This window comes from Aquimarina pacifica, assembly GCF_000520955.1.
In the GTDB taxonomy this organism is placed as follows: Bacteria; Bacteroidota; Bacteroidia; order Flavobacteriales; family Flavobacteriaceae; genus Aquimarina; species Aquimarina pacifica.
The window spans coordinates 1-57,671 of record NZ_JACC01000021.1 but is presented as its reverse complement, the minus strand read 5'-3'; the positions used below and the strand labels follow the sequence as shown (position 1 = coordinate 57,671).

The following is a 57,671-nucleotide window of genomic DNA, read 5'->3' as shown; positions in this document are numbered from 1 at the left end:
ACTTCTAGTAATACATCAAGAGATAAGCTTTTTGCAAATTCTGACAACGATTTTATTTGTTCTCGTGTAAGTACAGCGGCAATTAGTAAAATTACATCGGCTCCGTAAGCTTTGGCTTCAAGGAGTTGGTATTCATCGATGATAAACTCTTTACGTAACAATGGCATTTTGGAAGATGCTCTTGCAAGTAGTAAGTCATCTAGAGAGCCTCCAAAATATTTTCCGTCTGTTAATACAGACATTCCGCATGCACCTGCAGTTTCGTATCCTTGGGCTACATCTTGTATACTTACTTTTTGATTAATAACTGCTTTAGATGGAGAACGACGTTTATGTTCTGCAATGATTCCTGTAGGACTATTTTGCAGTTGGGAGGCTAGAGAAACTGTTTCACGAGTAAATAAAACTGAATTTTCCAATTGCTTTACCGGAATTAGATTTTTTTTTAGTGCAACCTCTTTATATTTATCCGCTATTATTTTATCGAGTATATTCATTTCTTTTGTTGACGGTTGATAAATGATAATTGTTGGTTCAATTTTTTCAACCTATAATTTTAAGCTGTTTTTTGAGAATTTATAGTTTGCGTATCTACCTCCATATTTAGTTGTTTTTAAATGAAAATATGTAAGGTTTTTTGTCAAAGGGGCCTTTAATCATACTTTATTAAGTTTAGGAGTATTCTTTATTTCATCATTCATTAATAATCGTATAGACTCAAAATAATCTGTCTCGAAGGTAATTACTTCTATTTCATCGGTAGAAAATTCATAGTCATATGCTTCTTCTATTTTTCCGTGAGCTCCTATCATGTCTATGATAAATCGATTTTCATGACTTTCATTTAGTTTTCCATAAAAAATATTAGCATCTAGATCTAGGAACTCAAATAAGCCATATTTTTTTTCGCACCATTTGAGAGTTTCCAAAATTCCTCTGAACGTAAAGGTATCTGGAATATCAGTTTTGGTCTTTTTGAGTTGTAGAACTCGTGCTATTTTTTCTTCTTTCGATTTTGATTTTCTTTTGGTTATTATGTTTTTTCTATAAAGTTTATATCCATCTATAACATAATCAACAGGGATATGTTTTACCAAAATCCAATCTTCATTTTCATCAAGTAGGAGTCCTGTTTCCTTTTCTTTGTAACCTTTAATTTTGTAGGTTTCTACTATCATTCTAAGAACTTTTCTAGTTTAATTTTATTTAGCACTTAATTCTTGTACTTTCTTCAATGCTTTCAGTCCTTTACCGGTAAGTAGAGATTCTTTGGCTTTTTCAAATCCTTGTTTTGGCGTTAATCCCTCTACAGTGGCAATTGCCATTCCTGCATTGGCGCAAACCACATTATTCTGTGCCTCTGTACCATCTCCTTTTAGAATATTTATAAAGATTGCTGCTGATTCTTCTATTGATTCACCACCAGCGATTTCTTCTTGTTTTAGGGTTCTTACACCAAAATCAAGTGGTGTTAACATGCTTTCTGTAGTATTAGAAATAGTTTTAGTGCTTCCTGTTAGAGAAATCTCATCGTATCCATCTAAAGCATGTAGAATAGTAAAATTCTTATCAGTATTTTGGTATAAGTATCCATACATTCTGGCTAACTCTAGATTAAACACTCCTACCATTTGATTTTTAGGAAATGCAGGATTTACCATAGGTCCGAGCATATTGAAAAAAGTTTTTACCCCTAGTTGTTTACGAATTGGAGCTACATTTTTCATGGCTGGGTGAAAGAGAGGAGCATGTAAAACACAGATGCCAGCTTCATCTATGCTTTGTCTTAAGAAATCTTTATCATTACTAAATTTGATCCCTAGATGTTCCATCACGTTTGAGCTTCCACATTTTGATGAGACTCCATAATTACCATGCTTTGTTACTTTTACTCCCGCACCTGCAGATACAAAGGATGATAGTGTAGAAATATTGAAGGTGTCTTTTCCGTCTCCACCAGTACCACACAGATCAACAGGGTTGTATTCGCTTAAATCTACCGCAATGCAAAGCTCTAGTAATGCATCCCTAAACCCTTCTAATTCTTCAACAGTAATGCTACGCATCATGTATACAGTTAAGAAAGAGGCAATTTGACTTTGGTTATATTCTCCTTTCGAAATATTTACCAATACTCCTTTTGCTTCTTCTTTAGAGATAGTTTCGTGATTTATTAATCGATTTAGTAAGTTTTTCATAAGTCCCTCGCCCCGTTTACTTCTCGATATATTGAGAAGGATTTTAAATGGGTTCTTTTTAATTAAAATTTATTTTCACTTTTTACGGTTAACTACTAACTACGCATCCAGTTTTCTAGTATTTTTTTTCCGTCTGGGGTAAGTACAGATTCTGGATGAAATTGAACGCCTTTTACATCTAATTCTTTATGCCTTAAGGACATGATTTGTCCGTTTTCGTCATATGAAGTAGCTTGCAGACATTCAGGTAAATTGTTATCAGCAACTACCCAAGAGTGGTATCTGCCGACATCAAATGCTGTATGAAGTCCTTCAAAAAGAGGCTCATCGGTAACAGACAAAGTGATATTAGTTGCAACTCCATGATACACATTATCAAGGTTTATAAGACTTCCTCCAAAAACTTCACCAATAGCTTGCTGTCCTAGGCAAACACCAAAAATACTTTTAGTCTTAGAATAGGTTTTAATGATGTCTTTTAATAGACCAGCTTCATCTGGGATACCTGGGCCTGGTGAAAGTAAGATTTTTTCAAATGGTTCTACATCCTCTAATCTCAATTGATCATTACGTTTTACAGTTACTTCGCACCCAAGGTCTTCTAGATAATGAACTAGGTTATATACGAATGAATCGTAGTTGTCGATTACTAATACTTTTTTCATTTTCTTATTGGTTTCTGGTAATGGTTTGAGATAGTCCTGTTTTTAAAATTTGTTTTTTTCTGATCTCGGCCATTCACCTTTAACTTGGTTATATTTCTTCTGCTAATTTTAGTGCTTTTGTAAGCGCTCCTAGCTTATTATATACTTCTTGCAATTCACTTTCTTCGTTGGACTCATTAACTAAGCCGGCACCCGCTTGCCAATGCAGTTGATGATTTTTGCTTAAAAAAGTTCGAATCATAATGGCATGATTAAAGTTTCCTGAAAAATCCATAAAGCCGATGGCTCCGCCATAGAAATCTCTATTTACTGTTTCATATTTTTCTATAAGTTGCATCGCCATATGTTTTGGGGCTCCACTAAGTGTTCCTGCAGGAAAAGTATCAGCAACTACTTGCATAGTGGTGGTGTTTGCATGTTTTTTTCCGGTTACTTTACTTACCAAATGAATAACATGGGAGTAAAATTGAACTTCTCTGTAATTTTCTACAGTTACATCACTACCATTGCGACTAAGGTCGTTACGTGCTAAATCCACTAGCATCACATGTTCTGCGTTTTCTTTTTCGTCAACAGCTAATTTTTTTGCTAACTCTGCATCTTGTTCATCATTCCCGGTACGTTTAAAAGTTCCCGCAATCGGGTGAATCTCTGCAAGATCATCTTTTACTACCAATTGCGCTTCTGGCGAACTACCAAATATTTTAAAATCGCCATAATCGAAATAGAAAAGATAGGGTGATGGGTTTACACTGCGTAAAGCTCTATAGACATTAAACTCATCACCTTTAAATTTTTGAGAAAATCGTTTTGATAGTACCAATTGAAATACATCTCCTCGTTGACAGTGCTTTTTTGCCAGTGTTACATGTTCTTTATATTGATTATCATTGAGGTTTGAAGTGGTTTCACCAACAGTTTCAAAGTTATAAGACGCAAAATTTTTGACTTTTAATAAAGATTCAATTTCGTTAATATTACTCTCTGACTCATAGCAATGTGCAAAAATATAAGCTTCATTGGTAAAATTACTAATAGCAATAATATTTTGATATACAGTGTACTGCATATCGGGTATATCTAATGCTCCTTCCTTTTTAGAAATGGTTATGTCTTCAAAATATCGTACGGCATCATAGGCGATATATCCAAAAAGTCCATTGTTAATAAATTTGAAATCACTACTCGAAGTTTCAAAATGATCTCCAAATTTCTCAACAATTTCTGGGATGTTTGTTTCTTGAGTTATGGGTGTTTTTGTGATGCTTTTGTCCGGAAAAGATTGATATATCGTTTCGTTTTCTATTTTGATGGTAGCAATAGGATTACAGCAAATGTAAGAGAAACTATTTTCGCTTCCGCGGTAGTCATTATTTTCAAGAAGCAAACTATTAGGGAAACGATCCCTGATTTTTAGATATACACTTACAGGAGTAAAAGTATCAGCCAGAACTTGTTTGAAATGTGTAGTTAATTTGTAACTCATTTTACTTTATATTTTGATATTCTCATTGTAGTGAGTAATCCCTGAGGATTTTTCTTTAAAATTATTTTTTATGAGTATAATTTTGCATTATTTATTCTTTTGTTCTGCGAACAAAAAAAAGGCTTGTCGTGATTTGACAAGCCTTGAATATGTTTGGTTAACATAATAACATGTAGCTATCTCACAACATTTTTGTTTTGAGAAGACCACCACCAGTTATTTGCTATAATTAATCTCATGTTTTTATTTAATGAGTCAAAGATATAAATTAATTATAATTCTTGAAATAAAAATTTACATTTTTAAATCAACAACTAATTCAAATTCATTATTGATTGCTTTGTCACCCAAATTTTCGAAGAAACTACCGGATCCATACTTGATGTCATACTTGGTTCTGTCAACTTTTAATGTAGTTGAAGCTTTGTTATCTGCAACTAATAAATCAAAAGTGATAGGGTTTGTTTTTCCTTTGATGGTAAGATCTCCAGAAATTTTATATCCTTTATCACCTTTGCTCGCTTTTTTTACGATCAGTTTTGCGTTTTTATGATTTTTTACACCAAAGAAATCATCAGAATTTAAGTGCCCTTCTAGTTTCTCTTTTCCTTTACCTGCTTCTAGATCGGTAACGATTAATGTTGTCATATCAACGGTGAACTCACCTCCGGTAATATTTTCTCCTTCAAATACAAGAAAGCCACTAGATAATTTAAGTGTTCCTGTATGTGAGCCGGTTACTTTTTTTCCTGTCCAGTTGATAATACTTTCTGAAGTTTTAATTTCTTTTTTTTGCCCAAAAGTAGCTGTTGCGACAAGTACGGCAATGCCTAAAATAAGTGTTTTAAGTCTAGTTTTCATGTGTATAGAATTAATAGTTTTACGTTAATTATTATTTATTTGTCTTAGTTTATTTAGTAAATCATTAAGGCTAATAAGTTCTTCGTTAGATAGATTTGAGGTCACTTTGTTCTCGAATGTATTCATAACTAGGGTTACTTCTTTTAAAAATTCTTTTCCTTGTTCTGTAATTGTAATTTCGACTTTTCTTCGATTTGATTTGCAAATAACTCGTTTTACATATCCTTTGGTGATTAACTTATCTACTAATCGAGTCGTATTACTCATTTTACTTACCATTCGTTCTTGTATAGTAGATAGGTTTGCGGGTTTTCCTTTCTGTCCCTTTAAAATGCGTAAAACATTAAATTGTTGTATTGAAATGTCATACGCTTTCAATGCTAGATTAATTTTATCCATTAACCAATTTTCTGTATATAACAAATTAATTATTGCCTTCTTAGTGATAGGAAGTTCAACTTCGGTTTTTATGATTTTTTCTATTTTCAATTGTGTGTACAAAATTTGTATATACAAATGTATAAGAGATTTTCTTTTGTAAAACTTAAATGCGTACTAATTCTTTGTTAAAATTAAAGGAGCATATACTATTGTACTGGATTAATGATCTAACTATGCCATATATAAGTATGGTACTTTTTTAGAGTATTTTTTTTAAGTTTTTACAACTTCTGAAACAATCACTTTGATTTTATAACGAAAGCTCATGTCGAGATACGAAAGTAAAAGGAGTCATTTGATTTTTTTGGTATAAATATTGATTTTACTTTAGATAAGGTGTGTAGGGGTTTAAGTTAAATGTTTGTAAAATATATAGTAAAAATAAAGAAACCTTGTTAATTTCCTTTTCCTTAATTGCTGGTTTTGATATATTCGTAAATATGCAGAAAAAGATTTTTTATATTTTGTTAGTGGTTCTTTTTTCTAATTGTAAGGGAGAGCAAAAAGTATCACTAGATGCAACAGAAATTTTTAAGAGTAAAGGAGTAGAGATACCTGTATATGATTTTGAAAGTTTCAAACCTTTATTATCTATTAATGACGATAAGACAAGAGTAATCAATTTTTGGGCGACGTGGTGTAAGCCCTGCGTTGCAGAGTTGCCATATTTTGAATTGATTAATAGTAGGTATCCTGATGAGCAAGTTGAGGTTATTCTGGTAAGTCTTGATCTTCCTAAGCAAGTAGAAACAAGGCTTATACCTTTTGTTAAAAGACAGAATATTGAAAGTAAAGTGGTGCTTCTTGATGATCCAGATGCTGATAGTTGGATTTCACAAATTAGTGCAGATTGGTCAGGTTCTATTCCGGCAACAATAATATATCGGGGAAATAATGTTAATTTTTATGAGCGATCTTTTACATATAATGAGTTAGAGAAAGAGCTTAAAAAAGTTTTGTGACATTTTAAAAAAAATAAAATTTAAATAATGAAGACTTTAAAGATTTTGGTTGTATTCGCATTTGTAATAGCAATTAGTGCTTTTGCTATCGATAAGGTGTCCGTAAGTAAAACGGATACAGGTTATGCCATAGGAGATATTGCGGCTAATTTTAAACTCAAAAATATTGATGGCACCTCTGTTTCTCTTACAGATTATGATGACGCCAAAGGATTTATCATTGTTTTTACCTGTAATCATTGTCCATATTCTGTTGCGTATGAAGATCGAATTATAGCGCTCGACAATATGTTTAAGCCAAAAGGATACCCCGTAGTTGCAATCAATCCAAATAATGCGAAAGCATATCCAGAAGATAGTTTTGATAATATGAAAGCTCGTGCCAAAAGTAAAGGCTTTACGTTTCCTTACTTAATAGATGAGGGACAGAAAATTTATCCTCAATATGGAGCGACCAAAACTCCTCATGTTTACGTTTTAGAAAAAACAGCTAATGGTAATATAGTCAGGTATATTGGTGCGGTAGATAATAACTACAAAGATGCCACTTCTGCAACAAAGAAATATGTTGAAGATGCCGTTAATGCTTTGTTAGAAGGAAAAAAAGTTCCCGTAGAGATAACCAAGGCTATAGGTTGTAGTATTAAAGTATAAAATTATTTCCCATTCTTTTTTTTCATTTTAAAAATTCATGTGAACAGTTTTGGTATAATTGAAGCTGTACTCTGTATATTTGTAGTGAAGAATTAAAAATTAAATTTTAGTAGCATATAGTAATAATGGCAGAAGATATAACACAAGAAGAATGGCAGGATCTCATTTCTAATGACGATAATGCAGTAATATTAGATGTAAGAACAGAAGAAGAAGTTGTTGATGGTTTTATCCCTGATATGATACATATAGATATTCGTTTGGGTCAAGGATTTTTGGACAAAGTAGAAGAGTTGGATAAGACTAAAAACTATTACGTTTACTGTCGTTCAGGAGGTCGAAGTGCTCAGGCATGTACCCTAATGGATCAAATGGGATTTAATACTACGTATAATTTGTTAGGTGGTTTTATGAATTGGGATGGCGAGACAGCCCAGTAAGACATATTTCTCTATGAAACTTACATCGATTTTTTATGTTCTTTTTCTCACTCTTATCGTTATTAGTTGTAAGCATAAAGAGCAGAACCCTAGTGTAGAGTTAATTACTGCAGAAGAGATGGACTCTCTTATAGACATGGGTAAAGTTCAACTTATTGATGTAAGAACTCCAGAAGAGTATGCCCAAGGGCATATTGAAGGAGCTGTCAATATTGATTTTAGGAACAAAAATTTTGAAGAGCTAATTTCTAAAGTCGATAAAACCAAGCCTGTAGCTGTGTATTGCGGTCGTGGTGGAAGAAGTGGTAAATGTTCTTCTTATATGAAGAAGGCTGGGTTTACCAAAGTATATGATTTAGACGGGGGTATCACAGAGTGGAAGTTTAAAGGGAAAGAGGTAACAAAGTAATAACTTAGAATCGGATTAGGGTTCTATATATTCTTTTATAAAAAGTATAAAAAAATAGAGTGTGATCAGTTGATTTCACTCTATTTTTTTTGTCTTATACTTAACGATTTTTGTTTCATACTGATGATAATTTTATTGATTTATTTGAGGTTAAATTTTATAGATCCATGTAATATGAACAAGGTATAGACCCATATATAAATAGAAGATGATACCATTCTGTTAAAAGCTATAATTCACCATCTTTTGATACAAGATAATCGTATCAAAAGCGTTAAATTTGCCAAGCTGAAAAAGAAATAATATGCAAAAGAAATTATTGAGTATCTTATTTTCAACACGATTAATGGCAATTCTTTTTATTGTTTTTGCACTTTCGATGGCAATAGGTACTTTTTTAGAAGACAAGCATGGTACAACCGCTGCGAGAATTTGGATTTATAATGCCTGGTGGTTTGAAGCAATTATGGGGGTTTTTGCAATTAATTTCTGTGGTAATATTTTTAGATATAAACTATATCAAAGAGATAAATGGCCTACACTATTATTGCATTTGTCTTTTATACTAATTCTTTTAGGAGCATTTATTACTAGGTATATTAGTTATGAAGGAGTAATGCCTATACGAGAAGGCGAAACTACCTCTACTTTTTTATCAGAACGTACTTATCTAACTACTTTTCTTGATGGAGAAATTAATGGAGAGCCGAGAAGGCGAATTCTAACAGAGTCTCTAGAGTTATCAGGTGCTACTGCGAATAAATTTACCATAAACACAGATTACAACAAACAACCCGTCACGATTAGATATAAAGAGTATATCAATGGTGCAGAAATGGGAATGGTAGAGACAGAAGAAGGTGATAATTATTTAAAAATAGTGGAAGCAGGAGATGGCAGTCGCCATGATCATTACCTAAAAGAGGGGGAAGTATCTAACATTCATAATATTCTTGTGTCCTTTAATGCCCGTACCAAAGGAGCTATTAACATTCTATATAAAAATGATGAATATACGATAGAGTCTCCTTTTGATGGATCCTATATGAGAATGGCAGACCAATTGCAGGGTTTGCTTGTTAAAGATAGTGTACAGCCATTAATGCTTAGGTCTTTATATCGTACTGCTGGAATGCAATTTGTGATTCCTGACCCTGTAATTAAAGGAACATATGATGTTATCCCAATTGAAGTAAAAGAAAAAGGACAAGAGGATGCATTAATTTTGGAAGTAACCTCTCAAGGAGAAACCAAAGAAGTGAAGCTTCTTGGGGGCAAAGGATTTGCAAATGATATGCAAAAAATATCTTTGGCAGGACTTGATATGTACTTTAGTTATGGCTCTAAACGTTTAGAGTTACCCTTTGCATTAAAACTAAATGACTTTATTGCCGAAAAGCATCCTGGTACCGAAAATGTATACAAATCTTATATGAGTAAGGTTGATTTGATTGAAGGAAATAAGACTCCTCAGCCCTATGATATATACATGAATCATGTGTTAGACCATAAAGGATATCGATTTTTTCAGGCATCATTCTCCCCCGATGAAAAAGGTACTGTGTTATCAGTCAATCATGATTTTTGGGGTTCTAGAATAACATATGCGGGTTATATGCTCTTATATTTGGGATTGATGTTGATTTTGTTTTTAAGAGGTTCTAGGTTTAAAGACCTTGAGCGTATGTTGTCAAAAGTAAAGCAAAAGAAGAAGGCACTTAGCATGTTGTTACTTTTTTGTATTTCGAGTTCTTTTGCCCAGCTTCAGTCTGATCATACTGATAATCATGCTCAAATATTACCAAGTAAGGTACAACTGGATTCTATTATAAAATCAAATAAGGTTGATGCAGATCACGCTGCAAAATTTGGGAGTATTGTTATTCAGGATGAAAGGGGGCGTATGAAACCCGTAAATACCTTTTCATCAGAGTTATTACGAAAATTAAGTAAAAAAGATACTTATGAAGGGTTAAACGCAGATCAGGTTTTTGTTTCGATGGTAGAGAACCCTTTTATTTGGTACAGTGTTCCGTTAATAGAGATACAAAGAGAAAATGATAGTATTCGTAAGATTTTAGGGGTTCCTAAAACCGAAAGAAGAGTATCTCTTATAGACCTTGTTGAGCCAGATGGTTCTTATAAATTAGCACCCTATCTAGAAAAAGCTAGTAGTACGAATACTCCAAGTAGTTTTGAAAAAGATTTTCTAAAGACTCATGAAAAGTTTTACTTACTTAATCAGGCCTTGGGCGGAGGAATTTTAAGAGTTTTTCCGGTTCCTGAAGATGAAAATAATACATGGGTTTCTGTACCCCAGTTAAACGAATATACGTTTACTGGGATGGATTCTGTGTATACACGACAAATTATACCGATTTATAGAGATGCCTTACAAAAAGCCCGAAAAACAGGTGATTATGATAAAGCAAATCAGTATGTCGAAAGTATTAAAAGTTTCCAAAAAAAATACGGAAGTGAAGTTTTGCCAACAGATAAAAAGATAAAGGCGGAAATAGCATTGAATAAGTACGATATATTCAGAACACTATATCGATATTATATGATGGTGGGAGTTTTTTTAATGTTGATTATAATTTTAGGGATATTTTTTGATGTGAAGTTTATTAGAGCATTGATTACTTTTTTCATAGGAGTAGTCGTTCTAATTTTTATAATGCATACTGCAGGATTAATTATACGCTGGTATGTATCCGGACATGCACCATGGAGTGATGCATACGAATCTATGATTTATGTAGCTTGGGCGACCATGGCGATAGGATTGGCATTCGGTAAGAGAAGTAATCTTACCATAGCTGCAACGGCTTTTGTCGCGGCTATTATTTTGTTTTTTGCTCATCAAAACTGGACAGATCCGGCAATTGCTAATTTACAACCTGTATTGGATTCGTATTGGGTTTTGATACACGTATCTATTATTGTTGGTAGTTATGGTCCTTTCTTTGTAGGTGCTATTTTGGGAGTTTTGTCCTTGTTGTTAATGATTTTGACCACCAAATCTAACAAGAAACGCATGGATCTTAACATCAAAGAAATTACTATAATTAATGAAATGTCATTGACAATAGGATTGGTGATGCTGACTATTGGGAATTTTTTGGGAGGTATGTGGGCAAATGAGAGTTGGGGGCGTTATTGGGGTTGGGATCCGAAAGAAACCTGGGCCTTGGTAAGTATTATGGTTTATGCTTTTGTAATTCATATGAGATTGGTTCCTGGTTTAAGAGGTCGATGGTTTTTTAATCTAATGTCTGTGTTAGCAGTAAGCTCTATATTAATGACCTATTTTGGAGTTAACTTTTATCTTAAAGGGTTGCACTCCTATGCGAGTGGTGATCAAGTTGTAACACCATCAGCTGTTTATTACAGTTTCTTGTTTTGGGCAGTGCTAGGTGGGGTTTCTTATTGGCGATATAACGTGCATTATAAGAAATAGGTATTTTGATGATTTATCCTAAGTAATTGTATTATTCTTAAAAACAACTATACAAAAACTATACAGGCGTAAATTTTTTAAGAATTATTGATACTATTCAATAATATCTGATATTTTTATGATCTTTTTAAACGATCATTAAATATTCATTATGGGCATTATATCTTTTATAGGATTCACACTTTTAGTAGCAATTATATCATATCTGGCAACCAGAAAAACAGACGAAACTTCTTCTGATGGTTATTTTTTAGGAGGTCGTAGTTTGACAGCAGTTGTTATTGCAGGGTCCTTATTGCTTACCAATTTATCAACTGAACAAATTGTAGGGCTTAATGGAGCATCTTATAAAGAAGGTATTCTCGTAATGGCATGGGAAACCCTAGCAGCTATTGCTATGGTAATTACCGCAATATTTTTACTACCCAGATATCTCAAAGGGGGAATTTCTACAGTCCCGCAATTTTTAGAAAGACGATATGATACTACCACCAAAGCAATTACCTCTGGATTGTTTTTGACAGGATATGTTGTAGTTTTTTTGCCAGTTGTACTATATACAGGATCATTAGCAATAACAACAATGTTTGATGTGCCTGAATTATTAGGAGTTTCTAAAGATACATCTATAGTTATTTGTGTTCTAGGAATTGGTATTATAGGGTCAATATATGCTATTTTTGGAGGACTTAAAGCAGTTGCAGTTTCTGATACCATTAATGCGGTAGGTTTATTAATAGGAGGGATTATGATTCCGGTGTTTGGATTGTTAGAAATAGGAGAAGGCAGTATTTCTGAAGGGATTAGTAAATTGATGACTACAAACCCAGAAAAGTTTAAAGTGATAGGTGGGTCTGATTCTTCTATCCCTTTTGCTACTATATTTACAGGAATGATGTTGGTGCAATTGTTTTATTGGGGTACCAATCAAGCAATTATTCAAAGAGCCTTGGGTGCAAAAAACCTTAAAGAAGGTCAAAAAGGACTGTTGTTAGGATCTTTTCTTAAAATTTTAGGACCTATTATTGTTGTATTACCTGGTATTATTGCTTTTCATATTTTTAAAGGAGAGTTGTCTGTTCCTGATGAGGCCTATCCTAAGCTTGTCAGTAGAGTATTACCCGTATCCCTTGTAGGATTTTTTGCAGCTGTATTATTCGGAGCTATTTTGAGTTCATTTAATAGTGCGTTAAATAGCTCAGTAACACTTTTTGGATTAGATATTTATAAGGAATATATTAATAAAGAAGCAAATGAGAAGCAAATAGTAAAAGCAGGTAAGAGTTTTGGTATTTTGTTAGCTGTTTTAGCAATGATCGTTGCTCCTTTTATTGCCAAAGCAGGAAGTATTTTTGCATATTTACAAGAAGTAAATGGAATATATAGTATTCCTATCTTAACGATCATAGTAGTGGGGTATCTTACAAAAAGAGTTCCTGCAATTGCAGGTAAAATTGGTATTCTGTCAGGATCCATTCTATATATAATAAGTCAATTCATACTTAAACCAATATTTGCAAAAAATGCTATTGAAGCTGCAAAAGCTTCTGGCATTACAGGTGAAGTAGAACTTAATGCAATAGAAGCTTCTTCTTATCCCCATTTCTTGCATGTAATGGCTATTCTTTTTGTGCTAAATGTTATTATAATGTTGATAATTGGTAAATTGTACCCCAGAGAAGAGGCATATGAGCAAGAGTATACCAAAGAAGTGGATATCACTCCTTGGAAATACACAAAAATCGTAGGTGGGGTTATATGCTTGATTGTAGTGTCTACGTACCTTTATTTTAATTAATTGAAGTATAAAAAGGAAATATCTTTATTATTATTTTTTTTACTATCGGTGATAGGTTCTACTCAGGAGTTACCACCGATAGTTCAGTATTTACCAGATGAGTATGGCGGAGAAACTCAGAATTGGTCCATTTCTCAGTCAGATGACAAGTATATTTATGTAGCTAATAATAACGGGTTATTAGAATATAATGGTGCAAATTGGGAGTTGTACCCAAGTCCTAATGGAACGATTATACGATCTGTAAATGTTGTCGAAGACCGCATTTATACAGGGTGTTATATGAACTTCGGCTTCTGGAAAAAGAATGCCGCAGGATTACTCGAGTATACCTCTCTAAGTAACCCCATAAAGGAACGCTTAATAGAAGATGAACAGTTTTGGGATATAGTTAGCTTAGAAAATCGTGTTTTATTTCAATCACTGAATCGAATATATATATATAATTCGAGTACAGAAGAAATTGATGTTATAGAATCAGAGGTTGCTATAGTAAGTATGCATAATGTCAATGGCGTTGTGTATTATCAGGATTTCAGCAATGGGATTTTTCGAATAGAAAAAGGAGAGCCCAAACTTGTACTGCCGTTATCATTATATAATATTAAGAGTAAAATTGTTACTATATCAGAGATACCAAATGGTATTCTTTTACTCACAAATAATCAAGGTTTTTTTAAGTTCTCTGAGGGTAAAATACAGAAATGGTCTGTCGAAGCAGATGAATTACTAGAGCAAATCACAATTTATAGTAGTAAGCAATTAAAAGATAAGAGCTTTGTTTTAGGAACCATCTCTACAGGTCTAATTTACCTCTCCCCCGAGGGAAAAGTAAGGTATCAGATTAATCAAAGTAATGGGTTAAGTAATAATACCGTATTATCGTTGTTTGAGGATAGCGAAGAGAATATTTGGTTAGCATTAGATGATGGGATTAATTGCATAAATATGAAGTCTCCCATTACTATTTTTAGTGATGAGCGATATAATATAGGGGCGGTATATGCCTCTAAGGTTTTTGGAGATTTTCTTTATGTAGGAACTAATCAAGGGTTATTTTATAAGCGATTTGATGATAAAAATGCAGACTTTACATTTATAGAAGGTACTAAAGGTCAAGTATGGAGTATTTTTGCATACGATAACACTCTATTTTGTGGCCATAATTCTGGGGCCTTTTTAATTGAAGAGGGACGATCCGTGGCCTTGTCAAATTTAACCGGAGTTTGGAACTTCAAAAAGATTCCTGAACACCCAGATTGGCTTCTTCTTGGTACCTATACCGGATTAATGTTGCTGCAAAAAGAAAATGGACAATGGGTTTTTAAGCACCGAATATCAGGATTTGATTACTCAGCAAGGTTTATGGAAATATATGAAAATGAGATTTGGATTAATCATGGGTACAAGGGGCTTTTTAGGTTAAATGTGGATAAAGCATTCTCTGAAGTGACAAAGGTTTCAAAAGATACTTCAATGTCAAAAGAAAATTCAAGTATCATTAAGTTTAAAGACAAAATTTTGTACACGTGTACAAATGGAGCCTTTTACTTTGATAAAAGTACTAATGAGAGTTTTAAAAAAGATAATGACTTAAGTAGTTTTTTTGGTAACGAAGATTATATAACAGGAAAACTCATTGAGGATGATACAGGAAAGTTGTGGGGCTTCTCGCAAGAAAATATAAGTTATGTTTCCCAGAGTCAGTTCTCAGATTACCTCAAAGTAACCAGAATACCGATTCCTAGTTCTTTGCGTAAAGGGAAAATAGGATATGAAAATATTATTCATATTAAGGATAACGAATATTTGCTGGGTACGACAAATGGCTATATGATTTTGGATCTGTCTAAGGTGAATTTAGGAGATCATACAATTATATTAGATAAAGTCTCGGTAAAATCAAAAGGGGCTAATTTTGAAGAAGTTAGTTTTTCTGCGAATACACCTGTTTTTGAGCCTTCAATGAATACGATTTCTTTTAATTACACAATTCCTGAATATGATAAGTATCTAATTTCTCAATATCAGTACAAACTCGAAGGTTTCTATGATGATTGGAGCAGTTGGACCACAAGAACTGATATTGTTTTTGAGAATCTCCCATTTGGTGAGTATACATTTATGGTGAGAACAAAGACAGGTAATAGATTAAATGAGAATATCGCATCATATACATTTGTTATAGATAGACCTTGGTATCTATCTAAGGTGGCTATTATAATATATATAACATCTCTACTCATTGTTTTGTTTCTTATACATAAAGCCTATAAAGGATATTATACAAAACAAAAAAGTAAGCTAGTAGAAGAAAACAAAAAGCAATTAGAGCTCAAGCAATTAGAAAGTGAGAAAGAAATCATGAAATTGAGTAATGAAAAGCTGAAGCATGATATAGAAAGTAAAAATCGAGAACTTGCTTCTTCTACTATGAACATTATCAAAAAGAATGAAATTTTAAGTACGATCAAAAAAGAACTTCAAAAGATTACCTCTGCTGACAAAGCTGCATTGCAGAATGTTGAACGTATTATTGATAGAAACTTAAATAATAAAGACGATTGGAAACACTTTGAAGAGGCATTTAATAATGTGGATAAAGATTTTCTTAAGAAATTAAAGTCTATACACCCAGATTTAACACCTCATGATTTAAGATTTTGCACATATTTAAGACTTAATCTTTCTTCTAAAGAAATAGCTCCATTATTGAATATTTCGGTAAGAAGTGTGGAAATAAAAAGATATCGTTTAAGAAAAAAGTTAAAATTAGAACATTCTGATAGTCTCGTTAACTACATCTTAGAGATTTAGTACTACAACATCCTATAAAAACACTACAACATTACCTTTACTTTAACGTTGTAGTGGGCTTTCCCAAGGTTTTTTTTGAAAAATTCTCATTTACGTATACCTTCTTTATTATGTGGGGTTTCCCCCTAAAAACAGTACTGTTTCATAAGCTTAAATACGTCTAGTATATTTTTTGTTGTGGTCCTATTTTGACGATTTGTTAATGTATCGTTATAATTTTGAGTAAAATCAAATAAATCACGTATGAAAATTGTTTATTTCTTAATATCGGTTTTTTTAACAACCATTGTTAATGCACAAGATATTCAAATTAGGGGTGTTGTCAGTGATGCCAAAAATTTACCACTGCCAGGTGTAAATGTATTAGTAAAAAATAGTACCAATGGAGCTGTAACTAGTTTTGATGGAGATTATAGTTTATCAGGCGTTTCTAAAAATGACATTATTGTATTTTCTTATATAGGTTTCGCCACCCAAGAAATTGTGGTAGGGGACCAAACAACAATAAATGTTGTTCTCGAAGAGGATGGGGAGTCCTTAGAACAAATTGTTGTAATAGGATATGGTACAGCAAGAAAGAAAGATGTTACAGGTGCTGTATCATTAATTTCTAATGAAACAATAGAAGATTTGAGACCTGTAGAGGTTAGTCAAGCATTACAAGGAACAGTATCAGGTGTACGTATTAGTTCTTCATCGGGATCTCCGGGTGCCAAACTGAATATTGCAATTCGAGGGGTTGGTTCTAATCAAAGTAATGATCCTCTTGTAATAATTGATGGGTATCGCGGTGATTTGACCACAATTAACCCGAATGATGTCGAATCAGTAACTATTCTTAAAGATTCTCAAGCAGCAATTTATGGAATTGATGGTGCAAATGGTGTAGTGCTAGTAACGACAAAGAGAGGTAGAAAAAACCAAAAACCGACATTTAGTTATGATACGTTTACAGGGTTTCAAGAAACAACTAGAAAACTTCCGTTACTCAATGCAACAGAATATGGAGCATTATTAAATGAAAGTTATGCTGCTGCAGGAGAAGATCTTCCTTTTCCTGATTTGTCAGGATTGGGAGAAGGAACGGATTGGCAAGATTTAATTTTTGACACATCACCTATTTTTAGTCATAACTTGAGTTTTTCAGGAGGAACAGAAAAGATCACATATTTTGTAGGAGGTTCTCATATTGAGCAAGAAGGTATTGTAGCCAAGGAAACTTCAGAATACAGAAGAAATACCGCGAGGTTAGCTCTTGGAGTCGATATTTCAGAAAAATTTGACTTTAATACAACCATAAATTATATAAATAGCAACAGAAAAGCAATCTCTAATTCTATAGCTGATGACGGAGAGATTGAAGAATTTGGGCTTGGTGGATTATTGTTTAATGCCATTAATTATGCACCTGTATTTTCTGAAGATGAGGACGATGTAAACGGTTTTTTAGGATCTGAAGTAATTAACCCTATATCACAAAGAAACAATATGTATAACGATATAGACGCAAATGGTCTAGAAGGTATGACAAGTTTAGATTATACCCCGTTTGATGGATTGAAAATTACATCAAGAATAGGGTTTAGAACATTTACCAATTCATACAAGCGATTTTTTCCAATTGTAGATTATGGTTCTTCTAAAGTTTTTAATACGGATAGAAGTAGTGTGGTTCAAGGAACCACTACAACTAATGATTATACGTTCGAAACATTTGCTAACTACAATACGACCATTGCTGAGGATCATAATTTAGACGTGGTACTAGGGATGAGTGCCCAGCGAAAAGTGTATACAAAATTAGAGGCTACCGGATTTGATGTTCCTAATAACTCAATAGAATTTGCGGATATTTCATTGGCAGATGGCATCAATGAAGCAAAAACGGCAATTTCTGAACGAACGGATCAAAGAAGATCTTCAACATTCGGAAGAGTGCAGTATGATTTCAAAAAAAGATACCTGTTTTCGGGAATTCTACGTAGAGATGTGGCTTCAGATTTTATTGAGGATAACAGAGTAGATTATTTTCCTTCTGTAACTACAGGTTGGAACATTTCTGAGGAACCTTTCTGGAACCAAGATGGATTCGTGAACTTTTTAAAAGTACGAGGTAGTTATGGTTTGTTAGGAAGTAATGTAGGAAGTGATTTATATAGAGCAAGTTTAGATGGAGAAGCAACCTATGTTATAGATGGTGTTTTGGTGAGCGGAGTAGCAAATGGTAGAATCCCAAATATTGAAGCACAATGGGAAGTAGCTAAAAAACTTGATATCGGATTGGATGTCAAAATGTTAAATAACAGTATAGAAATTGTAGCTGATTATTTTAAAGAAGATCGTGAAGATTTGTTAATTGCAAACTCCCCAGTTTCTGGTATTACTGGCTCTGGAGCACCTGGAGCAGGGTTTCCTACAATTAATGGAGGAACCTCAAGTAATGAAGGATTTGAATTTCTAATTTCATATAAAGATAGTTTTTCAGAAAATTTCTCTTTCGGAATTAGCTACAACGTATCTTACATAGAAAATAATGTTACCGAGATAAATGGAGACGTTATTCTTGAAGGTGGAAATTTTGGAGTAGGTCAATTAAGTCCATCTAGAATGGAAGTCGGACAACCAATAGGATATTTCTATGGGTTGCAAACTAATGGGATTTTTCAGAATCAGGCCGAAGTAGATGCTCACCCATCACAAATTGAGCTAGGTGCAGAGGCCGCCCCAGGTGATATACGATTCGTAGATGTAAACAATGATGGTGTAATTAATTTTGACGATAGAACAAATATAGGAGATCCAATACCTGATTGGTATATGGGATTGAATCTAAACTTAAAATACAAGCAATTTGATTTTTCTGCATATAGTTATGCCAACTTAGGTCAAGAAATGGTTCGTAATTACGAAAGGGACCAGCCCAATGTAAATAGATTAGATTTATATCTAGATCGATGGAGGGGTGAAGGCACTAGTAATAGCGTTCCTCGGGCAACAGTAGGAACGACAACAAACAAACTTTTTTCTGAATTTTATGTAGAAGATGCATCTTTTTTGAGAATACAAAATGTGCAATTGGGGTATTCATTACCTACAGAATTTCTAAACACAATAGGGATTAATAGGTTAAGAGTATATACAGCGATTAATAATCTATACACATTTACAGACTATACGGGGTATGATCCTGCAGCAACTTCTTCGGGGGCAATTGGGGCAGGAATTGATGATGGTTTCTATCCGGTTTCTAGACAATATTTATTTGGTCTCAATCTTAATTTTTAAAACTAACGGCAATGAAAAAACTAAAAATATCAAATCTATTTTTATGGATTGCAATTATAACAATTATTCAGTCTTGTAGTGATGATTTTACTGATGAGACAACAGCATATAGAATAGATTCAGAAACGTACTTTAACTCAGAACAAGATTATTATGATGCCTTGATAGGCGCGTATGATTTATTACAATCTACATATTTAAATGTGTTATTAGGAGAGATTGCCTCTGATAATACAGTTGCAGGTGGGGAGAGCGCAACAGATGTGATTGGTTTTCAGCAAATAGACAAAATGACACATACCGAGGTCAATAGTAATCTACAAGATATTTGGGATTGGATGTTTGCAGGCGTAAATAGAGCTAATTACATTTTAGAATTTAAGGATAAAACGGATTTTGAAGGTAAAGAGCAAATTATCGCAGAAGCTAGATTTCTTAGAGCCTATTATAATTTTGAACTGGTTAAATGGTTCGGGGCAATTCCACTTAAAATAGATGCTCGTTTTAATGTAGGAGATGAGACCAGTCTTCCTAGATCGTCTACCGAAGAAGTATATGCTTTAATCGAAGAAGATCTAATTTTTGCCTCAGAAAATTTAGCAACTATAGCACCTCAAGTGGGACGAGCTACAGAAGGAGCCGCATTAGCGTTATTAGGTAAAGTATATCTCTTTCAGGATAAGTTTGATCAAGCTGCCACGACCCTAGAAAATGTTATTAATGCTGGGACGTATGATTTAGTGGCTGATTATGATACCATTTTCGAGAGTGAAGGAGAAAACGGGATAGAATCTGTTTTTGAAGTTCAGTATTCTGATGCAGAAGGTGCTGGGTTCGAATGTTTGCAATGTAGTGAGGGGAATGTGGCCGTTGGGTTTAATGGCATAAGAACTTATAGCGGGCCAACATATGACTCAGGTTTTAGTTTTAATGTGCCAACACAAGAGGTTGTTGATGCCTTTGAAGAAGGAGATCTTAGAAAAGATGTTGCCATACTGGATATAGAAGCATGGGCAGCAGAAACGGGAGCTACGTATGTTGAGGGTCATAACCATACAGGGTATTATAATAGGAAATATATAGCAAGACAAGGAGATTTAAACACAGGGGACCAGAATCTAACAAACCCTAATAATTATAGAGCTATCCGGTATGCAGATGTATTATTAATGGCAGCTGAGGCAAATAGCAGAAAATCTAGTGCTAATTACGCTGTTGCACAATTATATCTTAATAGAGTGCGATCTAGAGCTGGATTAGCAGATATAACTTTAACAGGAACTCCGCTTGTAGATGCAATATATGCAGAACGAAGAGTAGAGTTGGTAGGAGAAGGACATCGTTTCTTTGATTTGGTTAGAACCGGAAGAGCAGCGGCAGAAATTAGTGGCTTTTCAACAGGGAAAAATGAAGTATTTCCAATTCCGGTAGAAGAAATCGAATTTGCAAATGGTAACTGGGATCAAAATACAGGATATTAAAAAATTAGAATCATGAAAAATACTAATATTATTTACAGCATATTTCTCTTGTTAGGGATCGCCTTTCTAGGTTGTACAGAGGAAGAAAATGACATATCATTTGTCAATGCAGTTACCGCTCCTTCTGGTATATCAGCATTGGCTTCAATAACTCAGGATAATACAGGATTGGTTACTTTAACTCCTTTGGGTAGTGGAGTATCTAATTATACGATAATTTTTGGAGATGGATCAGAAGATGAGAAGGATATTACGCCAGGTAATTCTGTCGAACACATATATGCCGAAGGCTCTTATGAAATAACCATTATTGGTTATGGTCCGAGTGGTTTGCAGACAGAAACTACACAATCTCTAGTAGTATCGTTTAATGCTCCAGAAAATTTGGATGTAATTATAGAAAATGATGCAGGAATTTCTAGACAAGTTAATGTTACAGTAACTGCTGATTATGCAGTACTGTTTGAAGTATATTTTGGTGAAGAAGAAATCGAAGAACCATTATCGACGAATATTGGTGAAACTGTATCATATGTATATGAGGCACCTGGAACATATACCATAAGAGTAATTGCCAAAGGAGGAGCGATAGAAACAACCGAATATGAAGAAGAGTTTTTGGTTACCGAAATTTTACAACCCATTGTGTCGGCACCAACACCTCCAAGTCGATCTGTTAATGATGTGATTTCAATTTTTAGTGATGCATACGCTAATGAAGCTGGAGCGGACTATTTTCCGGATTGGGGTCAAGCGGGGCAAGGGAGTGGTTGGACTAGTTTTGATTTAGACGGAGATACCATGCTACAATATATTAATTTGAGTTATCAAGGGGTTGTATTAGGAGCAGAAACAGATCTTTCTGATATGGAGTTTTTGCATCTAGATGTTTGGACAACAGATGTTACCAGTATAGAAACATCATTAATAAGGCCTGGTCCAGAAGAAAAACCTTTTTCAAATGAGTTGATGGCCGATGCCTGGACCAGTATTGATATTCCTCTTTCAGAATATACAGATCAGGGATTAACCATTGGTGATATTTTTCAAATGAAATTTGTAGGGACACCTTGGGCAGCAGGAACTGTATTCATAGATAATATCTATTTCTACCGAGCAGCAACCGAGCTAATTGAGTTTCCTTTAGGTTTTGAATCTACTTCCTTAGATTATACATGGACTGGTTTTGGTGCTTCAGACTTTAGTCCCATCCCAGCAGATGTAGTCGCAAATCCTGATCAAACAGGTATAAATACAAGTGCTACTGTTGTCGAAATACAAAAAACCTCAGGCGCCCAAACATGGGCTGGGGCAAGTATGCCTTTGTCTGGGATTGTAGATTTTACTGACGGGACTACAGTGAAATTAAAAGTTTGGTCTCCGCGATCAGGGGTTCCCATTCGCTTTAAAATGGAAGATACAACATCACCATTGGATAGTAATAATAGTCCTACTGTTTTTGTTGAGGTTGAAGTGAATACACAAAGTAATAATGCATGGGAAGAGTTGTCTTTTGATTTAACAACCGATAGTTCATTTAGTACATCAATAGAGTATTATAATGTAATTATATTTCCAGATTTTGGGAGTTCGGGAGCAGGAGAAAACTTCTATTTTGATGATATCGTACTAACAAATTAAAAAAATGAAAATGAAAAATAGCAAGCTAACTTTTATTTTGGCAAGTATACTTTCACTTACAATTCTATTTGTAAGTTGTGAGGATGAGAATAGAGCCTTTGGTGATATTACAGCACCAACCAATATTGAAATAACTGCAGAGGTTATGGGGGTAGATGAAAGTAACCCTAATGGAGATGGTAGTGGATTTGTGAAATTCACAGCGAAATCTGACAATGCGATTACGTATGGATTCGAGTTCGGAGATGGATTAAATGAAGTAGCTCCTTCAGGAGAAACAATACATAGATTTAGTCAGCCCGGGTTGAACACATATACAGTTGTAGTAACCGTTTCTGGTGTTGCTGGTATTTCGACAAATAAAGCTATTGATGTTGAGGTTTTTAGCTCATTCGATGACCCCATATCAAAAAGCATGCTTACAGGGGCCGTGTACGATGATGCATCAGGGATGTTTACAGAAAACAAATCAAAAACCTGGTATTGGTCAGCCTCAGAACCAGGTCACCTTGGTTTAGGACCTGCAACAGAAGGGATTGATGGTGATTGGTGGTATGCAAAGTGGTATGTAGCCCAACCTTTTGAAAAAGAAAGTTTATTAGACCCTGAATCTACAGAAAATTCTCAATGTATTTATACAGATGCGCTTACGTTTTCTATGGTAGATGGAGAGTTAATGTATGAACTTAATAGTAATGGAGGGACTTATTTTAATGTAGCCTATGTTGATGTTGCCGGAGGTTCCGCAAGTGAAGATTACTGTTATGATTATCCAGTATCCGGAGCTAAAACGGTAGCGGTTTCACCAGCATCTAGTGGTGTTCCTCTTGAGGAAACCACGGATACCGCCTTAAACTTTTCTGATGATGGATTTATGGGGTATTATATAGGGGCGAGTACTTATGAAATTTTATCAATTACAGAAAATAGAATGGTAGTACGAGCAATTCAAGGAAATAATGCTGTGTTGGCATGGTATCATATATTTACAACTCAAAAACCTGTTCAAAGTTTAGATTTCGAATCTCAGTACACTCAAGAAGTATGGGCAGATGAGTTTGATGTTGATGGAGCACCTGATCCCCTGAAGTGGAATTATAATTTAGGAAATAATGGTGGCTGGGGTAATGAAGAGGTACAATTCTATACAGATGAAGCAGACAATGTTTTAGTAGAAGACGGGTATCTTAAGATTACTGCGATTAATGATGGAGGTGACTATACATCAGCAAGGATAAAAACTGAAGACCTTTTTGAGTTTACCTATGGTCGAGTAGAGGTGAGAGCAAAATTGCCTGAAGGAGGAGGTACTTGGCCTGCAATATGGATGTTAGGAGAAGATTATGCTACTAATATTTGGCCTGCATGTGGAGAAATTGATATTATGGAGCATGTTGGTAATAATCAAGATGTAGTGCATAGTAGTCTTCATTACACTAATTTTTCAGCAGGAAATGCAATTACCAAATCAACAACGGTTGATGGTGCTTCAGATGATTTTCATAACTATACTGTAGATTGGTCTCCAGAACAAATAGTTTTCTTAGTAGATGATGTTGTTTATCATACCATACCCAATACAAATGAACTTCCTTTTAATGACGATTTTTTTATAATTCTTAATGTAGCTATGGGAGGAAAATTTGGAGGAGTAATAGATGCTGGATTTATAGAATCAACAATGGAGGTAGATTATGTAAGAGTGTATCAATAAAGAAAGTTAATAGTGTAATCATTTTTTGTTAGAAGGTTAGTATGTTGACTGGCCTTCTAATTTTTTCTCGTACAAAAGAATTTATATATTATCTGTTAGTACTCATAAAAAACCTAGAATTATAAATGAAAAATCGAACGATTATTATAATAGTCTTTGGACTTGTGTTATTTATTTCTGGCTGCAATCCGTCAAATGAATCGCCAAAAACCTTAGCTGTAGAAAATGCTTCTGTAGGATTGAATTCTGAGATAGAAGCAAAAGTAGATTCGTTGCTGTCAATAATGACAATTGAAGAAAAAATTGGTCAAATGAACCAATACAATGGTTTTTGGGACCTTACGGGGCCAAAGCCAGCAGAAGGAGACGAAGCAAAAAAATATGAACACCTAAGCAAGGGATGGGTGGGATCAATGCTTAACGTTCGAGGAGTTAAAGATGTGAAGGCTGTACAGAAAATAGCTGTAGAAGAATCGCGATTAGGAATTCCTCTTATTATTGGTTTTGATGTGATTCATGGATACAAAACAATGAGTCCAATCCCATTGGCAGAATCCGCTAGTTGGGACTTAAAAGCTATTGAAAAATCAGCAGCGGTAGCAGCTCAAGAAGCTTCAGCGGCTGGTATAAATTGGACTTTTGCTCCTATGGTAGACATATCTCGTGATGCCCGCTGGGGAAGAGTTATGGAGGGCGCAGGTGAAGATCCATTTTTGGGATCTAAGATAGCCATAGCCAGAGTTAAGGGTTTTCAAGGGGATAATCTTGCAAAAAATAATACAATTGCAGCATGCGCAAAGCATTTTGCAGGCTACGGGTTTTCAGAATCAGGTAGAGATTATAATACGGTTGATGTAGGATCATCAACATTAAACAATATTATTTTTCCGCCTTTTAGGGCAGCCACAGATGCCGGGGTAAGAACATTTATGAATTCATTTAATGAACTTAATGGTATACCTGCTACGGGGAATAAATTTTTACAACGTGATATTCTGAAAAACGACTGGAAATTTAGTGGATTTATCGTTTCGGATTGGGGGTCAATGACAGAAATGATTAATCATGGGTATGCAGAAGATGATAAGGATGCTGCAAAAATTGCTGCAAATGCTGGATCAGATATGGATATGGAATCCTATGTGTATATAGAACATCTTGCGACCTTAGTAAAAGAAGGAAAAGTAAAAGAAGATATAATCAATGATGCCGCCAAAAGAATTTTACGTGTAAAATATGAATTAGGTTTATTTGATGATCCTTATAAGTATTGTGATGAAGCAAGAGAAAAAGAGATAACCGGTAGTAAAGAAATTCATGAAGCCGCCTTAGATATGGCCAAAAAGTCTATTGTTTTGCTTAAAAATGATAATAACCTACTACCATTAAAAAAAGAAGGTGTTAGTATAGCTTTGATAGGAGGCTTAGCTAGTGATAAAGATAGTCCTCTGGGAAGCTGGAGAATTGGTGCAGATGATAATAGTGCGGTTTCTGTCCTAGAAGGAATGCAGCAGTACAAAGAAAATTCTTTGCTATATACAAAAGGGGCTGATGTATCTATAGGGAAAACATCATTCGTTTCAGAAACAAAAATTAATACCACAGATAAAAGTGGATTCGAAGAGGCTATACAAGCAGCAAAAAATGCTGATATTGTAGTGGCTGTTTTGGGAGAGGTTGGATTTCAGAGTGGAGAAGGCCGAAGCAGAACCGCATTAGGTTTGCCAGGAGTGCAACAAGAACTTTTAGAAGAATTATACAAGGTAAATAATAATATAGTGTTGGTACTAAACAATGGTAGACCTCTGGTTCTAGATTGGGCAGATAAGCATATACCTGCAATCTTAGAAGCATGGCAGTTAGGTTCTCAAAGTGGTAATGCAATAGCACAAGTGCTGTATGGAGATTATAACCCAAGTGCAAAATTGCCTATGTCATTTCCAAGAAGTGTAGGGCAAGTTCCGATTTATTACAATTATAAAAACACAGGAAGACCTAAAGCATCTGATCCAGGTACAGTATTTTGGACACATTACTCTGATGAACAAAATACACCTCTCTATGTTTTTGGTCATGGATTGAGTTATACAACTTTTGAATATAAAGACTTAAAGATAGAAGGCATAAATACCTCAAGTGCAACCCCAAATATAAAAGTATCAGTTACACTAACAAATTCAGGAGAACGTCAAGGTAAAGAAGTAGTACAGTTATATATTAGAGATCACTTTGCTTCGGTAACAAGACCGGTAAAAGAGTTAAAAGGATTTGAACTCGTTTCGCTAGAATCAAAAGAAACCAAACAAGTAACTTTTGAATTAGACTCAGAAACTTTAGGTTTTTTTAATAATCAGAATGAGTGGGTTGTAGAGTCAGGAACATTCACTGTTTTTGTCGGGGGTAGTTCTGATACATCAACCAAGGCAGATTTCGAAATAAAATAATTAGGTTATGAGATATGTAGCTTACATTTTACTTTTTGTCTTTACGACATCTGTCTATTCTCAGGCTTTTATTTTTGAAGAGCATTTTAATGATACAAGACTTAATGAGACATATTGGAATTATGATCTTGGGGATGGATGCCCACAACTGTGTGGTTGGGGAAATGACGAAAGGCAAATTTATACCAAAGAAAACATAGAGTTGAAGGATGGTAAATTAATTATAACTGCAATCAAAAAAGATGATGTCTATACATCAGGAAAAATTACGAGTAAGGATAAAATAGAATTTCAATACGGAACTATAGAAGTAAGAGCGCAAATATCTGATGGATATGGGCTCTGGCCTGCTATATGGATGTTGGGAGAGGATATATCAGAAGTCGGGTGGCCAGATTGTGGTGAAATTGATATTATGGAGTATATCGGTAGAGAACCTCATACGATTTATAATTCACTACATACTCGACAAAGTTTTGGCAATACTCTAAATTCTAAAAAAACAACAGTAAACACTATAGAAGAAGGCTTTCATGTGTTTAAATCTATATGGACTAAAGATAAAATTGACTTTTATATTGACGATCAGTTAGCGTATACATATGAACCCGAGATAAAAAATAAAAAAAACTGGCCTTTTAATAAACCTTTTTATCTAATAATTAATCTTGCGATAGGAGGGAATTTTGGAGGCCCAAAAGTAGACGATTCTATTTTTCCTAAGAAGTTTATTATTGACTATATAAGAGTAAGTAAGTAGGATGAAATACAATCTTCTCGAAAATTTTATGGGCTTTTTTTTAGTGAATCCGTAATTCTAAAGCCAAAATTGTGAGATATGGTGAAATTTTAACATAAATGTTAATAACTTTTTGAGTTGATTCTCTGGTTATTATGATTTTAATAGAAAGTATGTGAATCCTTTGCTATTACTGCTTTTCCTGTCTTTTGTTAATTTTATTCTGTAAGCCTTTTATGTTAATAACTTAACTATTTGAGGTTTATGAGTAGTATTTTTTGCGAAAACGTTTGAAGTTAGTTAAAGAATTACTAATATTGTGTAGGAATTGGTTGACCAGTTCAAACAAAGTTATTAGTTAAGATACAAGAAACACTTAAGTAACAAGATTTGAAAACGGAACAGATGATGAGTATAGTTAAAAATGATTATGGATACACTACAACAGCAGTTTGCTGTTTTCCGTACTCTAAATTTTTAAGTGATACGAACTGTTTCAAAAGTAAGGGAAGAAAAAGTGAAAAGAGTTCTAAGAAAACAATGCTTTTAAATATGTTTTTAGAATTTCATTTGCTTAGTAACAACAAAACAAAAATACTTTAAAAGAATTTTTAGAGTAAAAGAAAAAAAGGGGAAGGCTCATTCAGATGTAGCATTTGATAATAGCTTAATTAATAAATATCGAAATTTATTTCGATTAAAACGATACTAAACTATGTAACAAAAATATATAACTGCACAGAAAACTTTTTTAATTAGTTGTCAGTATCACAATCATAATACTACTTACCTATTTAAAAATATTAATTGCACAGAAAATGCAATTATGGGGACTTCTATGTGACTATATTTAACCACCATTATGATTTTGATAATTTCAAAAGCCTTTTTTGAATAATCATTAATAGTTCGAGGGTTTATTTTCGATATAGTCAATCATTTTATTTCTAGGTTTTTTATTTCGCAGTCTACAAAAAGATATCTATTAAGTACTAATTTGAAAAGTCAATTGAATTATACTACGACTCCAAATAGCTTAATATTTCAGTTTGTATTAAAAATGCAAACAATTTTTAATAATAAAATTTATACATAAGAAACACTTTTACTAACATTAATTACTAAACTAAAAAAATACTATGAAAAAATTGAAAACGAAAGGGAAGGAGATGATGATTTCTTTTAGGTCAGACAGAATTTTTAATACAATTACTCTATTACTTTTATCTTTTTTGGCTTTTAATTGTGCTAATGAAGAATTTCAGGACTCAGAAATTATTGACGGAGGGTCTCAAAAAGCATCAGTTACAATTGAGAACCCAGGGTTTGAGTCAGGAAAAGCAAGCTGGGGAGATGAAAATAATTATGCAATCTCAGGAGATGAGTATTCTGGGTCTAAAGCAGCAAAGGTAACAAGTTCTTCTGGTAAGATAGAACAAACTATAAGTCTTAGTTCTAATACAGATTATGTATTAACAGCATGGGTTGATGGTAATGGTAAAATATCTATCGGCGGTCAAACTAATGATTTTGATGTTGACGGATATACAGAAGTTTCTGTGTCATTTAATAGTGGAAGTTCTTCTTCAGCTACGATTGTAGGGACAAGAGATAGTGGAGATGTTAGATTTGATGACTTCGCCTTAAATAGCACTGGTAGTAGTGGAGGTGGAGATGATGGTGGTTCAGGTGGTTCTTCTGATGAGAATTTAGCCTTAGGAAAAACTGCAGAACAATCTTCAACTGCTTATAGTGGTGAAGCTAGTAGAGCTGTTGATGGTAATACTTCTGGTAACTGGAGTGATGGATCTATTACGCATACTTCAAGTACATATAGACCATGGTGGCAAGTTCGATTGGGAGAAGAGTATGCAATTGGTGAAATTGTTATTTGGAACCGTACTAACTGTTGTAGTAGTAGATTAAGTAGTTTTGATGTATTCCTATACAACGATAATGGTGATCAAGTTAAAAAAATATATATAGAGGATACACCTAATCCATCAGTTACAATTGATACAGATGGAGCAGTAGCTTCTAGAGTTCGTATTAAATTAAGAGGTACAAATCCTTTGTCATTGGCAGAAGTTCAGGTATTTGGAACTGGTAATGGAGGTAATGATGATGATGATGACGAAGAAGAAGAGGAAGAAGAAGAAGAAGAAGAGGAAGAGCCAGGAAATACAGGTGGTAACCCATCAAGTATTTTAGCAACTTTAGGTGAATGGAAAATTACATATCCACTTGATGAAGATGGTAATGATAGTACAAATGATAGTCAAAGTGGAAATGATTGTGATGATAGAAACAATGATGCTTATGAAATGAGAGATCTTACAGGAAGTATTCCTGCTCCATATTCTGATTACTTTTACGTAAATGGAGATGAAGTGTTCTTTAAAGCACATTGTGGTGGAGCAACAACAAGCGGTTCTTCTTATCCTAGATCTGAGCTGAGACAAACACCTGGAGGTGATGATAACTACTGGAGTATGGATGATTATCAGTATTTAGATGTACGTGTTAGAGCAGTACACTTACCAGTAGAGAAGCCAGAAGTGTCAATGGTACAGATTCATGGTCCTGATGATGAGCCACTAAGAGTTGAGTACAGAGCAGATGATCAGGGATTACATGTAGTGCAAAATGAAGATAGTACTGCAGAATATGTATTGCCATATTCTTTAGGTCAACAATTGCGTGTTACTGTAATTGTTAATAATGGAAATATTACTTGTGAAATCATTAATGAAGATACAGGAGATTCTTGGGATGATACTTGGGAAGCTGAGGATTCTACAGGGTACTTTAAAGTTGGATGTTATACACAATCAACGATGTTCCTAGAAGATTGTAAGTCAGGAGAAGGGTATTCTAATGAGTCACCATCAGCATATGGTTTAGTTGCTGTAAAAGATTTGTCATTACAGGTGACATATTAATAAGTAAATAATTGAGAATAGCTAGTATCTATGCTGTGTGTATAGAATAGATGCTAGCTATTCTTATTTTTAATAAGTTCGTTTTACTTTTTTTGCCCTAAATTTTGAACCGAACTAACTAACCATTTTTTATCCCAAATCTACTATCACCTACATATTTTTTTAATGGTTTTTGGTATTAATCTCAATACAAGCAAGCCTAATTAAAAATTAAACTGTTCTTTTCGTATAAAACTTCTTCAATTTTGAACAGAAACTTTGGATTATTCTAGATTCAACAAGATCAGGATATCAAAAAAACTCAAATAGTATTTAATTCCCAACGAATTCTAGCTACTTTATTACGCATTATCGTGCGCCTAGAGTTTTTATTTCATGTTTATCTACATTTGCCGTCGTTGCATAAATAGCAGTGTTTTCTGCTTAATATTTTGACAAAAAAATAAATAGTTTTGTAAATAGATACATCTTCTTATTTGCTCCATTTTTGCTATTTAGTAGTATACGTGCATTTTATTTGATTGATAATTAGGTTTTTAGTGCCGTTATGTTCATCTCAAAAGTGTGCCCAAAGATTTTAATTATTACACAATCATTACCATAGTTTAACCATACACAGATTAATTTGCAAACTCTTAAAAATGAAAAATTCAAAAATTAAAAAGAAAAAGAATACTTTTCTATGGCGCGGTAAAAGTATCAATGCACTCGTTTTACCTCTTTTATCGATTTTAGTATTTAATTGTACTAATGAAGAGTTCCAGAACTCAGATGTTATTGATGAAAACTCTCAAAAAAAATATGTTGTAATTGATAACCCAGGATTTGAATTCGGAAAAACGGGTTGGGGAGATGAGAGTAAGTTTGCCATTTCGGGAGATGAACATTCAGGATCCAAAGCGGGTAAGGTAACAAGTTCTTCTGGAAAAATAGAACAAACAGTAAATATAAGTACAAATACAGATTACGTACTTACGGCTTGGGTAGATGGTAATGGTAAGTTATCTGTAGGTGGTCAAACAAAAGATTTTGATGTTGATGAATATACAGAGGTTTCTATATCATTTAATAGTGGAGCTTCGTCTTCGGTGACGATCGTTGGTCTTCGAGATAGTGGAGATGTTCGTTTTGATGATTTTGAATTGATAAGTACGGGAACAAATGATGGAGGAGACTCTTCGGGAGATAATTTGGCCTTGGGTAAAAAAGCACAGCAGTCTTCAATGGCATATAATGGTTTAGCAGGTAAAGCTGTTGATGGTAATACTTCTGGTAACTGGAGTGATGGATCCATTACACATACTTCAAGGACATACAGACCATGGTGGCAAGTTAGATTAGGAGAAGAATATGCAATAGGAGATGTTGTTATCTGGAATCGTACAAATTGCTGTTCTAGTAGATTGAGTAGTTTTGATGTATTCTTATACAATGATAAAGGGGATCAAGTTAAAAAAATATATATAGAGGATACGCCTAGTCCATCGGTAACAATAAATATGGATGGTGCAGTAGCTTCTAGAGTTCGTATAAAATTAAGAGGTACTAATCCATTGTCGTTGGCAGAAGTTCAGGTCTTTGAGTTTGGAGATGCCGATGGTGGTAATGGAGATGATGGAAATGAAGGAGGAGACGATGATGATGACAATGACGATGATGAAGATGAAGATGACGATGACGGAGATGATGAAGATGATGAAGATGATGACGATACTATTATTCCTAGTGGAGATAACCCGTCAAGTATACTGGCTACGTTGGATAAATGGAAAATTACATATCCTTTAGATAGTAATGGTAATGATAGTGAAGGAGGAGGAAGTGATTGTGATGATAGAAATAGAAATGCCTATGAAATGAGAGATATTACGGGTAAAATTACAGCTCCTTATTCTGATTATTTTTATGTAAGTGGCGATGAAGTGTTTTTTAAAGCGCATTGTGGTGGAGCAACAACAAGTGGTTCTTCTTACCCTAGATCTGAGCTTAGACAAACACCTGGGGGTGATGATAACTATTGGAGCATGGATGACTATCAGTACTTAGATGTACGTGTTAGAGCAGTACACTTACCAGTAGAGAAGCCAGAAGTATCCATGGTACAGATTCATGGTCCTGATGATGAGCCACTAAGAGTTGAATACAGAGCAGATGATCAAGGGTTACATGTAGTGCAAAATGAAGATAGTACTGCAGAATATGTATTGCCATATTCTTTAGGTCAACAATTGCGTGTTACTGTAATTGTTAATAACGGAAATATTACTTGTGAAATCATTAATGAAGATACAGGAGATTCTTGGGATGATACTTGGGAAGCTGAGGATGCTACAGGGTACTTTAAAGTTGGATGTTATACACAATCAACGATGTTCCTAGAAGACTGTAAGTCAGGAGAAGGGTATTCTAATGAGTCGCCATCAGCATATGGTTTAGTTGCTGTAAAAGATTTGTCATTACAAGTGACATATTAATAGAATAAAGAAAATTATAAATAATAGCTGGTATCTCAGAAACCTTAATAAGGTTGGGGGCCAGCTATTTTTTTTGAGAGTTCTTTTGTGTTTACGCTTAATTTATATTGAGTCAGGATCTTAGTCAAAACCCATCATTATCTTGTTTTATTTATTAGCTGATTTAAAGAGGTTGTATATCAGGTATTTACTTTTTTACTTGTTAATTGTGATACACTTTGCATAAAGTATTTTCTTCCTGATTTAGAAATTAGGAGTTCGGTTTTACCGAATACTAATTAAAATTCTACAAATTCTAGTTTTGTTAATAGACATAATCATTTTTGATAGAAAGCTCTCTTATTTATGTAGTATCTTCGTTACGATAGATTAGTCGTTTATTTTGATACGTTATTACTTAAGAAGTATATGTTTTAATTGCTTTTAATCCTTACTAAAGAAAACTAATGGTGTCAGCAATGAAATTTTGAAAATACTTTTCTTTAACTAAAAATGAAAATTTCGTTATTTTATTTAATAACAATTCAGAGACTCCAGAATGCATAGATGAAAATGAGCAAATTTCTAATAAATTTGACTTCGAAAAGATAAGAGTATATCCTATTCCTACAAAAGGGGAGTTAGGTATTTCTGGATTAGAAAGTGTCAATTATTCTATTGAAATTATTGATATGCAAGGGAAGAAGGTTTTTATGAAATCTTTAAGTGCAGATGTCTCATCTATTAATGTAGAAAGTTTAGAAGTAGGTGCGTATATGTTAATTATTAATAGAGGTTCAATAAAAAAAACTGTCTTATTTACTAAAATATAAGTGTCTGAAATTTTGTAGATTAAAGTGTTGTTAGTCAATATTTTAAATTTTTATTATAATTCAATGATTTCTTTGGTGATAGTGAAAAAGAATTATTAATTTGTAAGTATGTAATGTTTATGGTATTTATATGACTAATTTCTGGATCCTTTATGAGGTATGTATGATGGTTGTTATAATGTAAAACAGGTTCTAGACGATGAACGTTTTTTTATTTAAAACGTTAGCTTAATACGTCTTTGTTGCAGGAGTTAATTAAGAAGATATAACATTGAGTTAGTGGCAATATAAATAGTAAAATGTATTTAAATAAATAATCTAAATTAATAAAACGAGTAACCTCGATAAGTCGTTTTATTAATTTAAAAGTTATTAAATTATAACGAGGCTTATTACATGATATCACCAGAATATCCGCATAACGAAAAAGAACGTCAGATAGCTGTTGAAAAATATCAGTTATTAGATACAGGGGCAGAAGATGATTATGATACAATAACTTCCTTAATGTCCTATATCTGTGATGTTCCGATTTCATTAATTACGCTATTGGATAAAGAGCGTAATTTTCTGAAATCACATTATGGTGTTCCTTTTAATGAATCACCTAGAAATATATCTTTTTGTGGTCATACTATTCTTTCTGAAGAACCAATCACGATTATTGAAGATGCAAGAAAAGATCATCGTTTTGAAGGAAACCCTCTGGTTACTGATTATAAAGCCATTTTTTATGCAGGCGCCCCTTTGGTAGATTCTGATGGTTTTAAATTGGGGACATTATGTGTTTACGATCATAAGCCAAGAAAGCTTAGTGAAAAGCAATTAGATGCGCTTTTGGCAATGTCAAAACAAGTGGTTAGTCTTTTTGAGCAAAGATATCAGAATTTTAAACTTATTAAATTTCAAGAAACATTAAGAAAAAGAAACGAAGATTTGCAAAAATTTGCAAGTAGAGTTTCTCATGACCTCAAATCCCCTCTTGCAAATATAATTTCGATTACAGAACTATTAAAAGATAGTAATGAGGATAAGTTAAATGAAGAGTCTTTGCAATATTTAGAGTATCTAAAAATATCCTCACATTCCTTAAAAGATTATATCGACGGAATCTTAAGGTTTTATAAAAATGATGATTTACTCAAGGCAGCAAAAGAAACCATAGAAATATCTTCACTTATAGAAGAACTAAAAAATATTACTGACACAGAGCATGTTATCAATTTAATATGTAAGAGCGATATAGAAGAAATTTACACCTATAAATCTGCTTTGATGCGAATTTTAATTAATTTGGTTACCAATGCTATTAAATACAACTCAAAGCAAGATATAAAGATTGAGATACGAATTTCTGAAGACGATGATTTCTATAATTTTTCTGTTACAGATAATTCTGATGGCATTCCAAAAGAATATATTGATAAAATTTTTGAATTATTCTCGGTTGTTGGGGTTGCAGATCGTAATGGAAACATGGGTACAGGGATTGGGCTTGCTTCTGTAAAAAAGATTGTTAATAATTTGGGAGGGCAAATAAGTGTTACGTCGGTTCTCAATGAAGGAAGTACTTTTGATTTTTCCTTATCAAAATTTTCTAAAAATTTATAAGATTTTTTCTGTCAGCAGTACCATTGAAGATATTTTTAAGTAAACTTTCGGTATCTTTTGCACAACCATTGCATCTAAAAATTAATATCTTTGAAGTAATGAAATTATTAAGTACCATATTAGCACTTATAATTTTTGCTTTATCAGCAAAACCTTGTTCTGATGGTCAACATTTTGAAGATTCAAATCATGAAGAATCGAGTATAGGACACAATCATGAAGAAGAACATAATGATGATTCTTGTTCTATAACTTGTATTTGTAATTGTTGTGGTATGTCAATTACTTATGAGCCATTAGCAACGTTTGAACTCATATTTTACACCAAAATTTCTACACATTTAATATCAACTTATGAGCCTATTTATAGGTTTGACTTTCACTCTAATATTTGGCAACCACCGAAGATAATTGGCTAAAATAAAACGATTTTAAATCAATTTTTAGTTAATTATAATTACATTTTAATGAATAAATATTTATTGGGCTTAAAGCTCATGTTATTCCTATGCCTGTCATTACAGGCACAAAAATCTGATATACGTATAAAAGTTATAACAGATTCAGAAAATGAACCTTTGATGGGTGCCACAGTTTATTTTGGCGTTTTAGAAAAAGGATTAGTTACCAATTCTGATGGTATTGTAGACTTTACAGCAATACCTAATGGTCAATATCAAGTGATGATTTCTTTTTTAGGCTTCAAAACATTAGAAAAGGCCATTCGAGTACCCAGCGAAATAGAATTGATATTTAAACTTAAAAAAGATGGTAATGAATTAGATGAAGTCGTGCTTCAATCTACTCGTAGCACAAGAACGGTAAAAGAGATACCTACTCGCATTGAGTTTATTGGAGCAGAAGAATTAGGAGAAAAAACTCTAATGAATCCTACCAATATTTCTATGGTACTTCGCGAAAGCACAGGAATACAAATGCAACAAACCTCTTTAAGTAGTGGTAGCATTAATATTCGTATTCAAGGATTAGATGGACGATATACACAGTTATTAAGAGATGGTTTTCCGCTTTATGGTGGTTTTTCGAGTGGATTAAGCATATTGCAAATACCACCTTTAGATCTTAAGCAGTTCGAAATTATAAAAGGTAGTTCTTCTACTTTATATGGGGGTGGTGCTATCGCAGGGTTAGTAAATATGGTATCTAAAACACCTGATAAAGAACCTACATTAGATATTATGCTCACTCAAACCCATGCTTTAGGAAGTACATCAAATATTTTTTATAGCAAAAGAAATGATAATTTTGGTTTTTTACTCTATGCTTCTGGGCATTATCAAAAAGAATACGACCCTGAAGGTGATGGTTTTAGTAATTTACCACAAACAAAATCAGTTTCATTGAATCCTAAATTATTTTATTATCCATCAGAAAAAACCACCATATGGTTTGGATTGAACGGAATCTATGATGATAGAATTGGTGGGGATATTCTTAAAATTGAAAGTGGAGAAGAAGGAATTCATCAATATACCGAAGAGAATAATTCAAAACGTTTAAGTAGTCAATTTGTTTATGAAACGCAACTAGATGCTACTAGCTCATTACAGTTTAAAAATAGCATTTCCTTTTTTGATAGAAACCTAACTGTTCCCGATTTCAATTTTGATGGTAAACAAACGAATTCGTTTACCGAAATTACTTATCATAAAGGATCAGAAAAAACAGATTGGATAATTGGAGGAAACCTATACACCTTAGATTTTGATGAAAATGATAATATGCCATTACAACGAGACCAAAAAGATGTAACCTTTGGTGCCTTTGCAAATAACATATATGATATTTCAGATCATTGGATTTTAGAAACAGGGTTAAGAATAGATTATAACAACGATTTTGGTTTCTTTCCATTACCAAGAATTTCATTGTTATATAAAGATAACAATGGATTTTCTAGTAGGATTGGCGGTGGCTTAGGATACAAAATACCTGATATATTTACAGAGGAGGCAGAATATATCAATTTTGAAAATATTCTTGCCATAGATAAAACGGCAGTAGATTCTGAACGCTCATACGGTGTTAATTTCGATATGAATTATCAAACACATTTATCTAATGAGGTAGGCTTTTCTATAAATCAATTATTTTATGTAACCGTAATTAATGATGCTCTACTTTTGAATTCGATAAATAATGATTTTTTTCAGTTTGAGAATGCCAATGATGTTATCATTAGTAAAGGAGCCGAAACCAATATTAAATTTTCTTATAAAGATTTTAAGTGGTTTTTGAATTATGCCTTAATTGATACAAGATTAAATTACTTAGCAGGTAAACCGCAAAAGCCTTTAACAGCAAAGCATAATGTAGGTAGTGTGCTGATGTATGAGTCCGAAAAATGGCGAATAGGTTATGAAACTTATTACACGGGAAAACAATTTTTATCAAACGGGACAGAAACCACAGATTTTGTAACTATGGGGTTATTGTTAATGCGTAATTTTAAGTTAGGTAGCGTATTTATGAATTTTGAGAATTTTACCGATAGAAGACAGAGTAGGTTTTCGCCTTTGATATTGCCACCTCATGAGAATCCGGTTTTTCCGGAGATTTATGCGCCTACAGATGGGTTTATATTTAGTGTAGGGCTTATTATTAAACCATTCGGAAACGAAGACCACGATTAGTTATGGAAACAATAGAACAATTATTAGAATCAAAAGATATTCGTATTACAGCAATGCGTTTGTTGGTCTATAAGTTTCTTGTAGAAAAAGAGGTGGCGGTTACTTTAAGTGATATAGAAAACACTTTTGAAAAAGTAGATAGAACTACGCTTTACAGAACTATTAAAACCTTTGAAGAAAAGGATATTGTACATCAAATAGACGATGGTACGGGTATTACCAAATACGCATTATGCGAACAGGGGTGTAGCTGTGATATAAAAACCGATTTACACTTACATTTCCATTGTAACAATTGCAATGAAACCATTTGCTTAACAGAGCATAAAATACCCCAGATAAAAGTGCCAGATGGTTTTGTTTCAGAAAATGTAAACTTGGTTGTAAAAGGAATTTGCGATAAATGTAGCGGGCAATAAATGCACTTCTATTGCACTAACTATTGAACTATTTTTATATAAAATTAGTGATTATGAGATTTAATATAAAAATACCGAGGCATCTTAAAATTGCCTATAGTAAAGAGTTGATTTGTTATCGTTACCATCTAATCAATAAAGAGTATGATATTGCGTGGCACTATTTGGAAAGAAGCCATATTATAGGCCAATCTTACCCCATAGAGCATACCTATTCACATTGGCTAATGCTAAAATTTGGGTTAAGAAAAAAAGATACCAAAGAAGTATTCGGTCAAATTATTAGGTTACTTGTTGGTGGTTGGAAATCATTTATTAATCATATTCCTCGGGGTAATACAGGAGGAGCAAATGTTCCACCATTAAGGTGTATGCCAATTCCTAATGATATTACAGAACTATTGAATGCAAAATAAAAATATAGACGATTCATGTTCGTGGTATTATTATGTTGACTACTATAGTTACAGTATTAATCTGAAAATAATAACTGTTGGTCAAAAATAGAAACTCCCGTAATCATTAATGATTCGGGAGTTTTTTGTGGAGTCGGAGGGATTCGAACCCTCGTCCAAACAAGTAATACAATAGCTTTCTACACGCTTAGTTTTTGTTTAATTTTCGTCGATAAGAAAGACCAAAAACCGCCAACCTATCGCTTATTCTCAATTAGATTTCAAAAACATATCAAGATCCTATGTTTTTTAGGTTTACTTTTACGATACCTCATAATCAATCGCCGTAAACCAAGGCTTTTGAGAGGTATCCTGCTTGTTCACCTTGTGAACCGAGGCACTATCTTACTGAAATTCAGATTATGCAGCTAGGGCGTAGTTATTCTCGCCGTTTAAAAAAGTGAAGTAATAGATTAACGAGCATTAACTTCGTAGCTCGGCGTGCTTACCACTCTATTAATCTCGCTGTCAAAACCAGTCGACCCCGCTATTAATTGGTAAATGCCAAAAGATAAGGTTTTCAATACCAGAGAAATTAAATTTCTTCTCAAGGAACCCTTAAAATGGACGGCAAATATAATTATAATTGTCATATCTTTAGCCGCTATTTCAAATTAACAAAAAATATACCAAACCCTATGATAAAGTTCGGTGTTATTAAAGAAAGAAAAAATCCACCAGATCATCGTGTGGTATTCTCTCCAAAAGGTATTAAATCAGCTAAAGAACGTTTTTCTGAAGCTTCTTTTATAGTAGAGCCTTCCGAAGTTCGAACCTTTGATGACAATGAATATAGAACGATTGGTATTGAGGTATCCGATTCTATGGAAGATTGTGATGTTTTAATAGGGGTAAAAGAAGTTCCTTTATCAGCATTATTGCCTAAAAAAAAGTATTTTTTCTTTTCGCATACAATCAAAAAACAGCCTTATAATAGAAAATTGCTTAAAGCAATACTTGATAAAAATATAGAATTGTATGATCACGAGACAATTATTGGTAGTGATGGATTTAGATTAATTGGTTTTGGTAAATATGCTGGGATTGTAGGTGCCTACAATGCATTTAGAGCTTGGGGATTGGCATATGATGGATTTAACCTTCCTAAAGCCAGTGAATTGTCTGATCAAAATGCATTAGAGAAAGCATTATCAAAAATAGAAATACCTAGTATAAAAATTGTACTTACAGGAAAAGGTAAAGTAGGAGGAGGTGCTAAAGAAATCCTAGATGCAATGGGAATCAAAGAAGTCTCTGTAGAAGAATTTCTGCAAAACTCTTTTGATAGTGCCGTATATACTCAGATAGATGTCCTTGATTACAATAAAAGAAAAGATGGTAAAGTGCTGGGAAAAACGGATTTTTATGTAAACCCTCAAGATTATGAAGGAGATTTTATGAAGTTTGCAAAAGTGAGCGATATGTATATTGCAGGACACTTTTTTGGAGATGGTGCACCTTTTATATTTTCGCGTGAAGACGCAAAATCCAAAGACTTTGCGATTCGATTGGTAGCAGATATTTCTTGTGATATTGATGGTCCAGTAGCTAGTACCATAAGATCTTCTACGATAGAGGACCCTATATACGGGTACAACCCTCATACAGAAACAGAGGTTAGCTATAAAGATACTGAAGCTATTGTTGTCATGGCGGTAGATAATCTACCGTGTGAGTTACCAAAGGATGCAAGTGAAGGGTTTGGGGAAATGTTTCTCGAACACGTGATTCCTGCATTTTTTAATAACGATAAAGATGAAATTTTAGAAAGAGCACGAATAACTAGAGACGGTAAATTAACCAAACGATATACATATTTGCAGGATTATGTTGACGGAAAAGAATAATAAATACAAAATCAATACTAACATATGACAACTCAAGAACTTGTAGCACAGATACACAAAAAGAACTCTTTTTTATGTATTGGTTTAGATGTAGATTTGGATAAAGTTCCAGAACATCTTCTTAAAACCGAAGATCCGATTTTTGAGTTTAATAAAGCAATTATTGATGCAACACATAAGTTTGCAGTAGCATATAAACCGAATACGGCTTTTTATGAAGCATATGGTATCAAAGGTTGGAAATCATTACAAAAAACTATAAAGTACCTTAATGAGAATTACCCAGAGATATTTACTATTGCGGATGCCAAAAGAGGAGATATTGGTAATACCAGTACGATGTATGCCAAAGCTTTTTTTGAAGATTTAGAATTTGATTCTGTTACAATCGCCCCATATATGGGTAAAGATTCGGTAGAACCTTTTTTAGCTTTTGAACATAAGCATACAATATTATTGGCACTTACATCAAATCAAGGTGCCTTCGATTTTCAGACAAAGGATATTGAGGGAGAAGCACTTTATAAGCAGGTATTAGCAATCTCAAAAACCTGGAAAAATTCTAAAAATTTAATGTATGTTGTGGGGGCAACAAAAGCAGAATACTTGGCAGATATAAGAAGGATTGTTCCAGATAGTTTTTTATTGATCCCAGGAGTAGGAGCGCAAGGAGGTAACCTACATGATGTTTGTAAGTATGGCATCAATAAAGATGTGGGGTTATTAATTAATTCATCAAGAGGTATTATTTATGCTTCTCAAGGAGAGGACTATGCACAAGCAGCAGCAGATAGTGCTTTGACATTACAAAAGCAAATGGAAGTTATTTTAAAAGAGAAAACACTTTAGAAATAAAAAGGGACAACAGTATTTCATATTAATAATTATACTTTTGCCCCTTTTTGAAAAAAATAGAATTAACGTCGGTTTGCGTTAAACACTTGTCTTGCATATCCATATAATCCATATGCCATTCCGACAACAAAAAGTCCTATAATACTGTAAATAACAACATTTAGTATAGTTGAATCCATAGCCCCAAAAATTTAGATTAATAATACCTAATATAGGGAATTTTTCTCACAATTCATAATTTAAAAACCTAGTTAATAGGTATTTATGATTTATTTATGAATCGTTGATGTTTGGGTAGAATAGTATTTTATATATGATGCATATTGATCAATTAGGTAGAGAACTTAAGATAAAAGATACCCCAAGGCGTATCATTTCTTTGGTTCCTTCTCAAACAGAATTAGTGGTTGCTTTGGGGTTATTAGATAGTCTAGTAGGGATTACTAAATTTTGTGTTCATCCCGAGAGGATCATAGAAACCAAGGAAATAGTGGGAGGTACAAAAAAAATACATTTTGAAAAGATAAAAAGTCTTAAACCTGATATTATTCTTTGTAATAAAGAAGAGAATACTAAAGAAATTGTAGAACAATTACAAAATGAATTTCCTGTGCATGTGTCTGATGTTTCTTCATTATCAGAATCAGTAGAGCTGATTCAGTTATATGGTAAATTGTTTGATAAGAAAGAAGAGGCAAGTACCATGGTTTCTAAGATAGAGACAGAAAGACTTGTGTTTGATAGGTTTATTGCTCCTCTTCCTAAAAGGAGAGTGGCTTACTTTATTTGGCGAAAACCGTATATGGTATCAGGAAGCAAAACGTTTATAGATAATATGTTAACTATCAATGGTTTTGTTAATGTCTTTGCAGACGAAGTTCGCTATCCTGAAATTTCTGTAGAAACATTGAAAACAATTGAAGATTTAGATGTTATTATGCTTTCATCAGAACCGTACCCCTTTTCACCAAAGCATGTTAAGGAGTTTCAAAACATATGTCCGAATACAAAAATCATTCTAGTTGATGGAGAATACTTTTCTTGGTATGGGTCACGAATGTTAGAAGCATTTACATACTTTACAAAACTGAGAGAATATATAGAACAATAAAGAGAAGGATGATAAACATTTCTATAAATCCTGTTAAGTGTGTTCATTATCTAAAATAAGTTCATATTTTTGGTGTATCAAAACAAAAGGAGTATTGCTTAATTATTCTGTATACAATCATACGAAAAGTACCGAATGGGTTACTTTTGTCCATGGGGCAGGAGGTAGCTCTTCTATCTGGTTTAAGCAGGTTAGAGAATTCAGGAAACATTTTAATGTCTTACTTCTAGATTTAAGAGGACATGGTAATTCTAAGCCAATTCTTAAAGATGCTTTCAACTCTAAATATACATTTGATTCTATAACAGATGATATTGTCGAGGTAATTAATGCAGAAAAAATTCAGAAATCTCATTTTATAGGAATATCACTAGGAACAATTCTGATTAGGAACCTAGCAGAAAAATATCCTGATAGAGTATCAAGCATGATTATGGGAGGCGCGATTATGAAACTCAATCTTAGATCTCAGATTTTGATGAAATTAGGAGTGGTTTTTAAATCAGTGGTACCCTATATGTTATTATATAAGTTTTTTGCTTTTATAATAATGCCTAAAAAGAATCATAAAAAATCAAGATTACTTTTCGTAACTGAGGCAAAAAAATTATACCAAAAAGAGTTTGTTCGTTGGTTTAGATTGACATCAGAGATTAATCCTTTACTTAGGTTTTTTAGAGCAAAAGATATTAATATTCCTATTTTATACCTTATGGGTGAAGAAGATTACCTCTTTTTACCATCAATAGAAAAAATAGTGTCTAATCATAAATTTTCTGAGTTGTTTGTTGTCAAAAATTCTGGACATGTAGTAAATGTTGAGCAACCAGAGGTCTTTAATAAAGAATCAATAGCGTTTATCGCAAGGTTTTAAACAATACTCTACTCTTGAGTAGTTTTTAATATTTCAATTTGATTAAGAATTTGATTTGCTCTCCTATGCAACTCATCACTTTTATTTTTATCCCTTAGAGATATTTTATACGAAGACTTCATTAATTTGCAATACGTATCCTGCAATTTCTGTAATTCACTTCTGTTTCTTGACCAAATAAACATATTTATCGTTTTCTTAATACGTAGTACAAAAATACCAGATAATAAAGCATGTACTTCTTAATGAGGAGTTAACATTGTATAAAGTTGTTATAATTTTAAAAATTTATCAATATACAGAGTCATATCCGAACATAGAAACTGTGAACGATTAGACTGCAAAAAGGATTGGTAAGAAATATTGAATGTAGTTTTTTACCGTGTTAATAAGCTTAAAAGCAGCTAATATTAGATTGTTAGCATATTTTAGTTGCTTTTAAGCTTATAAAACTATTGAAAGCTGAAAATAATATCAAGTACTAATTTTAATAAGACTTATAGCTATATATACTTTCAGTTTATATAGTTTCGGTCATATAAACAAGTTAGTGTAGATGTATAATAGTATTGCGAGTATAAGTTAGATACTCTCAATAAAATCTACTAATCTTGTAAGGCAAATACTTTTTTAAGTAATGTACTGGTTCTTGAATTAATCTTGGTTCGAATATCTTTCTCCTCAACAGCTATCATCGTATATACACCTTTAAGAGCTTGATTAGTGACATAATCAGTAAGGTCTGGATTTACGTTACTAGTAAGAGGTATAGCATTGTATTTGTTAATAATACTAGACCATATTTTATCAGCACCAACTTTAGAAAATGAATTACTAATAACCGGGTTAAATTTTTGATATAATTGAGTATTAGTTTTAGTTTTTAGGTATGAAGTAGCCGCATTGTCACTTCCCAAAAGTATTTGTTTTGCATCATTAAATGTCATCTGTTTAACAGCATTCACAAAAATGGGCGTAGCTTCTTTTACAGCGTCTTCGGCAGCACGGTTAAGAATTAATAACCCTTTATCGGCAAGACTACCAAGTCCGACATCACGTAAAGTTTTATCCACTTTTTGTAATTCTGACGGGAGAAGAATTTTTACTAATTGGTTTTTATAAAAACCATCCTGAAGCGTAAGTTTAGAAACTTGTTTGTCAATACCATTATCTAGTGCCTCTTTAAGACCATTGGCAATGTCAAGGTTACTGAGAACAGAACCTCCGGTACTTTGTGGTAAACTATTTACCACTTGTTGTAATTCTGCACAGCTTGATAATAGAAGTATAGAGAAAATAATAAGAATTTGCTTCATGATATATGTCGGATTTGAGATTGTATTTTTTTAGTTTTTTTAATGATCAATACTCTAAATATAAACAGATGAATTCAAATTTCATTTTTTTGATACAATTAATTTTGATTACCTCTGTAAAAGTTAAATGTTTTCGATGAAATGCCATTTCAAAAAAGAAACGACATTATTTTAGGTATAAAACATTAAGAAAAAATGACAGTTTTATTGTTATACACTAATACTTTTCTTTCTATATGATGCTTTATAGCACGAGAGAGTACAATTTTTTCAAGATCTCGTCCCTTAAGAATAAAGTCTTTAACATTATGAATATGAGAAACTCTTACCACTTCTTGCTCAATGATCGGACCTTCATCTAGATCAGAAGTAACATAATGACTGGTTGTACCGATAATTTTAACTCCTCTTGCGTACGCTGAGTGATATGGTTTTGCTCCAGGAAATGCAGGTAAAAAGGAGTGATGAATGTTAATAATTTTGTTTGGAAATTTATCAACGAAATCTGGAGAAAGAATCTGCATATATCTTGCTAATACAATAAAATCAACTTTATGTTTTTTAAGTAGTGCAAGTTGCTGGTCTTCTGCTTGTTTTTTGTTGTCTTTTGTAACAGGAATATACTCAAACGGAATATTAAAAGCATCAGCAATAGATCTAAGATCCTCATGATTACTTATAATGATAGGAATTTTTACTTTTAATTCTCCCGAGGCATATCTACCCAAAATATCATAAAGACAATGATCATATTTTGAAACAAAAAGAGCCATGCTAGGTTTTTTTTCTGCATTATAAAGTTCCCAATGCATGCCATAATTTTCTGCAACCTGTTCGTTGAAGGATTCTTTGAATTTGGCAAGCTTTTCTTCATCATCATCAAACTCGCACTCTAATCGCATAAAGAATTCTTTTAATTCTCTATCTACATGCTGCTCAATATATGTAGTATTTCCTTTTTTTGCTAAAATGAAGTTGGTAACGGTGGCAATAATTCCCTTTTTATCTGGGCAATTAATAAGTAAGGTTGTTTTTTTCATTATGACTAATGTTTTGCAGCTATAAACTTACTATTATTGATGGGATTTCTGTAATATTTTTTTCTAAAGGTGCTTCTTTTTTTTAGTTTTTAATTTATTGAAAAAGGAATGTTCTTTTTTTTGAATTATCTACAAAATAAATATGGCCGATTCTTTAATAAATCGACCATATTTATAATAGTTGGTAGTTTAATTTATTCGATATCCTTGATAGTATTATTTATTAATGTTTTAAGGAAGTCTTTATGTGCCTTTGTCAAGGTATTTCCTGACATATTAGAAACAAGAGTTTTTACTTTCTTTAAATTGTAAAGAGCCATAGATTTTGCTGCATTTGGGTATTCAATTTTTGAAAAAGTTTCTTGTTCTGGGTGTTCAAGGATCGAAATTAATTTTTTCACATATTCTGACTGAAGGTTTTGTCTATACGTATTTATAGATCCAGAACTATCAGCTGCAAAGATTGCATTATTAAGATCAGTCATAAACTCTGATAGCGTATATGTGTTTCCATATAATTCTGAGTCAATTATTCTCTGTAAGGTGTTATGATGTAAAAGGTGATTCAAAATTTGAGTTTGATGTCCTAAAACCAAATTGTGAATTTTTGGATCTTCGGTAGCAAAAAAGAAATTAAACCCTCGCCTTTGCATAGCGATATAATTATACAAGTCACTTGGAGCATCATATGCATTTGGCGCAAAAACATATTGATTAAGAGCTTGCATCGCTCTTTTTTGATCCGCATATGATACAGGAGTATAGGGTTTTCTACTACTATCTTGCCCTATCATACTTCGGTCAACATACACGCCTCCGATAAATCTAGAGATAACATCTCCCGCTCTTCTATACTGACTTCTTAATATGTAGAATGCTTGTCTAAGTTCTTGATATGATTGTCCTTTAATATTGAATTTAGATTTTATTTTTGGCATTAAAGTATTAACAAGCTTCATTCTATTTATAGAATATGTAATCTGATCATTAGACATATCACCTGTCATAACCCGGGGGTCTATGGCTTTTCCTGGAGAGCGCATATCATCAGCATCATTACCAAAAATCAATTCTGGTTGGGTTGATTGATTAGCAATTTTTTCCAGTTGCTCTTTTGTCTCGGTAGGCATATATCCGTATTGAATAGCCCATTTATCATAGGGTCCTACAGTAGTTGAGTAGTACGGCCCTTGTGTTTGATCTGTACCAATAAGGTTGATTGCCGAATAATCCATAACGGACCCTGTTAGACATTTTCCTTTAATAAATTCAGGATCATTAAGTTGCTTAGGAGTAAAAAGCTGGCTAGCTTTCATATTATGATTTAAACCAAGGGTATGACCCACTTCATGCATTATTAATTCTTTCATAGCTTCTCTTTTCATGCCTTTCATCTCGTTCTCATTGGCTCCAGAGGCTAGTAATGCAGTGTGTCCGAATATCATATTTTCTTGTAGCGTATGGCTATATGAACAAAACTGAGGGTTATGGTAATTTAATTGAGACACATTAACTTGTTTTTTTTGTTCATTACCATGTAGATTAAATAATTTATTATATTTCACTCGATTGGTATGAAATACATATTCCAACATAATATCCGCGCCTAAAATCTGTCCTGTTTTTGGATTCACAAAACTTGGTCCGTAACCTCCAAATTGAGGATCAGGAGAAGAAGTCCATCTTAAAACATTATAGCGAATATCTCCGGCATCCCAAGTAGCATCATCTGGTTGTGTTTTAACAACAATTGCATTTTTAAACCCAGCTTGTTCAAAGGCTTTGTTCCATTCTAAAACAGCTTCTTTAATGGTTTCTCTAAACTCTAATGGGGTTGTGTTTTCTATCCACCATACAATAGGTTCTTTTGGCTCTGATACAGATAGATTAGGTTCTTTTTTTATGAGATTCCAGCGATGAATTAAATCTTTATAAGGAGTGACACTAGCAGAAGTCATATCTGTAACTTGAGTAAAGAAATAACCAATCCTTGGATCATCATACCTTGGTTGGTATTCATTTTTTGGAAGTGCAATCAAACTGTGCTCCACTTTTATAGTAACATTGCGACCATCACTTAATGCTTCAGAACCTGGGTTAAGAACCGATGCGTTATTATAAACGTAATGACTGGTTACATTTACATTCTCAGGATAACTTTTGATAGCATCAATTTTGGTTTTTTCTGAACTTAATTTACCTAGTTTAAAGTCAAAAGGAGATGACTTTGGATGATCTGGATACTTTATTTGCTCAAACGTCTCTTTTAGAAAGAGGTCATCAGACGGAATAAGATATGTTCCCTTTTTAAGATCTTGCGCAGCAATTTTTATACTAGACATTACTCCAGCACTAATATTTGCCTCAGCAGATTTTGACAGAGCGTTATTAGCGTCAAAATAAAATGAAGAGTTTTGAGCAATAAACTCTATTTTATCAAAATGTTTCTTGATTTTAATAACCTTAGAATCTAAGTAAATACCACGAACATACATACCTATATCACTAACTCCATCTGCTACTTGACTAAAATAAATATACTCCTTGTCAATTTGATCTTCAGTGATGAGCATATGTGTAACTCCTGTTATCGTATCCCGATACATGGTAAAAAGCCCTTCGAGTTTCTTACTACTCTTAGTAAGTTCTTCAATAGTTTTTTCTTTTTTCGTTTTTTCTTGTTCTTTGCCCTGTTTTTTTGATTTATTTTTTTGAGCATTCATGTTATTAATTCCTGCTCCCCAAGCTATTAGTATGGACAAGAATAAGACCCTGTTTTTTAATAATCTAAGTGTCATTTTACGTGTGTTTGTGTATTCAAGCTGCAAGATATTTGATTCTAGTGTTATAAATCGAAACTATAACAAAATTCTAAGAAAAATTAGTATGCTATTGTTCAAAGTTGTATCATCGCTGCATCAAACTAATACTGTTGAGAAGTGTTTTTTGATACGAAATTCTTATTTAAAAATGTTTTTAAGTGAGAATTTCGTAAATTAGCACTGATTAATCTTCTATTTATTATCAATGAATCAAAAATCACCATATATACCCAAAAACAAAGTTAGAATCGTGACTGCAGCTTCATTATTCGATGGTCATGATGCCGCGATTAATATTATGCGTCGTATTATACAGTCTACCGGGGTAGAAGTTATTCATTTGGGGCATGATCGCAGTGTAGAAGAAGTTGTTAATTGCGCAATACAAGAAGACGCGAATGCCATAGCGATGACTTCATATCAAGGAGGACATAATGAGTATTTTAAGTATATGTACGATTTGTTGAAGGAAAAAGGAGCGAGCCACATCAAGATATTTGGTGGCGGTGGCGGTGTAATTCTTCCTGAAGAAATTAAGGATTTGATGGATTATGGGATTACTCGAATTTATTCTCCTGATGACGGGAGAGAATTAGGATTACAAGGAATGATAAATGATCTGGTAGCACAATCAGATTTTCCTATAGGGGATGTACTTAATGGAGAAGTAGCACATTTACCAAAAAAGAAAATTGGGGCTATAGCACGTGTTATTTCTGCAGCAGAGAATTTTCCAGAAATAGCAAAAGATGCTCTCGAAAAGATTCATAAGAAGAATATAAATTCTCAAACACCAGTATTAGGGATCACAGGAACAGGAGGAGCAGGAAAATCTTCTCTAGTAGATGAGTTAGTTCGTCGATTTTTACTTGACTTTCCTGAGAAAACTATCGGACTCATTTCGGTAGACCCATCCAAAAGAAAAACCGGAGGAGCGTTATTAGGCGATAGAATTAGAATGAATGCAATTAATTCTCCTAGGGTCTATATGAGATCTCTGGCCACTAGACAATCTAATCTTGCATTATCAAAATATGTGGCAGAAGCTATAGAGGTGTTAAAAGCGGCAGAGTTTGATATTATTATTCTAGAAACTTCAGGTATTGGGCAATCTGATACAGAGATTTTAGAACATAGTGACACCTCCTTATATGTAATGACACCAGAATTTGGAGCTGCCACGCAGTTAGAAAAAATCGATATGTTAGATTTTGCTGATTTGGTAGCTATTAATAAGTTTGACAAGAGAGGTTCTCTCGATGCGCTTAGAGATGTAAAGAAGCAATATATGCGTAATCATCAATTGTGGGATACCCCTCAAGAGGAACTTCCTGTATATGGTACGATTGCCTCACAATTTAATGACCCTGGAATGAATACGCTCTACAAGGCGATAATGGACAAGATGGTAGAAAAAACAGGAGCAGCTCTCAAATCAGATTTTCTGATTTCTAAAGAAATGTCTGAGAAGATTTTTGTAATTCCGCCGAGTCGTACACGCTACTTGTCTGAAATTTCTGAGAATAATAGAGCATATAATAAAAATGTAAAGACCCAAACAAAAGTTGCTCAAAGGTTATATGGTATTTTTCAAACTATTTTATCCGTGACTAATTTGGCGGTTGATGAAGAAGAACTACTTACAAAATCAGGGCTCGACCAAAGTAGGGTGTATGAAGAAACTAAAGATAAAAATACAAAAGTGTTTTTAGATCTTTTATTCGCACAATTTGATCAGGAAAAATTAAATCTAAATCCACATAATTGGGAGACGATCGTAGGGTGGAAACAAAAGGTTCAGAGGTATAAAGATCCCATCTATTCTTTTAAGGTCAGAGATAAAGAAATAAAAATAGAAACACATACCGCATCCTTGTCACAAAGTCAAATTCCTAAAGTTGCATTGCCAAAATATGAAGCTTGGGGAGATATTCTAAAATGGTGTTTACAAGAAAATGTACCTGGAGATTTTCCGTTTACATCTGGCTTATATCCTTTTAAACGAACAGGGGAAGACCCTACCAGAATGTTTGCAGGAGAAGGAGGGCCAGAGCGTACGAATAGACGGTTTCATTATGTAAGTTTAGGAATGCCCGCAAAGCGACTCTCAACAGCTTTTGATTCGGTAACGCTCTACGGTAATGACCCCGATCATAGGCCAGATATCTATGGTAAAATAGGAAACGCAGGAGTATCAATTTGTTGTCTTGATGATGCAAAGAAGTTATATTCAGGTTTTGATTTGACGCATCCTATGACTTCTGTAAGCATGACAATTAATGGTCCTGCGCCTATGTTATTAGGTTTCTTTATGAATGCTGCAATTGATCAAAATTGTGAGAAATATATTAAGACTAATAACCTCGAGTCAGAAGTTGAAGAGACCATCAAGAAAATATACAAAGAAAAAGGAGGCCAACGTCCAAAATATCAAGGAGCACTCCCCGAGGGTAATGATGGACTTGGGTTAATGCTTCTGGGAGTAACAGGGGATCAGGTTTTGCCTAGCGATGTTTATGAAGAAATAAAGAAGACCACTCTAAATACAGTACGAGGTACCGTTCAAGCAGATATACTTAAAGAAGATCAAGCACAGAATACTTGCATTTTTTCTACAGAATTTGCTTTGAGACTAATGGGTGATGTACAGGAATATTTTATTGACAAACAGGTACGTAATTTTTATTCTGTATCTATTTCTGGATATCATATTGCAGAAGCTGGGGCCAACCCTATTACACAACTAGCCCTAACCCTTGCAAATGGTTTTACCTATGTAGAATATTACCTTAGTCGCGGTATGGATATCAATAAGTTCGGACCAAATTTATCATTCTTTTTTTCTAATGGTATAGATCCAGAATATGCAGTAATTGGTAGGGTAGCACGCAAAATATGGTCCAAAGCTCTAAGAGACAAGTATGGAGCTAATGCAAGAGCTCAAATGTTAAAATATCATATTCAAACTTCTGGTAGATCTTTACATGCTCAAGAAATTGACTTTAATGATATTAGAACAACACTACAAGCCTTGTATGCAATCTATGATAATTGTAACTCACTGCATACAAATGCATATGATGAGGCGATTACAACCCCAACAGAAGAATCCGTTCGTAGGGCAATGGCAATACAGCTGATTATAAATAAGGAATTAGGATTGGCTAAAAATGAAAACCCTATTCAGGGATCTTTTATTATTGAAGAATTAACAGACCTTGTAGAGGATGCTGTACTTATTGAATTTGACAGAATTACAGAGAGAGGAGGAGTATTAGGTGCTATGGAGACAATGTATCAACGAAGTAAAATACAGGAAGAAAGTTTGTACTATGAAACATTAAAGCATACCGGAGAATTTCCTATAATAGGAGTTAATACTTTTTTGAGCTCTAAAGGCTCTCCTACAGTAACACCAGGAGAAGTAATACGAGCAACTGAAGAAGAAAAGCAATATCAAATAACAATGCTTACTGAACTACATAAGAGAAATGCGGCAGATACCACTGTATTATTATCCGAATTACAAGAAAGAGCGATCAATAACAAGAATATTTTTGAATCTCTTATGGAAGTCTGTAAAAAATGTTCATTAGGAGAAATAACAACAGCTTTGTTCGAAGTAGGAGGTCAATATCGACGAAATATGTAAGTTCAAAATTATTTTTATAATTTATAAAAATAAGATGTGTCTTAAATTTAAATCAGAGATAGTGTGTGTAGAACAAAAAAATATGGTTGTTTTGTGAAGTTGTACCTGTACTCTACACCTATGTAGAAATAATACCTATATGTTTTAGATACACCTGATTGTAAATTATAGCTTGTAAAATTTATAAAGTAAGTAACCAATTACGTTGTAGGTGTTTGAATTTTCTCAATTCCTTACGTAATAAAATCAAAAATTCTTTACCGTTGCTTTGAGACTGCTCAAGGCGCTGGCAATTTTTGTAGAGTCGATTAGTGATATGAATCAAAGAGTTAGCATGCTTAATTCGGTCATCCTGAAAAGCTTGATTTTCTGCGCTAATTATTTTAAGTGCTAATAAATCAGATTGCCGTATGATATCACCTGTAAAATAGATATGTGGATTTTCCGACCCATTGTTTTGTAGTGATGATAGGTCATGAATAAGATACGTAGAAATATTTCTAGAAAGTCTGAATATTTCTAGAGCCTTTTTATGTAATCTTTTATTTCGGGGTTGTAATCTCATACATGTTTTCCTTATCCAAAAATAAAGCTATTTTCGATAAATTTTCTTTCTAATTTAATATAAAAAAGCTAATTTGCCTTAATAATTAAAGTGAAACTTGTTTTTTGTTTTAAAAACGAAGTATTTGTACTTGTAACAGTAAATAACTTATGAAAGTAGATACCACGAATTGGGAAATTTTAAAATGTCTTCAGCAAAATGCTAGATTATCTAATGCAGAGATAGGCAGAAAAGTAGGTCTTAGTTCTCCAGCAGTGGCAGAAAGAATAAAAAAAATGGAGGATTATGGGATTCTAAATGGTTATGTAGCAAAAGTATCTTATACAAAAACAGGATATCAATTGAAGGCAATGATCACTTTACGAGCATTTATGGGTAGATTGAAGCCTTTTTTGGTCAAAGTTTCTGATTTTGATGAGGTTATGAATTGCTACAGGATCACAGGTAATGAAAATATTATTATGGAAGTCATCCTGAGAGATCAGATACATTTACAAGAATTCATTGACCGATTGATTACCTATGGTGAAGTAAAAACACATATAATATTATCAAACCTAATAGAAAGTAGTCCTATTACTAATAAAGCGTTAAGAAGAGTTGAAATATAATTATGGCACAGATTTTGTTTAGTTTATTATAAAGAAATACATCTTATCTTGTGTGAGGACATTAGTTAGGGAAACTAAAGAGAGTACAGGGAAAGATTAAAAAACGTCTAAAAGAAACTTAGACGTTTTTTTGTGCGATTTGTTTTTAATAATAACCTATCGTACTATTCGTATTTTGTATGAAGGAAATCATTGTTCCTAGAGTGGTCAAAGCTGGGTAACGCCATTATTGGGGTAATAGGTGTTAAAAATAGCAGGTAGGTAGTTATCAATACCAAAGAAAAAAGTGTTGTTAGATAAATTGTCACACTTGCATCTAAAATATCTATAGAAGTATTTGTTTAAATAGCTTGTGCATAGAATAATAACATGCTGATTCATAATTTTTTTAAAAAGTCTTTGTTTCTATAACAGTACTATTGTTAATTACAAAATTATTATTACAAGAGTCAATTTTATGAATTTGTGTTTTGGTAATACCTTTTATAGTTAATGATTAGAGTAAAATCTTATCTTTATACTGTTTTTTTATATAAATTTGTGTATTTCATCGATTATTTATGTTTTTTAACGTTGTTTTCTTTGGTTTAACAATTTTTTTACATTATATTTATAGTAACTTAAAAACATATATTGATGTATGTTTGAAACTAACGTTTTTGAATGTATGACGATGCATATTTAGGATATTAGTTTGACATACTTCAGGGATAAATTAAGTGTGAGGACATTAGTCTAAAGACCCCAAATTTTGAAACTAAAGAGAGTACGTAATTTGCCCCAGTAAACTTATAAAAGCGTTCATAAAGAACGCTTTTTTTGTGCATACTATTATCAATCCCTGAATGACCTTTTTACTTATTAGTACCTAATAGCTATTTATGTTTTTTTATTAGTTGGTTGTTAAATATAAACGTATCGAAACCTATTGATAAAATATTTTTTAAATCGTACCGTGATTAATAATAATCTTTGATTTGTTATGTCTAAAAATGAGTTTTTGTTAAAAAATGTGTATTTCATCGATTATTTATGTTTTTTAACGTTGTTTTTTTTGGTTTGACGTTTTTTTTATGTTCATTTGTAATAACATAAAAACATATTGATGTATACTACTAATTAACATTTTGGGTTGTATGACGATACAGAACTAAAATATTAATTTGGAATACATCAGGGATGAATTAAGTGTGAGGACATTAGTCTTAAGACCCCAAATTTTGAAACTAAAGAGAGTACATAATTTAGCCCCAAAACTTATAAAAGCGTTCATAAAGAACGCTTTTTTTGTATTCTTAATTTTCTCGGTATTCAATTTATTATAGCCCTAACGTAGTAATCATGAATTTAATGTTTGGTTAATTTGTGTTTTGTTATAATATGCTACATTTTATACTTCCTAATTCTTGAAAATATATTTATATTTTGATACCTATTTTTTAGTTTTTGACGTATTTTTTTGTAATTGTTTTTTTTTATAGTAGATTTGTAATTCTCACAATTATAAGTATTTATGTCTAATGTTTTAGGTTTTGTATACTATTTACCTGAAATATTAGTTTGGAATATAAGTAAGGGATAAATTAAGTGTGAGGACATTAGTTAAAAGCCCCATATAACTTGAAGCTAAAGAGAGTACATAATTTGCCCTATTACAGGAAAGCGTTCTAATGAACGCTTTCTTTGTTTTTATTTCTAAGGCGACAATCAAGTTTATAAATGGTGTCGTAAAGAGCAATGCTATTTTATTTCTTGATTGAGCTTTTGTTTTACCAGATAAAGTAAAAACATACCTATTGCTGCAATTATGGTCATTAAAATCCAGGTGTTATTATAACCAAAATAATTGATCAGTTGCATACCCGAATTATGACCAAAAATATGGGCTACCGAAAAAGACATGCTATATAGTCCCATATAGGCACCTTGTCTACCTTTCTTAGATCGCTCAAGGGCAAATGCATTTCCAAACGGAAAAGCAACCATTTCTCCAAAAGTTGCCATAATCATACCAATAATAAGGATCCCTACCCATGGTGTTACTAGAAATAGAGCGAAGCTGATTCCTGTAAGAATAAATCCAATAGTTACATTTCGTATTTTGGTGAGAGAAGTCTTTTCTAAATGCGTAATTAGGGGCATCTCGAATAAAAAGATCAAAGCTCCATTCATGGCTAGTAATAGACCGATTTTTTCTTCTGATAAGTTGTGTATTTCTTTATAATATAGAGGTATGGTAGAAAAATACTGAACAAATATAAAACCGAATAAGACCAATGCTAACAGAAACAACATATAAATACCATCATTATGTGCTGCGATGGGGTTCTTAATTACCACCTCTTTATCCTGTATTTTAGCTTTTTTAGGATGTAAAGTTTTGATCATGACTAATGCAGCCATAATACAAGTGATACCATCTACCCAAAATAGGCCATAATACCCTAGTGAAGCAATTATAGCTCCACCAAGTGCAGGACCAACAGAAAACCCTAAGTTAATAGCTAATCGGATAAAAGTTAATGATCTAGTTTTGTTTTCTGGTTTACTATAGGCACTCAATGCTACAAAAAATGCTGGTCTAGCCATATCCGCAATGGCAATTAAAAAAAAGAAACTAATGCAAATGCTCCAAAAAGAAGAAAAATATTGAATAACTATAAATGAAACCCCTGTTAAGAACAAAGACATAAGAATTACTTTATAGTATCCGATTTGATCACTTAATTTACCTCCTAACCAAGCTCCTAAGAACGATCCCAAACCATAACTTGTCATAATCCATCCAACTTGCTGCAAAGAAAAATCCAAACTATCTGTCAAGTATAAGGATAGGAAAGGAATTACCATTGCACCCGCTCTATTAATGAGTGTAATTAATGCCAACCACCAAATTTCATTTGATAAGCCCGAAAAAGATTTAAAATAACTTAGTAAAATTTTGAGCATATTATTAAGGTCTATTATTTACATAAATTTGGAGGCACTATTCAAATTTATATGACATAACTAATGTTTGATTTTTAGGTAACTATGTGCTTGACGGTAAATTAATCGATAAAAATAGTTTTTTACCTAATATTACTACACAATTTTAATTAAATAAATTAGTTAACTAATTGTAAATTGTACTTTTGCAAAAAAAGAGAGGTGTTTAGGTTTTCATTTTTATTACTTTTTTTTGTTTTAAATACTGTTGCACAGGATTCTGTAGCGATAAAAAGAATCTTGTCTTTTCAGGAAGAGTTAAATGAGAAGTTTAGTTCTAGTGAAACTTCACCATTAACACCAAAGGATCTAGAACGTTTTAAGTCATTGTCTTTTTTCGATATTAATACAAACTTTTGTGTACAAGCTACGTTTGTTAGAACCCCTTTTGAGACACCTTTTATAATGAAAACCACAACAGGAAGGGAGCCATTGTATGTAAAATATGGAGAGGCAAGTTTTGTGCTAAAGGATAGGAAATATGTTTTATCGATTTATCAAAATCAAGGATTAAAGACACAGCCCGAGTATGAAGATTATTTGTTTCTTCCTTTTACAGACTTAAGCAATGGAGAAGAAAGTTATGCTGGGGGGCGTTTTATAGACCTAAAAATACCTGATGGTAAAAATATAGTGATAGATTTTAACACAGCGTATAACCCATACTGTGCATATAATTCACGATATTCTTGCCCTATACCACCAGCAGAAAATCATGTAGATCTCAAGATTGTTGCGGGTGTAATGAAGTATAATAAGTATCCTGAGAACGAATAATGGTGGTTTAGTCTGGATTCTAGATTTTTTTAACACTCACTGTTTATAGTTTTACTTAACCGCTTTATAGAATATAACTGTTACTTATATGCGCTGATGTAGAGCATGATTTTCTTTTCTTTTTTACTCCTAAATTGATCGAGGCTTTTTGAGATTAAGGTTTTAGAAGTTGCTATGTTACTTTTATCCTGAGGGTTTTATTAAATAGACAATGAGTTTAATTACATATTGAATAAGACTAATTTTCTATGCTCTTGTAAGATTAATGACGGACTTATTGCTGTTTTTAGGCAAAGTTGTTTTTAAAGTGTGGATGTGTTAGTTTGTGACGTCCTGAATAATCGTTACAAG

General features: G+C 33.1%; 41 protein-coding genes and 1 other RNA gene (1 of these 42 running past the window's edge). 28 read left to right on the top strand and 14 right to left on the bottom strand.

Going from position 1 to position 57,671, the window contains the following annotated elements; genetic code table 11:
* The 7 genes from trpC to DZ60_RS0111795 all read right to left on the bottom strand — a co-directional run.
* A protein-coding gene (trpC, locus tag DZ60_RS0111825; protein ID WP_025742278.1) for an indole-3-glycerol phosphate synthase TrpC crosses the window boundary here: on the bottom strand, positions 1-497 show its 5' portion. The gene continues 289 nt to the left of window position 1, outside the view; the window shows 497 of its 786 coding nt (coding positions 1-497); the start codon lies at positions 495-497; its stop codon lies beyond the left edge, outside the window.
* A gap of 159 nt (positions 498-656) precedes the next feature.
* Positions 657-1,178: a hypothetical protein gene (locus DZ60_RS0111820; RefSeq protein ID WP_025742277.1), complete on the bottom strand. Its 522-nt coding sequence runs from the start codon at positions 1,176-1,178 to the stop codon at positions 657-659.
* A 24-nt stretch (positions 1,179-1,202) separates the two neighbouring features.
* Positions 1,203-2,198 (bottom strand): anthranilate phosphoribosyltransferase, encoded by a 996-nt coding sequence (trpD, locus tag DZ60_RS0111815; RefSeq protein WP_025742276.1) that lies wholly within the window; start codon positions 2,196-2,198, stop codon positions 1,203-1,205.
* Between the two features lie 95 nt (positions 2,199-2,293).
* Positions 2,294-2,863, bottom strand: a complete 570-nt coding sequence (locus tag DZ60_RS0111810; protein ID WP_025742275.1) for an anthranilate synthase component II — start codon at positions 2,861-2,863, stop codon at positions 2,294-2,296.
* Positions 2,864-2,951: 88 nt separating this feature from the next.
* The gene (locus DZ60_RS0111805; protein WP_025742274.1) at positions 2,952-4,349 is read right to left on the bottom strand and encodes an anthranilate synthase component I family protein; all 1,398 of its coding nucleotides are present in this window, start codon (positions 4,347-4,349) and stop codon (positions 2,952-2,954) included.
* A gap of 294 nt (positions 4,350-4,643) precedes the next feature.
* Entirely contained in the window at positions 4,644-5,210 is a 567-nt protein-coding gene (locus tag DZ60_RS0111800) for a YceI family protein (protein ID WP_025742273.1), read from the bottom strand.
* Between the two features lie 24 nt (positions 5,211-5,234).
* Positions 5,235-5,699: a MarR family winged helix-turn-helix transcriptional regulator gene (locus DZ60_RS0111795; RefSeq protein ID WP_025742272.1), complete on the bottom strand. Its 465-nt coding sequence runs from the start codon at positions 5,697-5,699 to the stop codon at positions 5,235-5,237.
* Positions 5,700-6,091: 392 nt separating this feature from the next.
* Here DZ60_RS0111795 and DZ60_RS0111790 point away from each other — a divergent pair, with 392 nt between their 5' ends.
* The 21 genes from DZ60_RS0111790 to DZ60_RS0111680 all read left to right on the top strand — a co-directional run bounded on the left by DZ60_RS0111790 (position 6,092) and on the right by DZ60_RS0111680 (position 38,823).
* Positions 6,092-6,613, top strand: a complete 522-nt coding sequence (locus tag DZ60_RS0111790) for a TlpA family protein disulfide reductase (RefSeq protein ID WP_025742271.1) — start codon at positions 6,092-6,094, stop codon at positions 6,611-6,613.
* A 27-nt stretch (positions 6,614-6,640) separates the two neighbouring features.
* The gene (locus DZ60_RS0111785) at positions 6,641-7,267 is read left to right on the top strand and encodes a thioredoxin family protein (RefSeq protein ID WP_025742270.1); all 627 of its coding nucleotides are present in this window, start codon (positions 6,641-6,643) and stop codon (positions 7,265-7,267) included.
* Between the two features lie 125 nt (positions 7,268-7,392).
* Entirely contained in the window at positions 7,393-7,707 is a 315-nt protein-coding gene (locus DZ60_RS0111780; RefSeq protein ID WP_025742269.1) for a rhodanese-like domain-containing protein, read from the top strand.
* Positions 7,708-7,720: 13 nt separating this feature from the next.
* Positions 7,721-8,116, top strand: coding sequence for a rhodanese-like domain-containing protein (locus DZ60_RS0111775; protein ID WP_025742268.1), 396 nt, complete (start codon positions 7,721-7,723; stop codon positions 8,114-8,116).
* A gap of 304 nt (positions 8,117-8,420) precedes the next feature.
* Positions 8,421-11,576, top strand: a complete 3,156-nt coding sequence (ccsA, locus tag DZ60_RS0111770) for a cytochrome c biogenesis protein CcsA (RefSeq protein ID WP_025742267.1) — start codon at positions 8,421-8,423, stop codon at positions 11,574-11,576.
* Positions 11,577-11,727: 151 nt separating this feature from the next.
* On the top strand, positions 11,728-13,374 hold the full coding sequence (locus DZ60_RS0111765; protein ID WP_025742266.1) for a solute:sodium symporter family transporter: 1,647 nt from the start codon (positions 11,728-11,730) through the stop codon (positions 13,372-13,374).
* Positions 13,375-16,191 (top strand): triple tyrosine motif-containing protein, encoded by a 2,817-nt coding sequence (locus tag DZ60_RS0111760; protein ID WP_051477635.1) that lies wholly within the window; start codon positions 13,375-13,377, stop codon positions 16,189-16,191.
* Positions 16,192-16,434: 243 nt separating this feature from the next.
* Positions 16,435-19,476: a SusC/RagA family TonB-linked outer membrane protein gene (locus DZ60_RS0111755; RefSeq protein WP_025742264.1), complete on the top strand. Its 3,042-nt coding sequence runs from the start codon at positions 16,435-16,437 to the stop codon at positions 19,474-19,476.
* Between the two features lie 11 nt (positions 19,477-19,487).
* Complete coding sequence (locus tag DZ60_RS0111750; protein ID WP_025742263.1) at positions 19,488-20,957, top strand: RagB/SusD family nutrient uptake outer membrane protein; 1,470 nt, start codon at positions 19,488-19,490, stop codon at positions 20,955-20,957.
* Between the two features lie 12 nt (positions 20,958-20,969).
* Complete coding sequence (locus DZ60_RS0111745) at positions 20,970-22,598, top strand: hypothetical protein (RefSeq protein ID WP_025742262.1); 1,629 nt, start codon at positions 20,970-20,972, stop codon at positions 22,596-22,598.
* A 10-nt stretch (positions 22,599-22,608) separates the two neighbouring features.
* On the top strand, positions 22,609-24,312 hold the full coding sequence (locus tag DZ60_RS0111740) for a family 16 glycosylhydrolase (protein ID WP_025742261.1): 1,704 nt from the start codon (positions 22,609-22,611) through the stop codon (positions 24,310-24,312).
* Positions 24,313-24,437: 125 nt separating this feature from the next.
* The gene (gene bglX / locus DZ60_RS0111735; RefSeq protein ID WP_025742260.1) at positions 24,438-26,756 is read left to right on the top strand and encodes a beta-glucosidase BglX; all 2,319 of its coding nucleotides are present in this window, start codon (positions 24,438-24,440) and stop codon (positions 26,754-26,756) included.
* A gap of 7 nt (positions 26,757-26,763) precedes the next feature.
* Complete coding sequence (locus DZ60_RS0111730; protein ID WP_025742259.1) at positions 26,764-27,516, top strand: glycoside hydrolase family 16 protein; 753 nt, start codon at positions 26,764-26,766, stop codon at positions 27,514-27,516.
* A 1,118-nt stretch (positions 27,517-28,634) separates the two neighbouring features.
* Positions 28,635-30,437: a polysaccharide lyase family 7 protein gene (locus tag DZ60_RS0111725; RefSeq protein ID WP_025742258.1), complete on the top strand. Its 1,803-nt coding sequence runs from the start codon at positions 28,635-28,637 to the stop codon at positions 30,435-30,437.
* Between the two features lie 641 nt (positions 30,438-31,078).
* Positions 31,079-32,911: a polysaccharide lyase family 7 protein gene (locus DZ60_RS0111720; RefSeq protein ID WP_025742257.1), complete on the top strand. Its 1,833-nt coding sequence runs from the start codon at positions 31,079-31,081 to the stop codon at positions 32,909-32,911.
* 506 nt (positions 32,912-33,417) lie between these two features.
* Entirely contained in the window at positions 33,418-33,723 is a 306-nt protein-coding gene (locus tag DZ60_RS25750) for a T9SS type A sorting domain-containing protein (RefSeq protein WP_081740481.1), read from the top strand.
* Positions 33,724-34,119: 396 nt separating this feature from the next.
* Positions 34,120-35,334 carry a sensor histidine kinase gene (locus DZ60_RS0111705; RefSeq protein ID WP_025742255.1) on the top strand — a complete coding sequence of 405 codons (1,215 nt, stop codon included), beginning with the start codon at positions 34,120-34,122 and terminating at the stop codon, positions 35,332-35,334.
* Between the two features lie 23 nt (positions 35,335-35,357).
* The gene (locus tag DZ60_RS0111695; protein ID WP_241448740.1) at positions 35,358-35,753 is read left to right on the top strand and encodes a DUF6660 family protein; all 396 of its coding nucleotides are present in this window, start codon (positions 35,358-35,360) and stop codon (positions 35,751-35,753) included.
* Positions 35,754-35,801: 48 nt separating this feature from the next.
* Positions 35,802-37,988 carry a TonB-dependent receptor gene (locus DZ60_RS0111690; RefSeq protein WP_025742253.1) on the top strand — a complete coding sequence of 729 codons (2,187 nt, stop codon included), beginning with the start codon at positions 35,802-35,804 and terminating at the stop codon, positions 37,986-37,988.
* 2 nt (positions 37,989-37,990) lie between these two features.
* Positions 37,991-38,407, top strand: coding sequence for a Fur family transcriptional regulator (locus DZ60_RS0111685; protein WP_025742252.1), 417 nt, complete (start codon positions 37,991-37,993; stop codon positions 38,405-38,407).
* A gap of 53 nt (positions 38,408-38,460) precedes the next feature.
* A complete protein-coding gene (locus tag DZ60_RS0111680) occupies positions 38,461-38,823 on the top strand; it encodes a DUF3703 domain-containing protein (protein ID WP_025742251.1) in 363 nt (120 codons plus the stop codon).
* Between the two features lie 125 nt (positions 38,824-38,948).
* On the opposite strand, the gene ssrA is transcribed toward DZ60_RS0111680, so the two are convergent.
* Positions 38,949-39,348, bottom strand: a transfer-messenger RNA (tmRNA) gene (ssrA, locus tag DZ60_RS24695).
* 155 nt (positions 39,349-39,503) lie between these two features.
* On the opposite strand from ssrA, the gene DZ60_RS0111675 reads away from it, so the two are divergent.
* The 4 genes from DZ60_RS0111675 to DZ60_RS0111660 all read left to right on the top strand — a co-directional run bounded on the left by DZ60_RS0111675 (position 39,504) and on the right by DZ60_RS0111660 (position 43,549).
* Positions 39,504-40,709, top strand: a complete 1,206-nt coding sequence (locus DZ60_RS0111675) for an NAD(P)-dependent oxidoreductase (protein WP_025742250.1) — start codon at positions 39,504-39,506, stop codon at positions 40,707-40,709.
* 24 nt (positions 40,710-40,733) lie between these two features.
* Positions 40,734-41,558, top strand: coding sequence for an orotidine-5'-phosphate decarboxylase (gene pyrF / locus DZ60_RS0111670; protein WP_025742249.1), 825 nt, complete (start codon positions 40,734-40,736; stop codon positions 41,556-41,558).
* A gap of 319 nt (positions 41,559-41,877) precedes the next feature.
* Positions 41,878-42,675 carry an ABC transporter substrate-binding protein gene (locus DZ60_RS0111665; RefSeq protein ID WP_025742248.1) on the top strand — a complete coding sequence of 266 codons (798 nt, stop codon included), beginning with the start codon at positions 41,878-41,880 and terminating at the stop codon, positions 42,673-42,675.
* A 94-nt stretch (positions 42,676-42,769) separates the two neighbouring features.
* Positions 42,770-43,549 carry an alpha/beta fold hydrolase gene (locus tag DZ60_RS0111660; RefSeq protein ID WP_025742247.1) on the top strand — a complete coding sequence of 260 codons (780 nt, stop codon included), beginning with the start codon at positions 42,770-42,772 and terminating at the stop codon, positions 43,547-43,549.
* An 8-nt stretch (positions 43,550-43,557) separates the two neighbouring features.
* Here the strand turns inward: DZ60_RS0111660 and DZ60_RS25745 are convergent, their stop codons facing one another.
* The 4 genes from DZ60_RS25745 to DZ60_RS0111640 all read right to left on the bottom strand — a co-directional run bounded on the left by DZ60_RS25745 (position 43,558) and on the right by DZ60_RS0111640 (position 48,703).
* Positions 43,558-43,734, bottom strand: a complete 177-nt coding sequence (locus tag DZ60_RS25745; protein ID WP_152537418.1) for a Lacal_2735 family protein — start codon at positions 43,732-43,734, stop codon at positions 43,558-43,560.
* Positions 43,735-44,154: 420 nt separating this feature from the next.
* Positions 44,155-44,865 carry a DUF4197 domain-containing protein gene (locus tag DZ60_RS0111650; protein ID WP_025742246.1) on the bottom strand — a complete coding sequence of 237 codons (711 nt, stop codon included), beginning with the start codon at positions 44,863-44,865 and terminating at the stop codon, positions 44,155-44,157.
* Between the two features lie 185 nt (positions 44,866-45,050).
* On the bottom strand, positions 45,051-45,905 hold the full coding sequence (gene purU, locus DZ60_RS0111645) for a formyltetrahydrofolate deformylase (RefSeq protein ID WP_025742245.1): 855 nt from the start codon (positions 45,903-45,905) through the stop codon (positions 45,051-45,053).
* Between the two features lie 194 nt (positions 45,906-46,099).
* The gene (locus DZ60_RS0111640; protein ID WP_025742244.1) at positions 46,100-48,703 is read right to left on the bottom strand and encodes a zinc-dependent metalloprotease; all 2,604 of its coding nucleotides are present in this window, start codon (positions 48,701-48,703) and stop codon (positions 46,100-46,102) included.
* A gap of 229 nt (positions 48,704-48,932) precedes the next feature.
* Between DZ60_RS0111640 and DZ60_RS0111635 the strand changes: the two genes are divergently transcribed.
* Positions 48,933-52,379: a methylmalonyl-CoA mutase family protein gene (locus tag DZ60_RS0111635; RefSeq protein ID WP_025742243.1), complete on the top strand. Its 3,447-nt coding sequence runs from the start codon at positions 48,933-48,935 to the stop codon at positions 52,377-52,379.
* Positions 52,380-52,560: 181 nt separating this feature from the next.
* Here the strand turns inward: DZ60_RS0111635 and DZ60_RS0111630 are convergent, their stop codons facing one another.
* Complete coding sequence (locus tag DZ60_RS0111630) at positions 52,561-52,944, bottom strand: hypothetical protein (protein WP_025742242.1); 384 nt, start codon at positions 52,942-52,944, stop codon at positions 52,561-52,563.
* Positions 52,945-53,093: 149 nt separating this feature from the next.
* Here DZ60_RS0111630 and DZ60_RS0111625 point away from each other — a divergent pair, with 149 nt between their 5' ends.
* Complete coding sequence (locus DZ60_RS0111625) at positions 53,094-53,555, top strand: Lrp/AsnC family transcriptional regulator (RefSeq protein ID WP_025742241.1); 462 nt, start codon at positions 53,094-53,096, stop codon at positions 53,553-53,555.
* Between the two features lie 1,740 nt (positions 53,556-55,295).
* On the opposite strand, the gene DZ60_RS0111620 is transcribed toward DZ60_RS0111625, so the two are convergent.
* Positions 55,296-56,504, bottom strand: coding sequence for an MDR family MFS transporter (locus DZ60_RS0111620; protein WP_025742240.1), 1,209 nt, complete (start codon positions 56,502-56,504; stop codon positions 55,296-55,298).
* Between the two features lie 201 nt (positions 56,505-56,705).
* Here DZ60_RS0111620 and DZ60_RS0111615 point away from each other — a divergent pair, with 201 nt between their 5' ends.
* On the top strand, positions 56,706-57,320 hold the full coding sequence (locus tag DZ60_RS0111615) for a DUF1684 domain-containing protein (protein ID WP_025742239.1): 615 nt from the start codon (positions 56,706-56,708) through the stop codon (positions 57,318-57,320).
* Positions 57,321-57,671: the final 351 nt, after the last annotated feature.

Coding starts and splice junctions, on each gene's coding strand:
- DZ60_RS25745 (WP_152537418.1), bottom strand. CDS start 43,734: ATGTTTATTTGGTCAAGAAACAGAAGTGAATTACAGAAATTGCAGGAT.
- DZ60_RS0111750 (WP_025742263.1), top strand. CDS start 19,488: ATGAAAAAACTAAAAATATCAAATCTATTTTTATGGATTGCAATTATA.
- DZ60_RS0111745 (WP_025742262.1), top strand. CDS start 20,970: ATGAAAAATACTAATATTATTTACAGCATATTTCTCTTGTTAGGGATC.
- DZ60_RS0111805 (WP_025742274.1), bottom strand. CDS start 4,349: ATGAGTTACAAATTAACTACACATTTCAAACAAGTTCTGGCTGATACT.
- DZ60_RS0111820 (WP_025742277.1), bottom strand. CDS start 1,178: ATGATAGTAGAAACCTACAAAATTAAAGGTTACAAAGAAAAGGAAACA.
- DZ60_RS0111620 (WP_025742240.1), bottom strand. CDS start 56,504: ATGCTCAAAATTTTACTAAGTTATTTTAAATCTTTTTCGGGCTTATCA.
- pyrF (WP_025742249.1), top strand. CDS start 40,734: ATGACAACTCAAGAACTTGTAGCACAGATACACAAAAAGAACTCTTTT.
- DZ60_RS0111785 (WP_025742270.1), top strand. CDS start 6,641: ATGAAGACTTTAAAGATTTTGGTTGTATTCGCATTTGTAATAGCAATT.
- DZ60_RS0111685 (WP_025742252.1), top strand. CDS start 37,991: ATGGAAACAATAGAACAATTATTAGAATCAAAAGATATTCGTATTACA.
- DZ60_RS0111740 (WP_025742261.1), top strand. CDS start 22,609: ATGAAAAATAGCAAGCTAACTTTTATTTTGGCAAGTATACTTTCACTT.
- DZ60_RS0111650 (WP_025742246.1), bottom strand. CDS start 44,865: ATGAAGCAAATTCTTATTATTTTCTCTATACTTCTATTATCAAGCTGT.
- ccsA (WP_025742267.1), top strand. CDS start 8,421: ATGCAAAAGAAATTATTGAGTATCTTATTTTCAACACGATTAATGGCA.
- DZ60_RS0111730 (WP_025742259.1), top strand. CDS start 26,764: ATGAGATATGTAGCTTACATTTTACTTTTTGTCTTTACGACATCTGTC.
- DZ60_RS0111720 (WP_025742257.1), top strand. CDS start 31,079: ATGAAAAATTCAAAAATTAAAAAGAAAAAGAATACTTTTCTATGGCGC.
- DZ60_RS0111765 (WP_025742266.1), top strand. CDS start 11,728: ATGGGCATTATATCTTTTATAGGATTCACACTTTTAGTAGCAATTATA.
- DZ60_RS0111690 (WP_025742253.1), top strand. CDS start 35,802: ATGAATAAATATTTATTGGGCTTAAAGCTCATGTTATTCCTATGCCTG.
- DZ60_RS0111780 (WP_025742269.1), top strand. CDS start 7,393: ATGGCAGAAGATATAACACAAGAAGAATGGCAGGATCTCATTTCTAAT.
- purU (WP_025742245.1), bottom strand. CDS start 45,905: ATGAAAAAAACAACCTTACTTATTAATTGCCCAGATAAAAAGGGAATT.
- DZ60_RS0111625 (WP_025742241.1), top strand. CDS start 53,094: ATGAAAGTAGATACCACGAATTGGGAAATTTTAAAATGTCTTCAGCAA.
- DZ60_RS0111755 (WP_025742264.1), top strand. CDS start 16,435: ATGAAAATTGTTTATTTCTTAATATCGGTTTTTTTAACAACCATTGTT.
- DZ60_RS0111775 (WP_025742268.1), top strand. CDS start 7,721: ATGAAACTTACATCGATTTTTTATGTTCTTTTTCTCACTCTTATCGTT.
- DZ60_RS0111790 (WP_025742271.1), top strand. CDS start 6,092: ATGCAGAAAAAGATTTTTTATATTTTGTTAGTGGTTCTTTTTTCTAAT.
- DZ60_RS0111705 (WP_025742255.1), top strand. CDS start 34,120: ATGATATCACCAGAATATCCGCATAACGAAAAAGAACGTCAGATAGCT.
- DZ60_RS0111665 (WP_025742248.1), top strand. CDS start 41,878: ATGATGCATATTGATCAATTAGGTAGAGAACTTAAGATAAAAGATACC.
- trpD (WP_025742276.1), bottom strand. CDS start 2,198: ATGAAAAACTTACTAAATCGATTAATAAATCACGAAACTATCTCTAAA.
- DZ60_RS0111680 (WP_025742251.1), top strand. CDS start 38,461: ATGAGATTTAATATAAAAATACCGAGGCATCTTAAAATTGCCTATAGT.
- DZ60_RS0111640 (WP_025742244.1), bottom strand. CDS start 48,703: ATGACACTTAGATTATTAAAAAACAGGGTCTTATTCTTGTCCATACTA.
- DZ60_RS0111725 (WP_025742258.1), top strand. CDS start 28,635: ATGAAAAAATTGAAAACGAAAGGGAAGGAGATGATGATTTCTTTTAGG.
- DZ60_RS0111630 (WP_025742242.1), bottom strand. CDS start 52,944: ATGAGATTACAACCCCGAAATAAAAGATTACATAAAAAGGCTCTAGAA.
- DZ60_RS0111635 (WP_025742243.1), top strand. CDS start 48,933: ATGAATCAAAAATCACCATATATACCCAAAAACAAAGTTAGAATCGTG.
- bglX (WP_025742260.1), top strand. CDS start 24,438: ATGAAAAATCGAACGATTATTATAATAGTCTTTGGACTTGTGTTATTT.
- DZ60_RS0111800 (WP_025742273.1), bottom strand. CDS start 5,210: ATGAAAACTAGACTTAAAACACTTATTTTAGGCATTGCCGTACTTGTC.
- DZ60_RS0111810 (WP_025742275.1), bottom strand. CDS start 2,863: ATGAAAAAAGTATTAGTAATCGACAACTACGATTCATTCGTATATAAC.